34 protein-coding genes and 1 pseudogene are annotated in these 42,703 nt (G+C 63.8%); 13 read left to right on the plus strand and 22 right to left on the minus strand.

The window, feature by feature from the left end:
• Positions 1–132 precede the first annotated feature (132 nt).
• Complete coding sequence (locus tag VGM61_RS15755; RefSeq protein ID WP_331523814.1) at positions 133–828, minus strand: aspartate/glutamate racemase family protein; 696 nt, start codon at positions 826–828, stop codon at positions 133–135.
• A 153-nt stretch (positions 829–981) separates the two neighbouring features.
• On the opposite strand from VGM61_RS15755, the gene VGM61_RS15760 reads away from it, so the two are divergent.
• Positions 982–2,838 (plus strand): glycoside hydrolase family 15 protein, encoded by a 1,857-nt coding sequence (locus VGM61_RS15760; RefSeq protein WP_331523815.1) that lies wholly within the window; start codon positions 982–984, stop codon positions 2,836–2,838.
• A gap of 61 nt (positions 2,839–2,899) precedes the next feature.
• Here the strand turns inward: VGM61_RS15760 and VGM61_RS15765 are convergent, their stop codons facing one another.
• The 6 genes from VGM61_RS15765 to miaA form a co-directional block, all read right to left on the minus strand.
• On the minus strand, positions 2,900–4,210 hold the full coding sequence (locus VGM61_RS15765; protein ID WP_331523816.1) for an adenylosuccinate synthase: 1,311 nt from the start codon (positions 4,208–4,210) through the stop codon (positions 2,900–2,902).
• A gap of 91 nt (positions 4,211–4,301) precedes the next feature.
• A complete protein-coding gene (gene hflC / locus VGM61_RS15770) occupies positions 4,302–5,171 on the minus strand; it encodes a protease modulator HflC (protein WP_331523817.1) in 870 nt (289 codons plus the stop codon).
• Positions 5,168–6,304, minus strand: coding sequence for an FtsH protease activity modulator HflK (gene hflK, locus VGM61_RS15775; protein ID WP_331523818.1), 1,137 nt, complete (start codon positions 6,302–6,304; stop codon positions 5,168–5,170). Before hflK ends, hflC begins: the two co-directional genes overlap by 4 nt.
• 83 nt (positions 6,305–6,387) lie before the next feature.
• The gene (hflX, locus tag VGM61_RS15780; protein ID WP_331523819.1) at positions 6,388–7,695 is read right to left on the minus strand and encodes a ribosome rescue GTPase HflX; all 1,308 of its coding nucleotides are present in this window, start codon (positions 7,693–7,695) and stop codon (positions 6,388–6,390) included.
• Positions 7,696–7,765: 70 nt separating this feature from the next.
• Positions 7,766–8,032: an RNA chaperone Hfq gene (gene hfq / locus VGM61_RS15785; RefSeq protein WP_250623905.1), complete on the minus strand. Its 267-nt coding sequence runs from the start codon at positions 8,030–8,032 to the stop codon at positions 7,766–7,768.
• 117 nt (positions 8,033–8,149) lie between these two features.
• Positions 8,150–9,100, minus strand: a complete 951-nt coding sequence (gene miaA, locus VGM61_RS15790) for a tRNA (adenosine(37)-N6)-dimethylallyltransferase MiaA (protein ID WP_331523820.1) — start codon at positions 9,098–9,100, stop codon at positions 8,150–8,152.
• A 117-nt stretch (positions 9,101–9,217) separates the two neighbouring features.
• On the opposite strand from miaA, the gene VGM61_RS15795 reads away from it, so the two are divergent.
• Complete coding sequence (locus VGM61_RS15795; protein ID WP_331523821.1) at positions 9,218–9,418, plus strand: hypothetical protein; 201 nt, start codon at positions 9,218–9,220, stop codon at positions 9,416–9,418.
• Here VGM61_RS15795 and VGM61_RS15800 read toward each other — a convergent pair.
• Positions 9,415–11,577: a S46 family peptidase gene (locus VGM61_RS15800; protein WP_331523822.1), complete on the minus strand. Its 2,163-nt coding sequence runs from the start codon at positions 11,575–11,577 to the stop codon at positions 9,415–9,417. The genes VGM61_RS15795 and VGM61_RS15800 overlap by 4 nt on opposite strands.
• 141 nt (positions 11,578–11,718) lie before the next feature.
• Between VGM61_RS15800 and tdh the strand changes: the two genes are divergently transcribed.
• The 4 genes from tdh (at position 11,719) to VGM61_RS15820 (ending at position 18,401) form a co-directional block, all read left to right on the plus strand.
• Positions 11,719–12,756, plus strand: coding sequence for an L-threonine 3-dehydrogenase (gene tdh, locus VGM61_RS15805; protein WP_331523823.1), 1,038 nt, complete (start codon positions 11,719–11,721; stop codon positions 12,754–12,756).
• Positions 12,757–12,944: 188 nt separating this feature from the next.
• Positions 12,945–16,583, plus strand: coding sequence for a DUF748 domain-containing protein (locus tag VGM61_RS15810; protein ID WP_331523824.1), 3,639 nt, complete (start codon positions 12,945–12,947; stop codon positions 16,581–16,583).
• 69 nt (positions 16,584–16,652) lie between these two features.
• On the plus strand, positions 16,653–17,849 hold the full coding sequence (gene kbl, locus VGM61_RS15815; RefSeq protein WP_331523825.1) for a glycine C-acetyltransferase: 1,197 nt from the start codon (positions 16,653–16,655) through the stop codon (positions 17,847–17,849).
• Positions 17,850–18,176: 327 nt separating this feature from the next.
• Positions 18,177–18,401: a hypothetical protein gene (locus VGM61_RS15820; protein WP_331523826.1), complete on the plus strand. Its 225-nt coding sequence runs from the start codon at positions 18,177–18,179 to the stop codon at positions 18,399–18,401.
• A 124-nt stretch (positions 18,402–18,525) separates the two neighbouring features.
• On the opposite strand, the gene VGM61_RS15825 is transcribed toward VGM61_RS15820, so the two are convergent.
• From VGM61_RS15825 to glpD, 6 genes are all read right to left on the minus strand, one after another.
• Positions 18,526–19,386 carry a pseudouridine synthase gene (locus VGM61_RS15825; protein ID WP_331523827.1) on the minus strand — a complete coding sequence of 287 codons (861 nt, stop codon included), beginning with the start codon at positions 19,384–19,386 and terminating at the stop codon, positions 18,526–18,528.
• 591 nt (positions 19,387–19,977) lie between these two features.
• Positions 19,978–21,096: an OmpA family protein gene (locus tag VGM61_RS15830; RefSeq protein WP_331523828.1), complete on the minus strand. Its 1,119-nt coding sequence runs from the start codon at positions 21,094–21,096 to the stop codon at positions 19,978–19,980.
• Positions 21,097–21,300: 204 nt separating this feature from the next.
• On the minus strand, positions 21,301–22,752 hold the full coding sequence (locus tag VGM61_RS15835) for a bifunctional 2-methylcitrate dehydratase/aconitate hydratase (RefSeq protein WP_331523829.1): 1,452 nt from the start codon (positions 22,750–22,752) through the stop codon (positions 21,301–21,303).
• A 75-nt stretch (positions 22,753–22,827) separates the two neighbouring features.
• Entirely contained in the window at positions 22,828–24,333 is a 1,506-nt protein-coding gene (gene glpK / locus VGM61_RS15840; protein WP_331523830.1) for a glycerol kinase GlpK, read from the minus strand.
• 16 nt (positions 24,334–24,349) lie between these two features.
• Complete coding sequence (locus VGM61_RS15845) at positions 24,350–25,054, minus strand: MIP/aquaporin family protein (protein WP_331523831.1); 705 nt, start codon at positions 25,052–25,054, stop codon at positions 24,350–24,352.
• Between the two features lie 80 nt (positions 25,055–25,134).
• Entirely contained in the window at positions 25,135–26,631 is a 1,497-nt protein-coding gene (glpD, locus tag VGM61_RS15850) for a glycerol-3-phosphate dehydrogenase (RefSeq protein ID WP_331523857.1), read from the minus strand.
• 318 nt (positions 26,632–26,949) lie between these two features.
• On the opposite strand from glpD, the gene VGM61_RS15855 reads away from it, so the two are divergent.
• On the plus strand, positions 26,950–27,627 hold the full coding sequence (locus tag VGM61_RS15855) for a TerC family protein (RefSeq protein ID WP_331523832.1): 678 nt from the start codon (positions 26,950–26,952) through the stop codon (positions 27,625–27,627).
• Between the two features lie 63 nt (positions 27,628–27,690).
• Here the strand turns inward: VGM61_RS15855 and VGM61_RS15860 are convergent, their stop codons facing one another.
• The gene (locus tag VGM61_RS15860; protein ID WP_331523833.1) at positions 27,691–28,527 is read right to left on the minus strand and encodes a hypothetical protein; all 837 of its coding nucleotides are present in this window, start codon (positions 28,525–28,527) and stop codon (positions 27,691–27,693) included.
• 216 nt (positions 28,528–28,743) lie between these two features.
• Here VGM61_RS15860 and VGM61_RS15865 point away from each other — a divergent pair, with 216 nt between their 5' ends.
• On the plus strand, positions 28,744–30,762 hold the full coding sequence (locus VGM61_RS15865; RefSeq protein WP_331523835.1) for an FAD-dependent oxidoreductase: 2,019 nt from the start codon (positions 28,744–28,746) through the stop codon (positions 30,760–30,762).
• Positions 30,763–30,775: 13 nt separating this feature from the next.
• Here the strand turns inward: VGM61_RS15865 and prpC are convergent, their stop codons facing one another.
• Positions 30,776–31,924, minus strand: a complete 1,149-nt coding sequence (prpC, locus tag VGM61_RS15870) for a bifunctional 2-methylcitrate synthase/citrate synthase (RefSeq protein WP_331523836.1) — start codon at positions 31,922–31,924, stop codon at positions 30,776–30,778.
• A 28-nt stretch (positions 31,925–31,952) separates the two neighbouring features.
• On the minus strand, positions 31,953–32,840 hold the full coding sequence (prpB, locus tag VGM61_RS15875; RefSeq protein ID WP_331523837.1) for a methylisocitrate lyase: 888 nt from the start codon (positions 32,838–32,840) through the stop codon (positions 31,953–31,955).
• Positions 32,841–32,954: 114 nt separating this feature from the next.
• Between prpB and VGM61_RS15880 the strand changes: the two genes are divergently transcribed.
• The gene (locus VGM61_RS15880; protein WP_331523838.1) at positions 32,955–34,271 is read left to right on the plus strand and encodes a dicarboxylate/amino acid:cation symporter; all 1,317 of its coding nucleotides are present in this window, start codon (positions 32,955–32,957) and stop codon (positions 34,269–34,271) included.
• Positions 34,272–34,327: 56 nt separating this feature from the next.
• Here the strand turns inward: VGM61_RS15880 and VGM61_RS15885 are convergent, their stop codons facing one another.
• On the minus strand, positions 34,328–35,311 hold the full coding sequence (locus tag VGM61_RS15885) for a malate dehydrogenase (protein ID WP_331523839.1): 984 nt from the start codon (positions 35,309–35,311) through the stop codon (positions 34,328–34,330).
• A gap of 27 nt (positions 35,312–35,338) precedes the next feature.
• Positions 35,339–36,538 (minus strand): aminotransferase class I/II-fold pyridoxal phosphate-dependent enzyme, encoded by a 1,200-nt coding sequence (locus VGM61_RS15890; RefSeq protein ID WP_331523841.1) that lies wholly within the window; start codon positions 36,536–36,538, stop codon positions 35,339–35,341.
• 118 nt (positions 36,539–36,656) lie between these two features.
• On the opposite strand from VGM61_RS15890, the gene VGM61_RS15895 reads away from it, so the two are divergent.
• A complete protein-coding gene (locus VGM61_RS15895) occupies positions 36,657–36,908 on the plus strand; it encodes a GlsB/YeaQ/YmgE family stress response membrane protein (protein WP_331523843.1) in 252 nt (83 codons plus the stop codon).
• Positions 36,909–36,971: 63 nt separating this feature from the next.
• Here the strand turns inward: VGM61_RS15895 and VGM61_RS15900 are convergent, their stop codons facing one another.
• The 3 genes from VGM61_RS15900 to VGM61_RS15910 all read right to left on the minus strand — a co-directional run bounded on the left by VGM61_RS15900 (position 36,972) and on the right by VGM61_RS15910 (position 39,846).
• Positions 36,972–37,430, minus strand: coding sequence for a YidB family protein (locus VGM61_RS15900; RefSeq protein ID WP_331523845.1), 459 nt, complete (start codon positions 37,428–37,430; stop codon positions 36,972–36,974).
• A gap of 96 nt (positions 37,431–37,526) precedes the next feature.
• Complete coding sequence (locus tag VGM61_RS15905) at positions 37,527–38,033, minus strand: peptidylprolyl isomerase (protein WP_331523847.1); 507 nt, start codon at positions 38,031–38,033, stop codon at positions 37,527–37,529.
• 103 nt (positions 38,034–38,136) lie between these two features.
• Positions 38,137–39,846 carry a 3-hydroxybutyrate oligomer hydrolase family protein gene (locus tag VGM61_RS15910; RefSeq protein WP_331523848.1) on the minus strand — a complete coding sequence of 570 codons (1,710 nt, stop codon included), beginning with the start codon at positions 39,844–39,846 and terminating at the stop codon, positions 38,137–38,139.
• A 165-nt stretch (positions 39,847–40,011) separates the two neighbouring features.
• On the opposite strand from VGM61_RS15910, the gene typA reads away from it, so the two are divergent.
• The 3 genes and pseudogenes from typA to VGM61_RS15925 form a co-directional block, all read left to right on the plus strand.
• The gene (gene typA, locus VGM61_RS15915; RefSeq protein ID WP_331523849.1) at positions 40,012–41,841 is read left to right on the plus strand and encodes a translational GTPase TypA; all 1,830 of its coding nucleotides are present in this window, start codon (positions 40,012–40,014) and stop codon (positions 41,839–41,841) included.
• A 70-nt stretch (positions 41,842–41,911) separates the two neighbouring features.
• On the plus strand, positions 41,912–42,598 hold the full coding sequence (locus VGM61_RS15920; RefSeq protein ID WP_331523851.1) for an ATP-binding protein: 687 nt from the start codon (positions 41,912–41,914) through the stop codon (positions 42,596–42,598).
• Positions 42,591–42,703 (plus strand): annotated as a pseudogene (locus tag VGM61_RS15925) (mismatch-specific DNA-glycosylase); the annotation flags it as partial. The gene VGM61_RS15920 and the pseudogene VGM61_RS15925, both read left to right, overlap by 8 nt.

Genomic DNA, 42,703 nt, shown 5'->3' on the forward strand with positions numbered 1-42,703 from the left:
ACTCTCCTTCTACCCTCACAAGCGGCCTCCCCTCCTGCAAAGCAGGAACCGCCCCGGTCGAACACCGTGAGTGACATTCCTTTTGCCTGCCAATGGGACAGCCGGCGACGCGGGAAGGTTCAATGCATGGGATCAGTCCGCCAAGGCCAGCTCCACGGCCGCCACCGCGTGCAGTCCCGCGGTATCGAACAAGGGTGTGGATGTATGTTGTCTCTGCACCAGCAAGGTTAGCTCGGTGCAGCCGAGGATGATGCCTTGGGCGCCTTGTTCAACCAGTTGATTGATCACTCGCAATACCGCGTCACGGGAATTTTCATTTATGGTGCCGTGGCATAGTTCATCGTAGATCAGCGCATGCACCGCATCGCGTCCGGCAGCATCGGGAACGACCGTCTGGATCCCATGCTTGTCCCGCAGCCGGTCGATGTAGAACGGTCGTTCCATGGTGAAACGGGTGCCGAGCAGGCCCACATGGGTAATGCCTGCCGTCTTCAGGGCCTCGGCGGTCGGATCGACGATATGGATGAAAGGAATGCGCAACGCCTCCTCGATGGCCCCGGCCACCTCGTGCATCGTATTCGTGCACAGCAGCACGAAATCCGCGCCAGCGGCCTGCACCTGCCCTGCCGCCTGCGCCAGCAACTGGCCTGCGTCATCCCAACGCCCTTCCACTTGCATGCGAACGATGTCGTCGAAACAGACGGTGACCATCACGCTGCGCGCGTTGTTGTGCCCGCCCAGGCGCTCCTTCATGCCCTGGTTCACCAGGCGGTAGTACTCCGCGGAGGATTCATGGCTCATGCCGCCGATCAGTCCGATGGTCTTCATGCGTGGGTCCTGCGTTTCGTAGGGACCCCGGCATCATTCCATGATCGGGCGTTTGGGTGGCGTATCCACGCCACGTAACGGATACCAGGCATTTATCCAGCGATCACGCCCTACCCTGTTTGATGGCGGCAATGCCAAAAACAGGCCCAAGCCATGGCGAAGAAGAAAGCAGGGTTTTCCCGCCGCAAGGCGCCCGTCCGGGCCGATGATGCCGTGGCCATCGCGCCGAACCGAGGCATCGCCGACCACGGCATCATCGGCAACCTCGCCACCGTGGCGTTGGTGACGCTCGACGGCGCCATCGACTTCATGTGCTGGCCCCGCTTCGATTCACCCACGATATTCGCTTCCCTGCTGGATACGCAGACAGGCGGCGTGTTCGAGCTCGCACCCGACATTGACGATCCCCGCATCGTGCAGATCTATCTTCCCGATACCAATGTGCTGGTGACGCGCTGGATGGGCGATGGCGCCACGGTGGAAGTGACCGACATGATGCCGCCGTTGGGCCAGGTGGGCGGCGATGCTTGCCGCCTGGTGCGACGCGTCACCGTGCATCGCGGCAAGGTACGCATGCGCTTGCGATGCGCGCCACGCCCTGCCTATGCCAGCAAGACGCCCAAGGTAGAGGTCAAGGGCAAGCAGGCAAGGTTTCACGCCACCGGCACGCCAACATTCCTCCTTCGCACGAACATCCGGCTATCGGCAGGCGATGGCGAAGCCACGGCAACCTTTCCCATCGAGGAAGGTGAAAGCACGGACATCATGTTCGAAGAAGATGGTGCGTGTGTATCCACCACCGATGAAATGATGACGCATACCATTGAGTTCTGGCGCGGCTGGGCGCGCCGTTCCACGTACCGCGGCCGCTGGCGCGGGGCGGTCCAGCGTTCTTCCCTGCTGCTGAAGCTGCTGGTATCGCTCGAATATGGCTCTATGGTGGCTGCCGCCACCTTCGGACTGCCCGAGACCCATGGCGGCATGCGCAACTGGGATTACCGCGCCACGTGGATCCGCGACGCCTCCTTCGCCGTCTACGGTTTGATGCGTCTGGGTTATACCGACGAAGCGATTGCCTACAATCGCTGGGTCGCCGGTCGCGTGGCCGAATCGCCCAACGGCAGGCCGAAGGTGATGTACGCGGTCGATGGCAGCGAGGTACCTGATGAAGTGAACCTGGACCATCTGGCAGGCTATGGTGGCGCGCGCCCGGTGCGCATCGGTAATGCTGCCGCCAATCAGCTTCAGCTGGACATCTACGGCGAACTGATGGATTCGATCTACCTCACCAACAAGTACGGCGAGGCGATCTCGCATGCGAACTGGGAGGCGGTGATTCAACTGGTCGACCATGTGTGCAAGCACTGGAAAGTGGCCGACGCCGGGATCTGGGAAATGCGCAACGACCGCCAGGAACACTTGCACTCGCGCGTGATGTGCTGGGTAACCGTGGACAGGGCCATCCGCCTGGCCAGCAAGCGCTCACTGGCGGCGCCCTTCGACCAGTGGATCCCGGCACGCAATGCATTGAGCAAGAACATCTGGGACGAATTCTTCAATCCCGACGTCGGGCATTTCGTGCATGCCCCCGGAAGCAAAGACGTCGATAGCGCAATGCTGATGATGCCGCTGGTGAGGTTCATCAGCGCCACGGATCCCGCGTGGCTCGCCACCATGGATGCCATCGAGAAGCAGCTGGCCGATCGCCTGGTGGTGCGCCGCTACACAGGCGACGACGGTCTGGTCGGGCCCGAGGGCGCGTTCGCTGCGTGTTCGTTCTGGTACGTCGAATGCCTTGCCCGCGCCGGCCGCCGCGAGGAGGCGGAAATCAATTTCGAAAAACTCCTCGCCTTCGGCAACCACGTAGGCCTGTTCTCCGAAGAATTCGACTCACGCGGTTGCCTGGTGGGGAATTTCCCGCAGGCCTTCACCCACCTGGCGCTAATCAGCGCAGCGTTTTATCTCAACCGGCAGATCGATCATCCGCAAGGGCAGTCCTGGCCTGCGTAGATGGCGCAAAAGGAAAGGGCCCACATGCGGGCCCTTTCTTCTGGTGTGTCCGGCGATGGCCTCAGCAATTACCGGCGCGTTCGGCGAACGGGTCGTCAAGCACGATGGTGTCTTCGCGGTCGGCACCGGTGGCGACCAGCGCCAGGCGGCAACCGGAGAGCTCTTCTATCGAACGCAGGTACGCACGTGCCGCGGCGGGCAGCTTGTTCCAGTCACGGATGCCGGCGGTGGATTCTTCCCAGCCGGGGAAGTCCAGGTACACCGGCTTGCACTCGTCCCAGCCGTCGGCATCGAGCGGTGCCAGCTCGCGGCGCTTGCCGCGGTATTCATAGGCAATGCAGACGCGAATGGATTCAAGCCCATCGAGCACGTCGAGTTTGGTGATGGCCAGGCCATTGATGCCGTTGATCTGTACGGCGCGTTTCAGCGCGACCAGGTCGATCCAGCCGCAGCGGCGCGGGCGGCCGGTGCTGGCGCCGAATTCGTTGCCGACCTTGCGCAGGCGCTCGCCCATTTCATCATTGAGTTCCGTGGGGAACGGACCACTGCCCACGCGCGTTGCGTAGGCTTTGCAGATGCCCAGCACGTAATCGATATCGGCGGCGCCCACGCCGGTGCCGGCAAGCGCACCACCGATGGTGGTGTTGGACGAGGTGACGTACGGATAGGTGCCGTGGTCGATGTCCAGCAGCGCGCCCTGTGCGCCTTCGAACAGGATGTTGCCGCCGTCGCGGCGCACGTCATGCAGGATGGTGGCGACGTCGTCGATCATCGGACGCAGGTACTCGCCCCAGGTCAGCGCTTCATCGAGCACCGTCTGGTAGTCGACCGGCTCGGCCTTCAGCCACTGGGTGAGCACGAAGTTGTAGTACTCCACGGCGGCCTTCAATTTCTCCGGCAGTTCGTGCGGGTACATGAGGTCGGCCACCCGGATTGAACGGCGGGCGACCTTGTCTTCGTAGGCTGGGCCGATACCACGGCCGGTGGTGCCGATGGCCTTGGCACCGGAGGCGATCTCGCGGGCCTTATCCAGGGCGATGTGGTACGGCATGATCAGCGGCGTGGCCGGCGATATCTTCAGGCGCGGGCGAACGTCCACGCCCTGGGCTTCCAGTTCGGCGATCTCGCTCATCAGTGCAGCCGGCGACAGCACCACGCCGTTGCCGATAAGGCAGAGCGCGTCGTCGCGCAGGATGCCCGACGGGATCAGGTGCAGCACCGTCTTCTTGCCCTTGATCACCAGGGTATGGCCGGCGTTGTGGCCGCCCTGGAAACGGGCGACGGCGGCGACACGCTCGGTAAGCAGGTCGACGATCTTGCCCTTGCCTTCGTCGCCCCACTGGGCGCCGAGGATCACTACTGATTTGCCCATCTTTTTTGCTCGCAAAAATAAATAAGTAAAGGGTTTGATCTGCCTCTGGAGTTCTCATCAGCGCCAAAGCGCAAACATGAAGCTCCCCGGCCTACCGAGCTTTCGCTCCACCATCATTGAAATACCGCAGGAAGTCCGATTCCGGCTTCAGGATCAGAACACCCTTTCCATCCAGGAAGGAGGTGCGGTACGCCTGCAGGCTACGATAGAAATCGAAGAAGTCTGGGTCTTGTCCATACGATTGCGCATAGATTGCCGCCGCCTGGGCGTCGCCATCGCCACGCACCGTGGCAGCTTCGCGCTCGGCGTCGGCCAGCAGTACCGCCTTCTGGCGGTCGGCGTCGGCGCGGATGCGCTCGCCCGCTTCCTTGCCGCGCGAGCGCAGGTCGTTGGCCAGCTGCATGCGCTCGGCGCGCATGCGCTTGTACACCGAGTCGCTCACCTCGTCGGGCAATTCAATGCGCTTGATGCGCACGTCCACCACTTCGATACCCAGGCTGCGGCGAGCCGCGGCGTCGGTCTGGCTTCGCACGCGGTTGGTGATGTCATCGCGGCCATTGGCCACCACCGCCTGCAGCGGACGGGAATTGAACTCAAAGCGCAGCGCATCCTTGACGATCGGGGTCAACCGCTGCGCAGCCTGCAGCTGTTCGCCGGCCGTGGCGCGATAGTAGGCCGCGTTATCGGCGATCCGCCACTTCACGTAGAAGTCGACGTTGACGCTTTTCTTCTCGGAGGTGAAGTAGCGCTCCGGCTGGGCATCGAGGTTCAGGATGCGGTTGTCCAGCAGCACTACCTGCTGCACCACCGGCAGCTTGAAGTGGAGGCCCGGGTTGTAGTCGGCACGGACGATGCGGCCGAACTGGAGCAGGAGGGCGCTCTGGCCTTCCTTGACGACGAAGGCACTGTTCAGCCCCAGCAGTACCACCAGCAGGCCGACGAAGGCATAGACGATTTTCATGGCTTGGCCTCCTGCGCGGGGTTGGAATCCACGGCGCTGGCCGCCGACTGCACCACGCCCGTCAACGACCGTCCCGTGCCCGCGGCACGCTCGGAGGGCAGGTTGATGATGTTCTTGCCGTTGCTGCCATCCACCACCTTGGCATTGTTGGCCATCACCTGCTCCATGGTTTCCAGGTACAGGCGGCGACGCGTGACGCCAGGGGCCGCCCGGTATTCCTTCAGCAACTGGTTGAACTGGGTGGTGTCGCCCGTGGCGCGGGCGACGCGTTCGGCGCGATAGCCTTCGGCCAGCGCTGCTACGCGCGCGCCCTGGGCGCGGGCGTCGGGCAGCACGCCGTTGGCGTAGGCACGGGCCTCGTTCTCGCTGCGCTGTTTGTCTTCACGCGCCGCGTTGACGTCGTCGAAGGCATCCTTCACCTCCGCCGGCGGGGCCACGTTCTGGAAGCTGATGTCATTGACCACCAGGCCGGAGTTGTAGCTGTCGAGCGTTTTCTGCAGCGCAGAACGAATCTGCTGTTGCAGGGTTTCGCGGGTTTTCGGCTCGATCGCGGCGGTAGCCGTGGCCGGCGCGGCAGCGGTGCCGGCGGCAGCGGGCATGTCGCCGGGGCTGGTCAGGATGTTGTCCATGTCGTTGGCACCGACCACCGAGCGCACGGCCGCTTCGGCCGCGAGGCGAAGCGTATCGGCCGGTGGCTCGCCCAGCGAGAACAGGAACTTGCGCGCGTCGGACACCTGGAACTGGACGTTGAAGTCCACCGTGATGATGTTTTCGTCGCTGGTGAGCATGCGGGCGTTGACCGACACCGACTGCACCTGGGTCGTCTGCACCCGGGTGACCGTTTCGAACGGCCGGGGCAGCTTCAGGTGAAAGCCCGGGGACAACATCCGCGAGAACTGGCCGAAGCGCAGCACCACGCCTACTTCGCGCGTGCCGACGATGGCGTAACTGGACAGCAGTAGCCAGGCCAGCAGGATGGCCAGCACCACGGTGATGATTCCGCCGCTGTTACCCAGCCGGCCGAAGCGTGATTTGAGGCTCTTGAGCAAGCCTTCGATGTCGGTCTTGCGACCGCTGGCCCTCTGGCGGTTCCAGGGATCCTTCTGGCCGTTGCCGGGTTCGTTCCATGCCATGGGAGGCATTCTCCATTTTAAGAACGCAAACGGGGTCAATCTTATCAGATAAGACCGGCGCTTGACCCGCGCCGGAAGGGATTTCAGGCCTCGATGCCCTCGACTTCGAGCAACTGACGCAGTGGCGCGGCATGCTCGTCGCCACCGGCCAGGGGTGCCAGGACGCTGCGCGGGGCGTCGAGATCCAGATGCCAGCCCGAGTCGTCGATACGTTCGGCGACAATTGCCCCGGCGGCCTTCAGCCGGGCGTGCAGACGGCCGGCGCCCAGCGACAACGACACCGTGGCGTGGACTCTTTCACCGCCCAGGAGTTCGCCCAGCACGACCCGCAGGCCATCCAGGCCCTCGCCCGTGGCGGCTGACAACCACACCTGGGAGGGCTTGCCGTCGGCATCGCGGTCGATGCGGGCCGGCAGGCCAGCCAGGTCGATCTTGTTCATGATGGACAGTTGCGGCACGTCGCCGGCACCGATTTCCTCCAGCACGCCGTTGACCACCCGGCGCAGCAAATCGCGTTCTTCGTCCGCCGCATCGCTGACATGCAGCAGGAGGTCTGCGTCGCGGGCCTCGGCCAGCGTCGCACGGAAGGCTGCGACCAGATCGTGTGGCAGCTCCCGGATGAAGCCGACCGTATCGGCGAGCACCGCCGGACCGCAAGAGAGGTCGTCCACCTTGCGCACGGTGGGATCGAGCGTGGCGAACAGGAGATCGGCGGTGTATACGCCACCGGTGGTAAGGGCGTTGAACAAGGTGGACTTGCCCGCGTTGGTGTAACCCACCAGGGCCACGCGTGGCACCGTGTTGCGCAGGCGTGAGCGGCGCTGCTGGGTGCGCTGGGTTTGCACTTTTTCCAGGCGTTTGGTCAGCATCTTCACCCGCTCGCCAAGCAGGCGGCGATCGGTTTCCAGCTGGGTTTCGCCGGGGCCGCGCAGCCCGATGGCACCACCGCGCTGGCTGTCCAGATGCGTCCAGCCCCGGACCAGGCGCGTGGCCAGGTGCTTCAACTGGGCCAGTTCCACCTCCAGCTTGCCTTCATGCGAGCGGGCGCGCTGCGCGAAGATGTCCAGGATCAGCCCGGCACGGTCGACCACGCGCACGGAGAGGAGTTTTTCCAGGTTGCGTTCCTGGACCGGGGTAAGGATGTGGTCTACCAGCACCACGTCCGCTTCCAGGGCGCGGACGGCTTCGGCGACCTCGTCGGCCTTGCCGGTACCGATGTAATACCGGGGATTGGGATCTTCCACCCGCGCGGCCACGTGGCCCAGCACCTCGGCGCCGGCCGAGCGGACCAGTTCAGCGAATTCTTCCCCGCGGCGAACGCCATCACCCATGCTTCGCGAATGCGGTAGCACCAGCAGGGCCCGTTCACCCTTCTTTTTTCTATCGAACACTAAGTATGTTCCGCCTGGAGGCTACGGATTGTCCCGTAGCCTCCCTTGGTATAGGCGGACCGGGCCGGTATCAAGCGTCCGCTTCGATCCCGGCCACGCCGCCCTCGGCATGGTTCTCGTGGCCGCCCACCCGCACATTGCGGCTGGGCACGACGGTGGAGATGGCATGCTTGTAGACCATCTGGCAAACCTGGTTGCGCAACATCACCGCAAACTGGTCGAACGACTCGATGGTGCCCTGCAACTTGATGCCATTGACCAGGTAGATGGCTACCGGGACGCGCTCACGGCGCATGGTGTTCAGGAACGGGTCTTGCAACGACTGCCCTTTGGACATTTTTTCTTCTCCCCTCGCCAACCGACAGGACCGGGTAAAAAAGACGCCTTCCGGCGCCCCGGTCCCAAGTGCTTGGAATCTTAACTGCTTTTAAATCGCGTTAGAAAGCGGTCTGCGTCACGCCCCTGAAAGTGGGGTGAAAAGCCGGGTGGCGGCAGAGACGAAAGCCGTAAGTTCCGGGCGATCGGGGTCGAAAACCCGGGCATCGAGCTGGGCCCTGAGCCAGGTCCGCTGCCTTTTGGCCAGCTGACGGGTCGCAAATACGCCCCGCTCGCGGAATTCGGCCGCGGACGTGGCGCCGTCCAGGTGTTCCCATGCCTGGCGGTAGCCGACGGCCCGGATGGCGGGCAGGTCGGCGTGCAGGTCACCCCGGGCCCGGAGGTTGCGGACCTCCTCGATGAAGCCGTCGGTAAGCATCTGGTCGAAGCGCATGGCAATGCGTTCAGCCAGGAGAGCGCGGTCGGTGGGCACCAGGGCGAGCTTCAGGATCCGCCAGCCGAAAGGCCGACGTGTTGATTGCTGCAGTTCGCTCAAGGGGCGGCCGGTGAGCTCGATCACTTCCAGCGCCCTCTGGATGCGCTGGACGTCACCGGGCTTGATCCGCTCGCCGGCGACTGGGTCAAGACGGGACAGCCGATCGTGCATTCCGGCCCAGCCCACCTCTTCAGCTTCGGTCGCCAGGCGCGCCCTCACGTCGGCGTTGGCCTCGGGCAGGTTGGAAAGCCCCTCGTGCAAGGCGCGGAAATACAGCCCGGTGCCGCCGACCAACAAGGGGATGTTGCCCCGGGCGGTGATGGCCTTCATCACCGGCACCGCGTCGGCGGCGAAATCGGCTGCGGAATAAGGCCGCGCCGGATCGCGGATATCGATCAACGCATGCGGATAACGGGCCTGCGTTGCCTTGTCGGGTTTGGCTGTGCCGATATCCATGCCACGGTAGACCAGCGCCGAGTCGACGCTGACTATCTCTACGGGAAAGGCATCGGCAAGACGACACGCCAACGCCGTCTTGCCCGATGCGGTCGGGCCCATCAGGAATATCGCAGGCGGGCGTAGGTCGTGAGGCATGCACGGCATGGTAACGGTTCGCAACGGATAGAAGCTTGTAGCGAAAGACGACATTCAAATCGCCGCGGAGTGCGTACCATCGATCTCATGCCCCCGGACAACACGGAAGCGACAAGGATGCGAAACACCACTCCCGACCGGGACACCATCGTGCGAGATGCCCCGTCCGCGGATGAACTCAACGCACACATCCGCGCCCGAACGTCAAAGCTCTTGGCAGAGTCGGAAAAGATCGCCGCCGAGGCGCGCTGGTATCCCTTCGTAGCGGTCGCTGGGATATTCGCCGCTGCCGTCGGTTTCGTGAAGCTGCTCGATTAGTGCCCCTTTACTGGCGGCACGCCCAGTTCACCTAGCAACCCTGGTGACGGATAAACCTTATCCATCAACCAGCGCATGTAGCGCATGTCCACGTGGATCGCCCGCTTGTACCGTGGGTCGTACATCCAGCTGGCGCTAACCGCTTCCCAATTGCTGTCGAAGTTCAGCCCCACCAGCTCACCGCGGGCATTGAGTACCGGTGAGCCGGAGTTGCCTCCCGTAGTATCGAGGTTGGAGAGGAAATCGACCGGCAGGCTGCCAAGCTTTGTATCCGCGTAATCGCCGAAGTCACGCTTGCCGATCGCTGCCAGCAACGGCGCGGGTGCATCGAAGGGAATTTTTCCGGTGTTCTTTTCCACGATGCCCTCGACGGTAGTCAGGGGTGCATAGGTCACCGCGTCGCGAGCCTTGAGCGGCGTGACCTTGCCGTAGCTCACACGAAGCGTGCCATTGGCATCGGGGTACACCGCCTTGCCCTGCGATTGCCGATATGCGATCAAGGCATGCATGTAGGTCGGCCGCAGGCGCATCAGGTCGCCTTCGCGCGCTTTGCGTTCGTCATCCATGCGCAGCACGGCGGGACGCAGGGCACGCGCCAGTACCAGCAGCGCGTCGTCGGCGCCGGCCACTTCGCCCGGCGCCTGGTCAAACCACTTCAGGCGAGTGGTTTCGTCCCCCAGTTTCGTGGCGCCATATACCTTGTCCATGGCTATTTTCAGCGCCTCAGGCGTACGTCCGAAGGCCTTGTCGAACTCAGGCAAGCGCTCGTCGTCGGGCAGTTTCTGATATCGCTCCAGCACCACGGCGAGCAGCGCTTTCTCCACCGCCGGCTGGTAGCGGCGCGAGACCTGCTTCAACTGGCTGCGGATCAACTCCTCGTCGCGCTTCTGGTAACCGGTTTCCCTTTCGGCATCGGGCTTGGCACGTTCCACCGCCAGTCGATCGATTGACAGCGCCGCACGCAGCAGCTGGGTCTGAGAGGTAAGCACGCCCAGCAATAAATCGCGCGCGCGCACGCCCTTGCCGGCATCAAGCACACCCGATAGAGCGTCGATGCCACTGCGGGTAGATGCTCCATCGGGCCGCGCCGCAAGCCACGCCAGCATCGCTTTCTCGTCATTGGCTCGCACAATGACCGCATCGCTGCGGTGCAAGCCTTCCAGCTCGCCTGAGTAACGCTTGCTCACGTTCTTGAGCGATTGCAGTTGCGAGGCGTAACGGATCTCCGCGTCCTTGTCATGTTTGCCGGCGGTTTCGATCACGTCCTGAAGTTGAGCGAGTAGGTCCACCGTGGTCGGAAGGCGCCACTGGACCTGGTCGGCGAACTCACCAGCGGTGCGATGGCGATAGGTGGTGCCCGGGTAACCGGCCAGCATGACGAAGTCGCCCTCGGCCACCCCACCATGGGCCACCTGCAGATGCGCCGGCGGATGGTAGGGCTGGTTGTCCGGCGAATAGTCCGCTGGCTTGCCGTCCTTGCCCACGTAGGCGCGCAATACGGTGAAATCGCCGGCATGGCGCGGCCAGACGAAGTTATCCACTTCATCGCCGTAATTGCCGATCGCCCGCGGCGGCGCGTACACCAGGCGCAGGTCGCGCAGCTCCAGTTGCTTCACCAGGTAAAAATCGGTGCCGTAGAACATGTTGGCCACCGAACACTTCAGGCCCTCGCCTTGCTCGCACTCGGCTACCAGCTTCTTGCTGGCCGCGTCCACGGCGTCGTAATAGGCCCGGCCCGTGGTGCCGCGTGCGCCGGCAAGCACCCGGTCGGTGACCTTGTCGAAGCCCACCGTCACGCGCAGCCGGTAGTCGGGATTGGCGGGAAGCTCAGCAGCCCGGTCGGCCGCCACGTAGCCCTGGGTGATCAGGTCGCGGTCGGGCTTGGAGTTGTACTGGATCACCCCGAAGGCCACGTGGTGGTTGGTAACCACCAGGCCGTCGGCCGAAACGAAAGCCCCCGTGCCGCCACCGATCTTGACCACGGCGGAGAGCGGCGGCCGGGTGAGGTCGGCCAACTCCGCTGGATTTCCCTTGAAACCGGCCTGGGCCATGGGTTTGGCGATGGAGGGCAGCTGCGAAGGCAGCCACATGCCTTCATCGGCGCGGATATCGGCGGCCAGCGCCATCGCGGCGCCCAGCACGGCAGTTCGGACTTTCATGGTCTTCCTTGGGTTGTCCTGCTCCGATCGCAGGATTTCACGAAACATAGACCGAACGTGGCCTTGCGGGCAAACCCACCCCCTCCCCTCGTATAATCCGGGGTTTGGCCCGTACCCCGCGGGCGCCAGCCGGAACTCCCCATGCAGCAGCAGACGATGAAAGCCCTGGTCAAGCGCAAGCCCGAGCAGGGCATCTGGATGGAAGAAGTACCGGTACCGGAGGCCGGCGCGAACGAAGTGCTGATCAAGATGGAAAAAACCGCCATCTGCGGCACCGACCTGCACATCTACAAATGGGACGAATGGTCCCAGCGCACCATCACGCCGGGCCTTACCATCGGCCACGAATTCGTCGGCCGCATTGCCGCGATCGGCCCTGGCGTTACCGGCTACAAGGTGGGCGACCGCGTCTCGGCCGAAGGCCATATCGTCTGTGGCCATTGCCGAAACTGTCGTGCCGGCCGCCAGCACCTGTGCCCGAACACCGTGGGCATCGGTGTGAACCGCAACGGCGCCTTCGCCGAATACATGACGATGCCGGCCTCCAACCTGTGGCCGATCCCCGACCAGATTCCTTCGGAACTTGCCGCATTCTTCGACCCGTACGGCAATGCCGCACATTGCGCGCTTGAGTTCGACCTGATCGGCGAGGACGTGCTTATCACCGGCGCCGGCCCCATCGGCATCATCGCCGCGGGCATCGCCAAGCACGTGGGTGCGCGCAACGTGGTGGTGACGGACGTCAACGATTATCGCCTAAAGCTTGCTGCTGACATGGGCGCCACCCGCGTGGTGAACGTATCGAAGCAGTCGTTGAAGGAAACGGTGAAGGACCTGCACATCGAGGGCTTCGACGTCGGCCTGGAAATGAGCGGCAACCCCCGCGCCTTCGCCGACATGCTCGACTGCATGTACCACGGCGGCAAGGTGGCCATGCTTGGCATCATGCCGCGCGGCGCCGGCATCGACTGGGACAAGGTGATCTTCAAGGGCCTTACCCTGCAGGGCATCTACGGCCGCCGCATGTACGAGACCTGGTACAAGATGACCCAGATGGTGCTGACCGGCTTCCCGCTGCAGAAGGTGTTGACGCACCAGATCGCCATCGACGACTTCCAGAAGGGCTTCGACCTGATGGATGCCGGTAACTGTGGCAAGGTGGTCTGTTCCTGGAATTGAGGTAGCGCAAGCGCCCCGGGGAAGAGTGGGCAAGGGCACAACGGCAAATTTGCCGGATCCGTCCTTGCCCCTACCCCCTCGAACCTGAGTACACTCCAGCCTGGGCAGGCCGGCAGTTCTCGGGACGTGTATGGCAGGCAGTACAGCCATACACCGTCGGTCCGCGGTGCAGCGGAGCATCGACCGTCATGAATGACCCTATCGGCAACTCCCGCCTCGCGGCCGGCCGCGAACATGCCGTAAGGCTCTATCGCTCCCACCGCCTGCGCAAAACACTCCTGATTCTGCTTGGCCTGATCGTGCTATTCGGCGTGCTGGGGTTCCTTGCCGCGCCGTCGCTGATCAAAAGCCAGCTGCAAACCCGGGCAACGGCGATGCTTGGGCGACCGGTCACTCTCGACGCCGTGCACCTTAATCCATACACGCTGCGCCTGCAGCTGGACAAGCTGCATATCGGGGAAAAGGACGGTACCTCGCCGTTCGTCGACATCGACCAGGTGGTCGTGAACGCATCCTGGGGATCGGTCTTCCGCCTGGCGCCGGTGCTCGATGACTTGACAGTGCAGCACCCGCAGATCCACATCACCCGCACCGCGCCGCAGGCATTCAATTTCAGCGACATGCTCGACCGCTTCGCGGCCAGGCCCGGCGAACCACCCTCGCCGCCCACGCGTTTCGCGCTGGCCAATATCAGCGTGCATGATGGCGACATCCAGTTCGACGACAAGGTGCTCAACGCCAGGCATCGCATCGACCAGCTCGAACTGGGCATTCCCTTCATCGCCAACCTTCCAAGTCGCATCGACGTCTACGTGCAGCCGCTGCTGGCCATGCGCGTGGATAACAGCCCGCTGCGCTTAGATGGACAGACCAAGCCCTTCGCCAACAGCCGCGAATCGACGATCAACTTCAAGCTCGATCAGCTCGACCTGCCGCGCTATCTCAGCTACGCGCCGTCGAAACTCCCTGTCGCCATACCGAGCGGCGTGCTGTCGGGCCAGCTGCAACTGCATTTCGTGACAACGGGCGATGCATCGCAACTGCGGCTGGACGGCTCGCTGGCGATGGACGACTTCAAACTGACCAATCACGACAACACGCCGCTGCTGGAGCTTGGCCGGGCCACCGCTACGCTCAACGATGTCGAGCCATTGCTCTCGCGCTATCACCTGAGCGCTCTCAACCTCGAACGCGCAAACCTGCATTACACCAAGCTGCCAGGTGGCCACAGCAATTTCGACGCCTTGACCGCGCCCGCGCCACCGACCAATCCACCAGCCAAACCGACGCAGGTCCGCATCGATACCCTGAGCCTGCAGGGATCGAAGCTCGACTACGCCGATCTCAGCGGCAAGGCCCCAGCGAGGCTCTCACTGGAAAACCTCCACGGCACCCTGCGTGGCGTATCTACCGTGGCGGGCTCTGCCGGCAGCGTGGACATGACAGGTCGAATGGCCGGCGGCGACATCACCGCGAACGGCAAGATCGACCTTGCCGGCAATCACTACACCGGCAAGGTCAGCCTGAAACAGGTCGCATTGGCTCCTCTGGTGCCGCTGGCGCCACCGATGTTCAACGGCGAGATTACCGACGGGTCGATCGACGCCGATGCCCAGCTGCAGGCCAGTTGGGGCAGCACGCTCAACGTGCACATGGAGCCGGCGCAGGCAAGCCTGAATCATTTTTCGCTGAGCGCCAAAGGCAGCCGGGCAACGCCGGTCGCCTGGCAAACCATGCATGCCGATATCGCGAAGTTCGACATGGCCGCCGGCGAAGCGCGCTTGAACAGCCTGACCCTTGGCGGCTTGAAAGTGGATGTCCGGCGCCTGCGCAACGGCCAATTCGACCTGGCCAGTCTCGTGCTCTCAGGCAAGCCGGCTCCGCGCGGTGCAGCGGCATCGCCTGCCTTCCATTGGAGCGTGGCGCATTTCGGGCTCACCGATGGCACGGTCAACTTCAAAGACGACAACGCGACCGGCAAAAAAGCGACGTTGGCGATCAAGGCCGGCAAATTCGGTGTGGACGGCCTGTCGGACAACATGCGCCAGCCGATCAAGCTCGATCTGAATGGCGGCATCGGCAAAGGCACCTACAACGTCAAAGGCTCCGTCAAGCCCGAACCGCTGGTCGCCGATCTACGCGTCAAGACGACACGCCTGGATATCGCACCGTTCGAATCGTTGATCAGCGTACCGTTGAACGTGCGCATCGTGAGCGCGCAGCTGGGACTGAACGGGCGTGTCCGGTATTCCGATCACGGCAAGCAGCCGGCGCATATCGCCTATCAGGGCCAGGCCATGCTGGGCCGCGTACGCGTGCTGGACAAGGTGAGCGACGATGAACTCCTGCGCTGGAACAATCTGACCGCCGAAGGGGTGAATGTACGCATGGGCGAAGCTGCGCCCCATGTGGATATCGCCGCCCTGTCGCTCAGCGACTTTTACGCCCGCGTCATCATCAATGCGACCGGGCGCGTGAACCTGTCCGATGTCGTTGCCAATCCCGCCGAAACCGCGCCCGTTTCCATCACCCGTGCACAGGATGGGTCGACACCGCCGCCCGCGCCGGCTGCCAGCACCGCTCAGGTTGCGCAGGCTGCGCCCGCAAGCGCTTCGTCAGCGCCGGCGGGGCCGCCGCCGGAGATCCAGATCGGCCAGCTCACCGTGTCGCGTGGCCAGCTCAACTACACCGACAACTTCATCAAGCCCAACTACACGGCCAATATCACCCAGCTCAAAGGCAAGGTCGGCGCCTTCGGCACCGCCGCCGGCAACCCCCCGGCGGAATTGAACCTGGACGGCCAGCTCGACGCCAACGCGCCGGTGGACATCGCAGGTTCCATCAATCCACTGGCACCGGTGGCTTTCCTCGACATCAAGGCCAAGGCCGATGGCGTGGAACTCACCCACCTGTCGCCCTACTCCGGCAAATACGCCGGCTACCCGATCACCAAGGGACGGCTCAATGTCGATGTGCACTATCTGCTCGACCAGGGCAAGTTGACCGCCGACAACCATATCTTCATCGACCAGCTCACCTTCGGCGACCGCATCGAAGGCCCCGGCATCAGCCATCTACCCGTGAAGCTCGCCGTGGCCTTGCTTAAGGATTCGCAAGGCCGGATCGACGTGCACGTGCCAGTGTCCGGGTCGTTGAACGATCCGCACTTCAGCGTCGGCGGCCTGATCTGGCGCGCCATCGGGAACCTGATCGCCAAGGCGGCGACGGCACCGTTCAAGCTGCTGGCCTCGGCATTTGGCGGTGGCGGCAGCGGCGGCGGACAGGACCTTGGTTACGTGGAATTCGCCCCTGGATCGAGCACGCTGACGCCGGACAGCACATCGCGGCTTGAAAAGATCGTCAAGGTGTTGACCGACAAGCCTTCGCTCAACCTGGACATCGTCGGTCGCGAAGATCCGGCCTTCGACGAGAAGGGCCTGCGCCATGAGATGGTGGAGGATCTTGTCCGCCATGAAGCAGGCAACGACGAGGACAACACCGACCCGGCCAAGGCAAAGATGACACAAGAGCAGCACGACCATTACCTGGAAAAAGCCTACAAGCACGCGAAGTTCAAGAAGGAACGCAACATGGTCGGACTGACCAAGTCGCAGCCGCCAGAAGAAATGCAGAAGTTGCTGGAAGAAAACATGCCGGTCGACCAGGACGCCCTGCGGCACCTGGCCGAGCGACGCGCCGACGCGGTGCGTCAGTGGTTGCGTGGCAAGGTGCCGGACAACCGGGTCTTTGTTTCAGCGCCCAAGGTCGATGCCAAGGGCATCGACGACGGTGGCAAGACCACGCGCGTGGATTTCGGCCTGCATTGAAAGACCGGAAATTGTCCCTGTCGTTGCCAGGGGCCATAATCGGGCTTTCCCCTCGATGGAATATTCCCCATGGGCTACCCGGGCCAGGCGCGCTTCGCTGCCGAACTTGAATCTATCCGCGAGCAGGGCCTGTTCAAGGCCGAGCGCGTGATCACCTCGCCGCAATCGGCGGAAATCACCCTGGCCGACGGGCGCAAGGTGCTTAACTTCTGCGCGAACAATTACCTTGGCCTGGCCGATCATCCCGATGTGATCGCCGCGGCCAAGGACGCGCTGGACACCCATGGCTTCGGCATGGCCTCGGTACGCTTCATCTGCGGCACTCAGGACCTGCACAAGGAACTGGAACGCAAGATTGCCGACTTCTTCGGCACCGAAGACACCATCCTGTACGCGGCCTGCTTCGACGCCAACGGCGGCCTGTTCGAGCCACTTTTGGGCGAGGAAGACGCGATCATTTCCGACGCGCTCAACCACGCATCGATCATCGACGGCATTCGCCTGTGCAAGGCAAAGCGGTTCCGCTATGGCAACTGCGACATGGCCGATCTCGAGCGGCAGCTCAAAGATGCCGATGCTGCCGGCGCACGCACCAAGATCATCACCAGCGACGGTTCGTTCTCGATGGACGGCTTTATCGCCCCTCTGGATGAAATCACCGCGCTGGCGAAAAAATACGATGCCCTGGTGCACATCGACGAATGCCATTGCACCGGGTTCCTCGGCGACACCGGCCGGGGCGCTGCCGAAGTGCACGGCGTGATGGACAGGATCGACATCTTCACCGGCACCCTGGGCAAGGCCCTGGGCGGTGCGTTGGGAGGTTTCACCACTGGCCGGGCGGAAGTCATCGAGATGCTGCGCCAGCGCTCGCGGCCTTATCTGTTCTCCAATTCCCTGCCACCGCACGTGGTGGCCGCGGGCATCAAGGTATTCGACATGCTGTCCTCCGCCGGCGACCTGCGCCAGAAGGTCAAGGACAACACCGCCTATTTCCGCCAGAAAATGACTGACGCCGGCTTCGACATCCGCCCGGGCACCCATCCCATCGTGCCGGTGATGGTGTACGACGCGAAGAAAGCACAGTCCATGGCCAGCGCCCTGCTGGACGAAGGTATCTACGTCACTGGGTTCTTCTTCCCGGTCGTACCCAAGGACCAGGCACGCATCCGCACGCAAATGAGCGCCGCCCACAGCCGCGACCACCTGGACAAGGCGATCGCGGCATTTATCCGCGTAGGGCGCAGCCTGGGCGTGATCGCCTAGAGGTTAGCGCACGGGCTCCTGCGGCCTGGCAGGAGCTTCACGCCGGAATGGCGAGGGTGCACGTTGCACCGCGCCAGGCGGCAGGTAGGGCGGATTGCCTCCTTCCACCGGGCGCGGGTCCGGCAACGGTTTCATGGGGATGTCGCGTCTGTTCAAAGGCTGCATATGGCGTCCTGCCGTTGTTCGGAAATGCACTAGCGCGAGAAGCCACGACCGGTGTGCCGTGGCGGTGAGTCCGGTGGACTGAACCGGCCGTTCGAACTTCCCGCGGGGCTCGGCGCGCGATCGCGGGAGAATTCGGCAGCGAGGGATTCATTCGTCCGCGGCGTGCCCAAGCGCATCGACGAATCCTCTCGCGATCCGTCGGACGAAATCGAAGGCGTGGATACGTTGGACGCTGCATATCCCGGGCGCTGGCGCAGCCAGGGCGGCATGGCCATGGCATTTTCCCGTGGTGATGAGGAGCCGCTCGACGACGTCCACGACGAAGCGAGGCTCGACGATGAAGACGTTGCGGAGGCGACCGACGAAGATGGCGACTGGTACCGGTAGAATACGTTTGCCTGGGGGGTGCGATCACTTGCGGGCGACGAAGGCCCACTGCTTTCCGACTGACTGTGATAGCTCTGCTGGCTAGCTGGCGACGAATTTCCCTGCGACCACGATGGGCTGCTGCTCAAGATCCTGGCTCCTTGCCGTTGATTGGGTCAATCCGTCGAACTGTCTGGACAGTAGGCCAATCTGCGCGATGCGCCGCAGAAGCGCAATACGTCACCAGAGGAATTCGAAACTTTCCATCAGGGCGCAGCGCCGCTATTTCATCGGGTGACAACGGCCGCCATGCACCCTTTGCCAATGTACCCAGCGCAAGGTCGCCGATGGCCACGCGGACCAGGCGCACAACGTCGTGGCCCAGCGCGCCGAACATGCGCCTGATATGCCGGTTACGGCCCTCGTCGAGCACTACCTCGAGCCAGGCATGGCGTGGTCCCTGGCGCAGCAGCGATACGCGTCTTGCAGCAAGCATCTCGCCGCCGTCCTCGATGCCACGCAGGACGGCCTGGCAAACCTCGTCGGTTGGCGTGCCGCGTACCTGTACGTGGTAGGTTTTTTCCTTCCCCGATACAGGGTTCGTAATGCCGGCTGCCCATGCCGTGTCGTTGGTCAGCAGCAACAATCCCTCGCTGGCCTTGTCCAGGCGGCCGACGGGGCCGAGCCAGGGCAAGTCGGCATCCTGCAAAAGCGAGTAGACCGTGGCGCGCCCCTGCTCGTCGCTGGCACTCACCACCAGGCCGCGCGGTTTGTTCAGTGCGATGTACACCCGTGCTTCCTGGCTGGCTGCCTGTTCATCCACACTGATTCGATCACGCCCCTGCACCACCGGGAATTCAGGATCCAGCACGACCTTGCCGTTGACGCGCACGCGACCGGCGCGCACCCACGACTGTCCCTGGCTGCGGGAACAAAGGCCAAGTTTCGAAAGGACGCGTGCCAGGCCATGGCGCGGCGGCCTCGTGCCGGCGGAAGCATTGCTCATTGGCAAAGCGTAACGTATCGCCGTCCGTACGAACGAACCGGAAAGATCAGTCGTGGTCATTGTGCATTGGCGAACTGGAGTCGATAGTGGCGTTTCCGCCAAGCAAGGAAGCATCATGGAACCACATCAATCCAATCCCCCGCATGCCGTCCGCGGAAAACGACGATGAGCAGCCCACCGAGGCAACCGGGCGACACCCGCCCCTCGTCAAACGAATCCACGCCGCCACGCCGCGTCGACCGGCCACGGAACCTGGACGAACTCGTCCGTCGTTTTGGTCAGATGGCTACCAACGAACAGGGACAGGCCCGCGAGAACCCCACCATTCGCCTGATGCCAGCGCCACAAGCCCACCGCGTCCAAATCGGTCACGTCAATGATTCGCGATTCGCGGCGCAACCTGCGATCTCGCGCGACGCCGCGAGCACTCCCGGCACTACCCCTGGCATCACCCCTGCCAGTACGGCGGCATCCTCGCCGCCTGCCTCTCCCAGATGGCAGCCGCGTGGAGGCGGACCGTCACGCGATCGCGAACGATAGGCAAAAAAAAGCCCGGCTTTCGCCGGGCTTTTCGTGTTACTTGCCGGTCGTTTACTGCTTGACCTGCAGTTCCGTACGACGGTTGCGAGCGCGGCCGTCGGCCGTGTCGTTGCTGTCGATCGGGTCGGCTTCGCCGTGACCGATCGGGCCGTCGAGGCGATCGGCGGTGATGCCGTGGGCCGTCAGGTAGTCGTAGACGATCTTCGCACGACGCTCGGACAGGCTCTGGTTGTAGGCATCCTTACCGACGCTATCGGTGTAGCCGGCGACCGTGACATGGACCTGCGGGTAACGCTGCAGGGTGTCGACAGCCTGGTTCAGCACGCCCATCGAGTCGCTGGTCGGCTCCTGCAGGGTCTTCGCGATGTCGCCACCCATTTCAGCCTTCTTCGGATGGTCGAACTTGAAGTTGACACCACGCAGGTCGATGACGACCTTCTGCGGGCAGCCGTCCGGACCAACGATGGTACCGGCAGGCGTGCTCGGGCACTTGTCTTCGCAATCGTTCACACCGTCGCCATCGCTGTCGAGGGTGGAGCAATCCGGAGCGGCCGGAGGCGGAGCGACAGCCGGAGCGGGAGCGGCGGGCGGAGCGCCGAAGCGCGAAACCACGCTGAAGCCCAGGAACCAGTCGCCGTAGCCATTCTCGCCACGGTTGGTCTTGTCGTCCCAGTCGTAACGGTAGCCACCCTCGACACGGATGTCGGAGCTGTCGGTGATGGTCTTGGACACGCCGACGCCCAGTTCAGCAGCCGGAGCCCAGCCCTTGTCGTCGGCGTTGGTGTGGTAGCTGCCCATCACGCCGGCCAGCAGGTACGGACGCCATGCGTCCCACGCACCAGCGTAGAAGCGTGCGGCCACGCCGTAGTTGTTGTTCGACCAGTTGCCAGCGCCGTCACGATCGCGCTTGGTGCGGTCGATGAACAGGTCGATGGAGGCGTTCGACGAAATGAACTTACCCACGCCCAGGCCGTAGTAAACCTGGCGGCTGTTGGTGTTGCGGTCGGTGTCGTTGTAGTAACCGCCAACGGTCGGCGCAATGTACCAACGGCCATCATAGGTGGTCGTCGACGTGCTGCTTGCCGTGTCGGCAGTGGTGTCCTGCGCGTGAACGGCACCCACGCCGCCCAGGGCCAAGCCGATCAGCAAAAACAAGCCCTTACGATTCATCGGTGTCTCCTCGTTATTGGTATTCGCGTCCGCGCTCCACCCCAGACGGAAATCGCGCGTAGAACGTCTATTCCTGAGTTTTTTTACGGAGGCTGTTTCCGCCCCTCGCAAACATCCCGTTAAGCGGGCTGCGGCAGTTTAGCAAAAATCAAACAATTGAACAGCCGCAGCGCACCTTCGTTCATATTCGAGTCACGGCAATGTTCAAACCGTGAAGAGACCCAGAAACTCGCTTATCGGCATGGCATCGAGGCTGGCCGGATCTGCCGTGGCTGCAAGGATCCTGCCGGCCTGGTGCTGGGGCAGGTAACCCTTGAGCGCGCCTTCGAATTTCTTAAGCAGGACAGGAATGCCCTCGGCCCGGCGGCGGCGATGACCAATGGGGTAGTCAATGGAAACTTTCCCCGTGCTGGACCCGTCCTTGAAAAATACCTGGACGGCATTGCCGATATAGCGTTTTTCGGCATCGAAATAATCTGTAGTAAACCGGGGATTTTCCGAAACCTGCATTTTATTGCGCAGGGCATCGATTCTCGGATCGGCGGCTACGTCATCGTTATAGTCATCGGCGGTGAGACGCCCGAAGATCAACGGCACGGCAACCATGTACTGGATGCAATGGTCGCGATCGGCATAGTTGGCCAGGGGGCCGGTCTTGTCGATGATGCGCACACCCGCTTCCTGGGTCTCGATGACGATCTTCTCGATTTCATCAAGTCGCCCTGCGACCTCGCCGTGCAGCTGCATGGCGCATTCCACGGCCGTCTGGGCGTGGAATTCAGCCGGGTAGCTGATCTTGAACAGCACGTTCTCCATCACGTAGCTGCCGAAGGGCCGTTCAAACGTGAACGCGTTGCCCTTGAAGGCGACGTCGTAATAGCCCCAGGTCTTCGCCGACAGCGCCGACGGATACCCCACCACCCCGCGATACACCGCGTTGATGGCGTGTGTCACGGCGCGGCGGCAGGCGTCGCCGGCGGCCCAGCTCTTGCGAGGACCGGTGTTCGGGGCATGGCGATAGGTACGCAGGGCGCCGTTATCGATCCAGCTATGCGACACGGCCGTGGTGATCTGTTCCTTATTGCCGCCCAGCATCGCCGTGGCCACCGCCGTGGAGGCCAGTCGGACCAGGATCACGTGGTCCTGGCCAACGCGGTTGAAGCTGTTCTTCAGGGCATAGCAGCCCTGGATCTCATGCGCCTTGATCGCCCAGGCAAGGACGTCGCGCACGGTCGGGCCCTTGCCCCCTTCCCTCTCGGCCTTGCGACCGAGGTAATCGGCCACGGCCAGGATGGCGCCGAGGTTGTCCGACGGATGACCCCATTCGGCGGCAAGCCAGGTGTCGTTGAAGTCGAGCCAGCGCACCTGGGTGCCGATGGCAAAGGCCGCCTGGACGGGATCGAGCTCATGCGAGGTACCGGGCACACGGGCGCCGCCGGGCAGGTTGGCGCCCGGGACAACAGGGCCCAGGTGCTTGACGCACTCAGGAAATTTCATTGCCAGCATGGAGCAGGCAAGCGAATCGAGCAGCATGTAGCGGGCGGTGTCGTAAGCCTCGGTGGAGTCCACGCGGTAATCGGCCACGTAATTGGCAATGTCCACCATCGGCTGGTCGGGATCGGGCCGGACGGCGGAGCGGATGTCGTGTGCACTCATGGGGGATCTCGGCTACGGGAAACGCCCAGTTTAACCGATGGCCCGGGCTGGAAGCCCGAGGCCGCGGCGACCGGGCTAGGTCACGCGAAAGCCCAGGGTGGCCTGTACCGCCTGCTTCCATCCCGCATACAGCGCCTGGCGCCGGTCGTCGGGCATCGCTGGCTCGAACCTGCGATCCACCGCCCATTGGCTGGCGATGTCCGCCCGGCTCTCCCAGAACCCAGTGGCCAGCCCCCCCAGATAGGCCGCGCCCAGGGCGGTGGTTTCCTGCACCTTCGGGCGAAGGACATCCAGTGCCAGGATGTCGCTCTGGAACTGCGCCATGAAATCGTTGGCAATCGCGCCGCCATCGGCCCTGAGTTCCTTCACCTTCATGCCCGCGTCCGCTTCCATCGCTTCAAGCACGTCGCGGGTCTGGAAGGCCATGGATTCCAGTGCCGCGCGGATGAACTGCTCCTTGGTGGTGCCGCGGGACAGGCCGAAGATCGCACCACGGACATCGCTTCTCCAATAGGGCGCACCCAGGCCAACGAAGGCGGGGACGAAATACACCCCGTCGGTGTCGTGGGCGCGTTCGGCATAGGCCTGCGAGTCGCTGGCCTTGCCGAACATGCGCAGGCCGTCGCGCAACCACTGGATCACTGATCCGGCGACGAAGATGCTGCCTTCCAGCGCGTATTCCACCTTGCCATCGATGCCCCAGGCGATGGTGGTCAACAGGCCATGCCTTGACGCTACCGCCTTCGTACCCGTATTCATCAGCATGAAACAGCCGGTGCCATAGGTGTTCTTGGCAAGGCCCGGTTCGAAGCAGGCCTGGCCGAACAGGGCCGCCTGCTGGTCGCCGGCAATGCCGGCAATGGGTACCTCGCGGCCGAGCAGGAATTGCGGCAACGTACTGCCGTAGACCTCGCTGGAGGAACGGACCTCCGGCAACATCGCGCGCGGCACGTCCAGCATGGCGAGCAGTTCATCGTCCCACTGGCAGGCATGGATGTCGTACATCAGGGTGCGCGAGGCATTGGTGTAATCGGTGACATGCGCCTTGCCGCCGGTAAGGTTCCAGATCAGCCAGGTGTCGATGGTGCCGAACAGCAACTCCCCCTTCGCGGCTTTTTCCCGCGCGCCTTCGACGTGGTCGAGGATCCACTTGACCTTGGTGCCGGAAAAATAGGCGTCGGTCAACAGGCCCGTCTTCGCGCGGACCATGTCGTCGAAACCGTCGGCCTTCAGCTGGTCACAGATGCCGCTGGTTTGCCGTGATTGCCAGACGATCGCGTTGTACACCGGCTGGCCACTGGCCTTGTCCCAGACCACCGCCGTTTCGCGCTGGTTGGTGATACCGATGCTGTCGATGTCCGTCGGCTTGATGCCCGCGTTGTTGATCACTTCGGTGAGCGTCACCAGCACGCTGGTGAGGATCTCGCGCGGGTTGTGCTCGACCCAGCCTGGCTGGGGGAATATCTGCGTGAATTCGCGCTGCGCGGTGCCGGCGATGCGACCGGCATGATCGAAGAGGATCGCGCGTGAGCTGGTGGTGCCCTGGTCGATGGCCAGGATGTAACCTTTTTTCTCGCTCATGGGGGCTCCTGGAGAATCAGCCGGCGACGGCGTGGTAGAAGAAGGCAGCGCCCAGGGCGCCGATCACCGGCCCGACGATGGGCACGAAGGCATAGCCCCAGTCGGAGCCGCCCTTGCCGGGAATCGGCAGTAATGCATGGGCAAGGCGCGGTGCGAAATCCCGCGCGGGATTGATCGCATACCCGGTGGGCCCGCCCAGGCCCATGCCGATCGCCACAACAAGCAAGGCGACCGCCAGCGGGCCCAGGCCCTCCGTCATGCGGTTGGCTCCGATCGCCAGCACGCCGTACACCAGCACGAAGGTGCCGATGATTTCCGTCAGCAGGTTGGAGGGAAGATGCCTCACCGCCGGGATCGTGCAGAACACGCCAAGCTTCTTCGCAGGGTCGTCCGTGCCGGGCCATAGCGCGAAGTAGTGCAGGTATACCAATACCGCCCCGGCGAAGGCACCGGCCAACTGCGCGGCGATATAGCCGGGTACCAACCCCCAGGCCAGCTTGCCCAGCGCGGCCAGGGCCAGGGTGATCGCCGGGTTCATGTGCGCGCCGCTGGCTGCGGCGACGTAGATGCCGATCAGCACCGCCAGCCCCCAGGCAAGCGTAATGGTGATCCAGCCCGCACCCTCGGCCTTGGATCCTTTCAGCAGCACGCCTGCGACGACTCCGTCGCCAAGCAGGATCATCATCATCGTGCCAAGGAACTCACTCAGGTACACCGACATCCGGGTTACTCCTTTCCTGGTCCATTGCACCGGCGAGCCAGCGATGCTTCGACGGCCGGGGTCGGCCGAACGTGCCCTTGTCAAGGGCCCGCGTCACGCCGCGCACCAACGTACGCCTCTAGCCGGGCGGCACCGGCAGCATCCACGTGCAGGCCGGTCTTGGTCCGGCGCCAGAGGATGTCCTCAGCATGCCGCGCCCATTCGTGGCGCACCAGGTAATCGACCTCGGCGGCGTAAAGATCGCCGCCAAAATGCTCGCCCAACGCGGCCAATGAGGAGGAGGCACCGAGGAAATCGCGGCAGCGCGTGCCATAGGTGCGCACCAGCCTGTCGGCCATGGCGTCACCCAGCCACGGGCGGTCGGCGCGGACGTCCACCAGCAATTCCTCGATGTCGGCTTCACCGCCGCCGGGCAGGTGGCGCCCGGTGGCCGTCCATGGTCCCACCGCCGATCCGAGCAACGGGGCGAGCCGGTCGACTGCTTCCTCGGCCAGCTTGCGGAACGTGGTGATCTTGCCGCCGAAGACATTGAGCAAGGGCGGGCCGTCGTCATCGACTTCGAGCAGGTAGTCGCGGGTGACTTCCGACGCGCTGCTGTTTTCATCGTCAAGCAACGGACGCACGCCGCTATAGCTCCAGACCACGTCGGACGGCGCCAGCGCCTTGCGGAAATACCGGTTCGCCGCTTCGCACAGGTAAGTGGTTTCGTCCGCATCGATGCGTGGCTGGGACGGATCGCCGTGGTATTCCACGTCGGTTGTGCCGATCAGGGTGAACTCTCGCTCATAGGGAATGGCAAACACAATGCGCCGGTCCGGCTGCTGGAAAATATACGCATAGCGATGATCGAAGAGCTTCGGCACCACGATGTGGCTGCCCTTGACCAGGCGCAGTGCGTGGTCGTGTCGGACATCGGCCACCTCGCCCAGGAACGTCGCCGCCCAGGGGCCCGTGGCATTGACCAGGCTACGCCCGTGTACGGTTCGATGGCCCTGCGCGGACTCCAGTTCCACGCGCCATAGTTCTCCCTCACGCACCGCCGCGACGCAGCGTGTGTGGGTGAGTATCTCCGCTCCGCGGTAGGCCGCGTCCATGGCATTGAGCACCACCATGCGCGCGTCCTGCACCCAGGCGTCGGAATAGACGAAACCAGTGTGGAACTCATCGCGAAGCGGCAGGCCGGCCACGTGCTTGGCGAAGCGGATGCGCCGTGAACCGGGCAAGGTGCGGCGGCCGTGGCCCAGGTGGTCGTAAAGGAACAGGCCCAGCCGGATCATCCATGCCGGACGCAGGTGGGGCTGGTGCGGCAGCACGAACCGCAGCGGCCAGATGATGTGCGGCGCGGCGCGCAATAGCACTTCACGCTCGGCCAGCGCCTTGCCCACCAAGGCAAACTCGAACTGCTCCAGGTAACGCAGGCCGCCGTGGATCAGCTTGGTACTGGCGCTGGACGTGTGCGCGGCAAGGTCATCGCGCTCGCACAGCAGCACGGAAAGCCCGCGGCCGATCGCATCCCTGGCAATGCCCGCCCCATTGATGCCGCCACCGACGACGACGATATCGAAGGGGTCCATCAGCAACGGTTTGTCGTGTGCATGCAACGCGCTCCAGACCCAAGAACCTGCCCCGCCATGATGCGTCCACCGGTGCACCCCTGTCATGCGGGAATTACACGTACATTGACTACCCGCGATGCTTGGCCAAGAATGCGCCTGTTACTCAACCCAAAGGGGAGTAGCCCAGGGAGTCAGTCGAAGCTCCCGCGTGGCGATACGTCATCACGAGCGGCCCATCCGCTCCGGGCGTCACGACGGCCTTGGCCGGGGGCGAGACTTTTGCGTTGTGCGCGGCCGCACGGGGCCGCGTGCCACGCAATGTCCCGTGCAAGGAGCCCCATGGACATCCCCATCACCGATTTTCTCTCCGGCCTCTTCGCCATCGTCCTGCTGGACCTGGTACTGGCCGGCGATAATGCCATCGTGATCGCGCTGGCGGCGCGCAACCTGCCCGCCCACCTGCAAAAAAAAGCCATCTTCTGGGGCACCTTCGGCGCCGTGGCCGTACGCGTGGCGCTCACCGGCATCGTGGTCTACCTGCTCAAGCTGCCCGGGCTGATGCTTGCCGGCGGCCTTTTGTTGTTGCCGATCGCCTGGAAGCTCCTCAAGCATGACGAGCACGACCCGAACATCACACCCGCGTCGGGATTCTGGGCGGCATTGCGTACCATCGTGGTGGCCGACGCGCTGATGGGCCTGGACAACGTGCTGGCCATTGCCGGCGCGGCCAAGGGTCACATGGTGCTGGTGATCCTGGGCCTGTTGATCAGCGTGCCATTGGTGGTCTGGGGTTCCACCCTGATCCTGAAGCTGATCAACCGGTTCCCCATGGTGATCTACCTCGGTGCCGCCGCCATCGCCTGGACAGCGGCGCGGATGATCGGGCACGACCAACTGGTATCGCCCTGGTTCGATGCCAGACCGTGGGTGCAATGGGCGCTGGACGCGTTGCTTGTGCTCGCCATCTGCGGTGGCGGTTGGCTGTGGCAACGGCGCCGTGTCATGCGTACGGCCTGATTCAAACCTGGAACGGGCCGGATAACCGGCCCGTTTTCATGCGATACGTCCGCTTTTACGCGATCAGAAGCGGAAACGCACGTACGCCGAAGGACCGTTGAGCTTCATGTCCAGGTCCAGGTCGTAGGCCCGCTTTTCCTGGTTCAGGCGAATCTTCGTATACGCATATTCCGCACCGAAGCCCACGTTCTTCCAGGGGAACCACTCCACGCCCAAGGCCGCGTCGTAGATGTGGCCGTTGAGGTTGCCGCCGTTCTTCTTCACGCCCGAGGCATTGATATACATGCGCCACTGGTCGTTGAAAGCATGGCGCCAGCCCAACTGCAGGTTGGGCGCCCAGGCATCGGCATCGGCGCCACTATGTTCGGTGGCAGTCAAGCCGTTGAGGGTCGCCTGGCCGGTGACACCACCACGTATCTTGTAATAAGCCGCGCCAAGGCCCACACCGAAAACATCATCGCCACTACCGAACCACCAGCGGTATGCCGCGCTGCCGAAGTTGAAACGCACATTACCCTTCAGGCGCGCCGAGGCGTCGTACTGGTTACCCAGGTAGTTCACGCTGTCGCTGATCGTGCGTGAATGACTGCGATCGATGTTGTAGTAGTCGAAGGTGAAGCCCTGGTGCTCACCGAACACGAAGTCAAGTCGGGCACGGGGGGCAACCTTCCGCTTCTGGAAGTCCAGGTCGTCTTCCAGGTTGAGGTTGCCGCGGACCTGGCCGTCCTTGCTGTGCGCACCGAGATTGGTATCTGAATTGGCGTAGTAGCCACCCAGCCAGATGCTCACGTTATCCAGTGCTCGGGACTGCTGTGCATGAGCGCCGGCGGCATACCCGCCCAGCGACACCACGAGGATCCCGGAAATTGCCCGGCCCAGTTTGTTTTTTGTCATACGCATATCGTCTCCGTGTAAGGCTTCATAGGCGACCCCCTGCCGGGCGGTGGCCCTACATTCAGGCTTCCCCAACGCAATTCTTAAGATGTGGATGTGTGCAGTTCGTGCACTGGGAAGTTTCGCCGTTTGAAACGAAATGCCCTTTCACGCCCTCACTCCGCTTGCTCCACAAAGCGTTCACGCGCATCATTAAACGATCGTTTGAATTGGCGCTGACCCGTGGACTACCCGCACCTGCTTGCACCACTCGACCTTGGCTTCACCACACTGCGCAATCGCGTGCTGATGGGCTCGATGCATACCGGGCTTGAAGACAAGGCGAAGGATTTCGACAAGCTCGCGGCATTTTTCGCCGAGCGTGCACGAGGCGGTGTGGGCCTGATCGTCACCGGCGGCATCTCGCCGAGTATGGAAGGATGGTTGAAACCGTTCTCCGGCACCTTGTCGATGCCCTGGCACGTGGCCCGGCATCGCAAGGTTACCCAGGCAGTGCATGCCGAAGGTGGCAAGATCTGCATGCAGATCCTCCATGCCGGCCGCTACGCCTACCAACCGCTGGCCGTGGCGCCGTCGAAAATAAAATCCCCGATCAGCCCGTTCACACCCAGGGCACTCACTGGGCGCGGTGTCGAGCGCAGCATCGCGGCGTTTGTGCGCAGCGCGAAACTTGCGCAGCGTGCCGGCTACGACGGCGTCGAGGTGATGGGCTCGGAAGGCTACCTGATCAACCAGTTCATTGCCGCTCGCACCAACAAGCGAAACGATGCCTGGGGCGGCGACGCCGATCGACGCATGCGCTTGCCGGTGGAGATCGTCCGGCGCATCCGCCAGGCGGTGGGCCGCGACTTCATCATCATCTACCGCCTGTCGATGCTCGACCTGGTCGACGACGCGCAATCATGGGATGAGATCGTCACCCTCGCGAAGAAAGTGGAGGCTGCCGGCGCCACCATCATCAACACGGGCATCGGCTGGCATGAGGCGCGTGTCCCCACCATCGTCACCAGCGTGCCGCGCGCGGCGTTCACCTGGGTCACGCGCAAGCTCAAGGGCGAGGTATCGATCCCGCTGGTGACCACCAACCGCATCAACATGCCCGATGTTGCCGAACGTGTGCTGGCCGCAGGCGATGCCGACATGGTGTCGATGGCACGGCCCCTGCTGGCCGATCCGGACTGGGTGAACAAGGCCGCCGCCGGACGCACGCAGGCAATCAATACCTGCATCGCCTGCAACCAGGCATGCCTGGACCACGTGTTCGTCAATCGCCGGGCGTCATGCCTGGTCAATCCGCGGGCCTGTCACGAGACCGAACTTCTGATCCGCCCGGCCAGCGCGCGCAAGCGTTACGCCGTGGTCGGCGCTGGCCCCGCGGGCCTGGCCTGCGCCACCACGCTTGCCGAACGCGGCCATGCGGTCACCCTCTTCGATGGCGCGCCGGCGATCGGCGGCCAGTTCAACATGGCCAGGCTTATTCCCGGCAAGGAAGAATTTGACGAGACGATCCGCTATTTCGGGCATCGCCTGGGAGAAACCGGTGTAACGCTTGCGCTGGGCCAGCTTGCAACGGTGCAAATGCTACAGGCGGGCGGCTTCGACGGCGTGGTGCTTGCCACTGGCGTGATGCCACGCGCAGCGGGTATCGAAGGCAGTGATCATCCCAAGGTTTTGAGCTACGTCGACGTCCTTGCCGGCGGTGCGCACGTCGGCAAGAAGGTGGCCGTGATCGGCGCGGGCGGCATTGGCTTCGACGTCGCCGAATTCCTGGTGCAGTCGCGTCCGTCGCCCAGTACCGATATCGCGCGCTGGACCGGCGAATGGGGCGTAGACACCACGCTTGCCCATCGTGGCGGACTGGCGCCGCCAAAGGCCGAAGGACCTGATCGCGAGGTATGGCTGTTGCAGCGCAGCCCCGGAACTCCAGGCAAGCGGTTGAACAAGACCTCCGGCTGGGTGCATCGGGCGACCCTGAAGCACAAGAAGGTACGCATGCTTGGCGGCGTGGCCTACCAGAAGATCGACGATGAGGGACTGCACGTGTTGATCGACGGCACCCCGCAGGTGCTGCCGGTGGACAACGTGGTGATCTGCGCAGGCCAGGAGCCCAACCGTGCACTGCACGATCCGCTGGCGGCAGCAGGCATGAGCGTGTATCTGATCGGTGGAGCGGATGTGGCCGCCGAACTCGATGCCAAACGGGCGATCGCCCAGGCGACGCGGCTGGCCGCGTCGCTCTAAGCCGCCCGTAGCGTCAGGACCGCTTTTCGATCGGCGTGTAGCTTAAGTCTTCCGGTCCGACGTAGTTCGCGCTGGGACGGATGATCTTGCCATCCTCGCGTTGCTCGATGATGTGCGCACTCCAGCCCGAGGTGCGCGAGATCACGAACAGGGGCGTGAACATCGCTGTGGGCACGCCCATCATGTGGTAAGCAGACGCGGAGTACCAGTCGAGGTTGGGGAACATCTTCTTCTGTTCCCACATCACCTTCTCGATGCGTTCGGACACTTCAAAGAGCTTCGGATTGCCACCCTCGGTGCACAACTTGCGCGCGATCTCCTTGATGATCTCGTTGCGCGGATCGGACACCGTATACACCGGGTGGCCGAAGCCGATGATGATTTCCTTGCGCTCAACGCGGGCGCGGATATCGGCTTCCGCCTCATCACCATTGCGGTAGCGCGCGATGATCTCCATCGCCACTTCGTTGGCGCCGCCGTGCTTGGGGCCGCGCAAGGCACCGATGCCGCCGGTGATGGCCGAATACATGTCCGAGCCGGTACCGGCGACCACGCGCGCAGCGAAGGTGCTGGCATTGAACTCGTGTTCGGCATACAGGATGAGCGACTTGTCCAGCGCATGGGCATGCAGCTCGCTGGGCTTCTTGCCGTGCAGCACGTGCAGGAAATGGCCGGCGATGGAGTCGTCGTCCGTCTCCACTTCCACGCGCTTGCCGTTATGGCTGAAGTGGAACCAGTACAGCAACATGGAACCGAAGCTTGCCATCAGGCGGTCGGCGATCGCCGTGGCGCCGGTGCGGTTGTGGTCGTCCTTTTCCGGGAGCACGGTGCCCAGCACCGAGCAACCGGTACGCAGCACATCCATCGGATGGGTCGCCGCGGGCAACAGCTCCAGGGCGCCCTTGACCGGCGCAGGCAGGCCACGCAGGCGGCGCAGGCGCGCCTTGTAGGCATTCAATTCCTGCCATGTGGGCAACACGCCATGCACCAGCAGGTGCGCCACTTCCTCGAAGCAGCCTTTGGCGGCCAGATCGTGGATGTCGTAGCCGCGGTAGTGCAGGTCGTTACCGCTGCGGCCGACCGTGCACAACGCGGTATTGCCGGCGGCGACGCCGGAAAGGGCTACCGATTTCTTCGGCTTGGGAAGCGTTTGTTCGCTCATGCGCTTGGGTTCCTTCGGGGGCGTGCGATCAGGATTTGCGTGAGAACAGTTCGTCGAGGCGGCGTTCGTAGTCGTGGTAGCCAATGCGGTCGTAGAGCTCTTCGCGCGTCTGCATGGTGTCCACCACGTTGCGCTGGTGTCCGTCGCGGCGGATCGCCTGGTAGACGTTTTCGGCGGCCTTGTTCATGGCACGGAAGGCGGAAAGCGGATACAGCACGATGCCCACGCCCACGCTACCCAGTTCCTCGACGCTGAAGAGCGGCGTGCTGCCGAACTCGGTGATATTGGCCAGCACCGGCACCTTGAGCGCGTCGGTAAATCGCTTGTAGGTAGCCAGGTCATACGCGGCTTCGGCGAAGATGCCATCGGCACCAGCCTCGACGCAGGCGATGGCGCGCTCGATGGCGGCGTCCACGCCATCGACGGCGATCGCATCGGTGCGGGCGATCAGGAAGAAGTCTGCGTCGGTCTTCGCATCAGCGGCGGCCTTGACGCGGTCGGCCATCTCGCTGGCGCTGACGATCTCCTTGCCCGGGCGATGGCCGCAGCGCTTGGCGCCTACCTGGTCTTCGATGTGGCAGGCCGCGGCACCGGCCTTGATCAGGCTGCGCACGGTGCGGGCGATGTTGAACGCGCTGGGGCCGAAGCCGGTGTCGATATCCACCATGAGTGGCAGGTCGCACACGTCGGTGATCCGCCGGACATCGGTCAGGACGTCGTCGAGAGTGTTGATGCCAAGGTCCGGCAGGCCGAGTGAACCCGCGGCCACGCCGCCGCCGGAAAGATAGATGGCACGGTAACCGGCGCGGCGCGCCAGCAGCGCATGGTTGGCATTGATGGCGCCAATCACCTGCAAGGGCGATTCAGTGGCGAGCGCTTCGCGGAAGAGCGCGCCGGGAGAAGGAAGCTGTGCCATGTCTGCTCCGGGAAAACGTCGATTTTAGCGCATTCGGAGTGCCCTCCCCGTGCTGCAGTACAACAAGGTTATTTCTCGAAAGACGGATTTTCCCCGCACCGCTAGGGTTGTGCCATGAGCCAAAAAGCCAGTCCCCTCGCCCGCCGCATCCTCGTTGGCCTGCTCGCCGGCATCGTTGCAGGCCTCGCCACCCTTGTCCTGGGCCACTTCCACCCCCCGGCGCTGGCCTTCATGCAACGGGTAGCCACGGAAGTACTCGACCCCTTTGGCCAGGTGTTCCTGCGGTTATTGTTCTTCGTCATCGTGCCCCTGGTGTTCGCGTCACTGGCCTCGGGAGTTGCCCAGCTGGGCCGGCTCGACCGCTTAGGTCCCCTGGCCGGGCGCACCTTCGGCCTGTTCGTCGCCAACATGTGTGTCGCGGTATTGCTGGGCCTGTTGATGATGAACCTGCTCGAACCCGGGCATTTCCTCAACGCCGATACGCGCGCCAGCCTGGTGCGCCAATACAGCGGTACCTCGGCCGGCCTGATGCAGACCCGTGCGGCGCAGCCAGCCCTCAACGCCGCCACCCTGGTGGACATGTTCATGCCGCGCAACCTGCTTGGCGCGGTGGTGGGCAACGACCGCAATCGCCTGGGCGACGTGCTGCCATTGATCGTCTTCGCCATCCTGGTGGGCGCGGCTGCCACGCAGCTGGTGGCCCAGGCGCGCACCCAGGTGCTGGGCGCGCTTGAAACGGTAGCCGCGCTCATGACCCGCGTGGTCGACTTCGCGCTGAAACTTGCGCCCTATGCGGTGCCGGCGATGATCTACAGCGTGGTGGTGAAGGTGGGCGTGGATATCCTTGTCACGCTGTCGCTGTTCGTCGCCGGGTGCGCGGCGGCCCTGCTGGTGCATCTGTTCGGCACCATGTCGCTGTGGTTGAAGTTTTTTGCCGGGCGCTCGCCACTGGGCTTCTTCCGGCAGATCCGGCCCGTATTGATCACGGCGTTTTCCACCAGTTCCAGCAGTGCATGCCTTCCCGCATCGCTGGCCGTGGCCCGTGAGGAATTGAAGCTCCCCCCGAGCGTGGCGGGCTTCGTGCTGCCATTGGGCGCCACCATGAACATGAGCGGCACGGCCTTGTTCGAAGGCTGCGTGGTGCTGTTCGTGGCGCAGGCCTTCGGGGTGGAACTGTCGCTGGCCCAACAAGCCGTGCTGATGGTCCTGGCGGTCATTTCCGCCGTGGCCGTAGCCGGCATTCCCGGAGGTTCACTGCCACTCATTGCCGGCTTGCTGGTGAGCTTCGGCATTCCCGCCGAGGGCATCGGCATCGTACTTGGTGTCGACCGCCTGCTCGACATGCTGCGAACCACGGTGAATGTGGGTAGCGATCTTGTTACTGCCAGCGTCGTGGCCGGGCGCCCGGCTGATACCGCGGTACCGACATGAAAAAGGCCGCGCGTCGCTTTACAGACGCGCGGCCTTCGTTGACGCCATAAAGCGTTTTACTTCTTGAACAGGTGCTCGACACCGGCGCGCTCTTCGCGCAGTTCCTTGTTGGTGGCATCGATGCGGCCCTGCGAGAACGCATTGACTGGCAGGCCCTGCACGATCGAATACTTGCCACCCTTCACCGTCACCGGGTACCCGAAGATCACACCCGGCTCAATGCCGTAGGAGCCATCCGACGGGATACCCATCGACACCCAGTCGCCTTCGGCCGTGCCCAGTGCCCAGTCATGCATGTGGTCGATCGCCGCGGACGCCGCGGACGCCGCGGACGATGCGCCACGTGCCTTGATGATCGCCGCGCCACGCTGCTGCACGGTGGGGATGAAGTCGTTTTCGTACCACGCCTGGTCGACCTGCTCGAGCGCTGGCTTGCCGCCGATGGTGGCCTGGTGGAGGTCGGGGTACTGGGTGGAGCTGTGATTGCCCCAGATGGTGACCTTCTTGATATCGGTGGTGTGCTTGCCGGTCTTCTCCGCCAGCTGCGACAGCGCGCGGTTGTGGTCCAGGCGCACCATTGCGGTGAAGCACTTCGGATCCAGGTCCGGTGCGTTCTGCTGGGCGATCAGTGCATTGGTGTTGGCGGGGTTGCCCACTACCAGCACACGCACATCGCGCTTGGCGTGATCGTTCAGGGCCTTGCCCTGTGGGCCGAAGATGGCACCGTTGGCTTCGAGAAGATCCTTGCGCTCCATGCCGGGGCCGCGCGGACGCGCACCCACCAGAAGGGCGTAGTCGACATCCTTGAAGGCCACGTTGAGGTCATCGGTGGCCACGACGCCTGCGAGCGTCGGGAAGGCGCAGTCGTTCAGCTCCATCACCACGCCCTGCAGCGAAGGCAGCGCCGGGGTGATTTCCAACAGGTGCAGGATCACCGGCTGGTCCGGACCGAGCATGTCGCCGGCGGCAATGCGGAAAAGGAGGGCATAACCGATCTGGCCGGCAGCGCCGGTCACGGCAACACGTACGGGAGCTTTCATGGGGGATGACTCCTAACAGTCGATGGTTCAGTGAAGTTCGGCAAAGAACTCGGCGATCCGGGCCATACCCTGGTCGAGCCGGTCGTCGGGACAGGAATAGGAAATACGCAATGCGCGCGGCTCGCCGAAAGCAGAACCCGGCACGCAGGCCACGCCCTTGGCCTCCAGCAGCGCCGCGCAGAACTCAATATCGTTGTCGATGCGCGTGCTTCCATGGCTTTTGCCAAAGGCGACGGAGATATCGGGGAAGGCGTAGAACGCACCTTGCGGACGCGGGCAATGCACCCCGGGGATGGCCACCAGCGCCGCATGCACGCGATCGCGTTTGGCGGCGAACTCGCCGGCCTTCTGCCGGGGGACGTCCTGCGGACCGGAAAGGGCCGCGACCGCCGCGGCCGACACCACTTCGGGCAGGTTGGTGATGTGATTGGAGTTCATCGTGGTGACAGCGCGCGCCACTGACTCAGGCGCGGCGATGAAGCCCACGCGCCAGCCAGGCATGCCGTAGGTCTTGGACAGCGAATCGACGAAGATCACGCGGTCTTTGAGTTCCGGACGGGCATGGACGAAGTTGTGGTAGCCGACGTCGTCGTACACCATCGTGTTGTAGATGTCGTCGGTGATCACCCAGGTGTCGGGGTAGTTGGCAATGACATCGGCAAGCGCCGTGATTTCTTCCTTCGTGTACACCATGCCCGTCGGGTTGGACGGATTGTTGAACAGGAATACACGCGGCTTGCGGGCCAGGGCTTCATCCAGCTGGGCCGGGGTGAGCTTGTAGTTCCGCTCTGGCGGACAGGGCAGCAGGTTGATCTTCGCGCCGACGATCTCAGCGATGTCGACGTAGCTGGTCCAGTAGGGCGTAGGGAAGGTGATCTCGTCGCCCTCGTCCAGCAGGGCCTCGGCCAGGTTGTACAGGATGTGCTTGGCGCCGACGCCGGTGCATATGTTGGTGCGGGTATAGCCGGTAAGCCCCAGCGCCTGTATGTGTCCCAGGAAGGCGTCGAGCACGGCATCAGCGCCGCGGTTGCTGCCGTACTGGCCTGAATCGGTGTCCAGCGCCTTACGGGCGGCGTCGTACACATGCGCGCCGGGCAGGAAATTGGGCACGCCGATCGAGAAATTGACGATATCGCGGCCTTCGGCCCTGAGCTTCTTCGCCTTTTCGGCGATGACCATGATGGCGCTGGGTTTGGCGCGTCCGATTCGCTGGGCAAGCTGCGGCATGCGGGTACTCGTTCGTGGGCAACGGAAGGGGCAAAGCCCAAGAATTTTATCACGGGTGGCAGACTTCCCGCCCCGGCCGGGTGCATGATGCGGCTACACCAACCAACGGGGAGCGGCTATGCACTGGCTTTGGGCATTCCTGATCGGCCTTGTCGTGGGCATCATTGCCAAGTTTCTGGTGCCGGGGAAAGATCCGGGTGGCTTCATCATCACCGGCTTGCTGGGTATCGCAGGCTCGCTGCTGGCCGGCTGGGCCGGACAGCAGATGGGCTGGTATGGGCCGGATGATTCGGCCGGCTTCATCGCCTCGGTGGTCGGGGCCATCGTGTTGCTGCTGATCTGGCGGATGTTCCGGCGCCGCACGGCCTGACCGGCCGTCGGATTGGCAAGGAAAAGAGGGCCGCGCCATGCGCGGCCCTCCTGGTTTTCCTCTCTAGCCGAACACCTTCCCGGCCAGCCCACTCAGGGCCGACGTATCGAAACCGCCGGACGGTTGTTCAGGCACCTGGCCTTGCGGTGTGAGGTGATCCACCGCCTGCGGCAGAACGCCGGAAAGCTTCGCCATCAGTTCATCCGGGCTGGTGCCCATTTTGGCGGCCGCTTCCTGCACCAGGTTGCCCAGCCCCCCGCCCTGCAGGGCCTGGGAAAGTTGGTCCGGCGCGACCGGCTGGTTTTCGCCGGTGCCCACCCAGGATTGGGCGGCTCCGCCCAGGCCGTGCTGCTGGAGCATGCTCACCAGCCCGCCCACGCCCCCGGCCTTGCTAAGCAGGGCGGCGGCCACGGCCATCAGGCCACCGCCACCCAACGCCGATCCCAATCCGCCGCCGTTGCTGCCGTTGCCGGCATTGCCCGCGGCGCCCTGGCCACCAAGCAATTCATCGAGCAGACCCATGTCGTATCTCCCGTGAAAGCCCCCCAGCCTGGGGAGCGTATACCCGGCAGATGACGGTTAGCCACCGCTTTCGATGGGCCCATCCGGCACTACTTTTCAGCCGGCGTCGAGCACCTTGTTCCACTCGCCCACCTGGAAGGCCTGGGCGGCCAGCAAGGCGTCGACGTCACCTTCCACCACAACCTTTTCGATGATGTCGTCCTGGCGGATCTGGTTCACCACGGCCATGTCTTCGGGCGAGATCACTTCGCCGAACACGCTGTGCTTGCCGTCCAGCCACGGAGTGGCGCCGTGGGTGATGAAGAACTGGCTGCCGTTGGTGCCCGGGCCGGCATTGGCCATGGAGAGCACACCCGGCTTGTCGTGCCGCAGGCTGGGATCGAACTCATCACCGAAACGGTAACCCGGACCGCCGCGGCCGCTGCCCTCGGGGCAACCGGCCTGGACCATGAAGTCGTTGATCACGCGATGGAAGGTCAGGCCGTCGTAGTAGCCACGCCTGGCCAGGTTGATGAAATTGGCCACGGTCAGCGGCGTCTTGTCGTCGTGCATGCGGATGTGGATCGGACCTTTGTTCGTGCGCAGGGTGACAGTGATCGGCATGGGGTGTCCTTCGGTGTCCTTGGAATGACCGCCACGGGGCATGGCGGGCTGCAATGGGGGCCAGAGCATACCCGACCGGACGTGGGGGGACCGTCCACGGGATTCAACCGGACACGAGCGCCAGGTGGGCGGCGGTGAGTTTCCCAGGTCCGCGTGGCTGGGCAGCGGCCGGCACGGCATCCTCCGGCAGAGCCCTGCCCGTGGCCAGATGCGCCCAGAGCCGGTCCAGCGCAGCGTAGCCATAGGGAAGAAGCGGTATGTAGCGATCGCCGAACTCCGGAAATGCCAGGAAGGCATCGAAATGCTGGGCATGGGGCACGCGCCAGTACACGGGCGAACGGCCGGAGGCGCGCAACCAGGCTACGTAGGGATCGGCACTGAAGGTGGCCGGGACCAGACCGTCGGCAGCGCCTTGGACCACGATCACCGGCAAGCCTTCGGCGGGAAGGCCCGCCCGCGTGGCATCGACCGAGCGGCGCAGTTTCGCAGCATCCGGCGATGTCCCATCCCACAAGGCACGAAGCCCCTGCTCGCCCGGCAGGTTGATGTCCGCGCCGGGCATGATGCCGCCGAGCATGGCCACACCAGGGCCAGGCGGGACGCCACTGGCGTCGGACCACCAGGTAGGTCGCAATGCCGGCATCGTGTTGCGGAAAACAAAGCCGCAGGGCATGCGATCGGGCGGGCACCGCAGATATGACGATGCGTATGTCGCGCCCAATGCACGCCAAAGATCCAGCGATGTGGACGATGCCGCCGTGGCCACCGCTTCATCGCGCCAGCCGCTCGACCGCAATCGCGCCAGTGCATCGGCCGCTTGCGCCGCCGGCGTACCCCCATCGACCAGGCCAAGGGCGCGCAGGCTGGCGCCACGGGCGATCCATGGCAAGGGCGCAGCGCCCATGGCCCGGGCGAATGGCACGCTGGCGAACTGCGGCGAGGCAAGCGCGCAAGGCAACAACAGGGCGGCTTCGGTGGCGTAGTCGTACAAAGGCCGGCCACGCCCGGACATGTGGATATTGGGCTCTAGCGCAACCACGCCGGACAGGACACCGTCGGCATCGTCGCCGGCGGCGCGCAACACCGCGCCGCCTCCGTTGGAAAGGCCGGTGGCGATGATTTTTGTGTTGGCCGGGGTGAACGGGGCGAGATGCGGATAGGCGCGATCGAGCATCGCCAGGCCAAAACGTGCCGCGGCCAGTACATGGCGTCCCCAGTCGGCCTCGGGATTGTCCTGCGAGTGGGCATGCTTGATGCCAAGGCCGTCCAGCGGGCTCAAACCTTCCACCGCGAATTCCAGCGGCGCCTCGCCCATGCGTGCACGACGCCCGTCCAGGGCCACGCCGCTCATGTCCGCCGGATCGAAATACCCCGCCCCGGCGCCCTTGTCCGTGTAGGCCACGGCGAAACCGCGGGGCAACGCCCAACCACCAGCCAGGGCGATCGCGCCATAAACGCCGCGCGACCCAGACGAAGGCGCCACCACCAGGCAGCGTGCCTTTTCGTCGAATGCATCGGGTGCCTGCAATAGCACGCGATGCGGAAAATGTGCTCCATCGAGGGTATCGAAGGCGGTGAATTCACGCCCGGGCACGTCCGGCACGGCGCCATAGACCTCGCCGAACCCGCCCAGCACGCCGAAGTCGGCAATGCCCTTCCAGCTCGACTGGATGGCCCGGCGGCGCAATTCCAACGATGTGGGATTGTTGGGATGGGCGCACGAGGGCACCAGGCCCACCAGACCCGCCAGACCCATCCCGGCACTGAGCAGGTCATCGCCGTGCCGGTGATCGGTGACGCGGATCTCCGGCATGCCGGCTTCCTTTCGATGGGGGAAGATCACGATAACCGGTGGGGCCGGCGGCGGCGATAGGACAGCTATCGTTAACAATTCATGCGGATGCCACCGATTGGCCGTATACTAGGCGGCTTCCTTAACCACGAAAGGTGCTCCGGCCACGAGCCGGGGGGTCCGGGTATGTCCATCGAAAAACTGCGCAATATCGCCATCGTCGCCCACGTCGACCATGGCAAGACGACCCTCGTCGACCAGCTGCTCAAGCAGTCCGGCACGCTCGCTGAGCGCACCGTGCTTGCCGAGCGCGTGATGGACTCCAACGACCAGGAAAAGGAACGTGGCATCACGATCCTTGCCAAGAACACCGCCATCAGGTGGCGCGACAACCGCATCAACATCGTCGATACCCCGGGCCATGCCGACTTCGGCGGTGAGGTCGAGCGCGTGCTGTCGATGGTCGACTCGGTGCTGATCCTGGTCGACGCCCTGGACGGCCCGATGCCGCAGACCCGCTTCGTCACCAGCAAGGCCTTCGCCATGGGCTTCAGGCCCATCGTGGTGGTGAACAAGGTCGACCGTCCCGGCGCCCGCCCGGACTGGGTCGTCGACCAGGTGTTCGACCTGTTCGACAAGCTCGGCGCCACCAACGAACAGCTGGATTTCCCCATCGTCTACGCTTCGGCGCTCAATGGTTACGCCAGCCTGGATTCGGAAGTCCGCGAAGGCGACATGACCCCGCTGTACGAAGCGATCATGCAGCACGTGTCCAAGCCCGACGTTAACCCCGACGGCCCGTTCCAGATGCGCATCAGCCAGCTGGACTACAACAGCTTCGTCGGCCTGATCGGCATCGGCCGCATCCAGCGCGGCAAGATCAAGAAGAACATGCCCGTCAGCGTCGTCGGCCCGGACGGCAAGAAGCGCCAGGGCAAGGTGTTGCAGGTGCTTGGCTTCATGGGTCTTGAGCGCCTCGAGGTCGAAGAGGCCGAGGCCGGCGACATCGTGGCCATTTCCGGCATCCAGGAATTGGGCATTTCCGACACCGTCTGCGCCCTGGACTCCCCCGAGGCCCTTCCGGCACTCACCGTCGACCAGCCGACCATCAGCATGACCTTCCAGGTGAACAATTCCCCGTTCGCCGGCAACAAGGATCTCTCCGGCGGCAAGTTCATCACCAGCCGCCAGCTGCGTGAGCGCCTGGAGCGCGAAAGGCTGCACAACGTGGCCCTGAAGGTGGAAGAAGGTTCCGATCCGGATAAATTCCTGGTCTCCGGCCGTGGCGAACTGCATCTTTCGGTGCTGATCGAGAACATGCGCCGCGAAGGCTATGAACTGGCCGTGTCCCGCCCGGAAGTCATCATCAAGGAAATCGACGGCGAGCTGAAGGAGCCGGTCGAGCAGCTGGTGATCGACATCGAGGAGCAGCACCAGGGCGGCGTGATGGAAAAGCTCGGCATTCGCAAGGGCCAGCTGAAGAACATGGAGCCCGACGGCAAGGGCCGCGTGCGCCTGGATTACATGATCCCGGCGCGTGGCCTGATCGGCTTCCAGAACGAGTTCAAGACGCTCACCCAGGGCTCGGGCCTGCTCTCGCACGTGTTCGACCACTACGGCCCGAAGGAAACCGGCGCCATCGCCAAGCGCCAGAACGGCGTGATGATCGCCAATGCACCGGGCGCTACTCCTGCCTACTCGCTGGGGCCGCTGGAAGATCGCGGCAAGCTGTTCGCTGCCGAAGGCGACAACGTGTACGAAGGCCAGCTGATCGGCATCCACGCCAAGGACAACGACCTCACCGTCAATGCCATCAAGACCAAGCCGCTGACCAACATGCGCGCCTCAGGCAAGGACGACGCCATCAAGCTCACCCCGGCGATCAAGTTCTCGCTGGAGCAGGCCCTCGACTTCATCGAGGACGATGAGCTGGTGGAAGTGACCCCGAAGGAAATTCGCCTGCGCAAGAGGCACCTGACGGAAAACGACCGCAAGCAGGCCTCGCGCAAGGGTTGATCCCGACCCTGGCGTGACAGGAAAAAACCCGGCATTGCCGGGTTTTTTTTATTCCCGCTACCATGGGCCGATGCCAACATCCCCCACCGAAGTATTGCTCTCTTGGAGTGGCGGCAAGGATTGCCTGATGACCTTGCAGCGCCTGAGGGGTGACCCATCGTGGCGCGTGGTGGGTTTACTCACCACGGTCAACCGTAACTTCCAGCGCATTGCCATGCACGGCGTGCGTCGGGATGTCCTGGAAGCACAAGCCCGGGCGCTGGGCCTTCCGCTGGTGGTAGCCGAACTCGACTGGCCTTCGAGCAACGATGCCTATGAGGCGGCCTTCGCCGCAGCGCTGATTGAAGCCCGGACGCGCTGGCCGGGTCTTCGGCACATCGCCTTCGGCGACTTGTTCCTTGAGGATGTCCGGGCGTATCGGCAGAAGCAGCTCGCGCCGCTCGGCTGGGAAGGTGTCTTCCCGCTCTGGGGCGAAGACACTGCCGCACTGGCCCATCGTTTCGTTGCCGAGGGCCACCGTGCCAGCCTTTGTTGCGTGGACACGCAACAACTGCATGGCCGTTTCGCCGGCCATTCCTTCGATGCCCGCCTGCTGGCATCCTTGCCCGAGAGCGCAGATCCCTGCGGTGAACGTGGCGAGTTCCATACATTGAGCTTCGGCGGCCCTCTTTTCGAGCACGATCTTCCGTTGCGCCAGGGCGAATCGGTGATGCGCGACGAACGCTTCCGCTATTGCGACTTCATTCTCGATGACTGACGACACTGTCGAACACGTCCTGCCGGACGTCATGGTGCCAGGACTGCGCCTGGTGTTCTGCGGCACCGCCGCCGGCACGCGCTCGGCGCAGGAGCGGGCGTACTA

This window comes from Pinirhizobacter sp., from assembly GCF_036499745.1.
In the GTDB taxonomy this organism is placed as follows: Bacteria; Pseudomonadota; Gammaproteobacteria; order Xanthomonadales; family Rhodanobacteraceae; genus Pinirhizobacter.

Bases quoted from the DNA above. Each gene is read 5' to 3' on its own strand.
- prpB (WP_331523837.1), bottom strand. From the start codon at position 32,840: ATGGCACAGCTTCCTTCTCCCGGCGCGCTCTTCCGCGAAGCGCTCGCC.
- VGM61_RS15905 (WP_331523847.1), bottom strand. From the start codon at position 38,033: ATGCCGATCACTGTCACCCTGCGCACGAACAAAGGTCCGATCCACATC.
- VGM61_RS15755 (WP_331523814.1), bottom strand. From the start codon at position 828: ATGAAGACCATCGGACTGATCGGCGGCATGAGCCATGAATCCTCCGCG.
- VGM61_RS15910 (WP_331523848.1), bottom strand. From the start codon at position 39,846: ATGCCGGAGATCCGCGTCACCGATCACCGGCACGGCGATGACCTGCTC.
- glpK (WP_331523830.1), bottom strand. From the start codon at position 24,333: ATGAGCGAGAAAAAAGGTTACATCCTGGCCATCGACCAGGGCACCACC.
- VGM61_RS15890 (WP_331523841.1), bottom strand. From the start codon at position 36,538: ATGCCGCAGCTTGCCCAGCGAATCGGACGCGCCAAACCCAGCGCCATC.
- VGM61_RS15895 (WP_331523843.1), top strand. From the start codon at position 36,657: ATGCACTGGCTTTGGGCATTCCTGATCGGCCTTGTCGTGGGCATCATT.
- VGM61_RS15760 (WP_331523815.1), top strand. From the start codon at position 982: ATGGCGAAGAAGAAAGCAGGGTTTTCCCGCCGCAAGGCGCCCGTCCGG.
- VGM61_RS15835 (WP_331523829.1), bottom strand. From the start codon at position 22,752: ATGAGTGCACACGACATCCGCTCCGCCGTCCGGCCCGATCCCGACCAG.
- hflC (WP_331523817.1), bottom strand. From the start codon at position 5,171: ATGAAAATCGTCTATGCCTTCGTCGGCCTGCTGGTGGTACTGCTGGGG.
- prpC (WP_331523836.1), bottom strand. From the start codon at position 31,924: ATGAGCGAACAAACGCTTCCCAAGCCGAAGAAATCGGTAGCCCTTTCC.
- VGM61_RS15795 (WP_331523821.1), top strand. From the start codon at position 9,218: ATGCGAAACACCACTCCCGACCGGGACACCATCGTGCGAGATGCCCCG.
- VGM61_RS15825 (WP_331523827.1), bottom strand. From the start codon at position 19,386: ATGAGCAATGCTTCCGCCGGCACGAGGCCGCCGCGCCATGGCCTGGCA.
- miaA (WP_331523820.1), bottom strand. From the start codon at position 9,100: ATGCCTCACGACCTACGCCCGCCTGCGATATTCCTGATGGGCCCGACC.
- VGM61_RS15810 (WP_331523824.1), top strand. From the start codon at position 12,945: ATGAATGACCCTATCGGCAACTCCCGCCTCGCGGCCGGCCGCGAACAT.
- kbl (WP_331523825.1), top strand. From the start codon at position 16,653: ATGGGCTACCCGGGCCAGGCGCGCTTCGCTGCCGAACTTGAATCTATC.
- VGM61_RS15845 (WP_331523831.1), bottom strand. From the start codon at position 25,054: ATGTCGGTGTACCTGAGTGAGTTCCTTGGCACGATGATGATGATCCTG.
- VGM61_RS15920 (WP_331523851.1), top strand. From the start codon at position 41,912: ATGCCAACATCCCCCACCGAAGTATTGCTCTCTTGGAGTGGCGGCAAG.
- VGM61_RS15885 (WP_331523839.1), bottom strand. From the start codon at position 35,311: ATGAAAGCTCCCGTACGTGTTGCCGTGACCGGCGCTGCCGGCCAGATC.
- tdh (WP_331523823.1), top strand. From the start codon at position 11,719: ATGCAGCAGCAGACGATGAAAGCCCTGGTCAAGCGCAAGCCCGAGCAG.
- VGM61_RS15880 (WP_331523838.1), top strand. From the start codon at position 32,955: ATGAGCCAAAAAGCCAGTCCCCTCGCCCGCCGCATCCTCGTTGGCCTG.
- VGM61_RS15855 (WP_331523832.1), top strand. From the start codon at position 26,950: ATGGACATCCCCATCACCGATTTTCTCTCCGGCCTCTTCGCCATCGTC.
- hfq (WP_250623905.1), bottom strand. From the start codon at position 8,032: ATGTCCAAAGGGCAGTCGTTGCAAGACCCGTTCCTGAACACCATGCGC.
- hflK (WP_331523818.1), bottom strand. From the start codon at position 6,304: ATGGCATGGAACGAACCCGGCAACGGCCAGAAGGATCCCTGGAACCGC.
- VGM61_RS15765 (WP_331523816.1), bottom strand. From the start codon at position 4,210: ATGGGCAAATCAGTAGTGATCCTCGGCGCCCAGTGGGGCGACGAAGGC.
- typA (WP_331523849.1), top strand. From the start codon at position 40,012: ATGTCCATCGAAAAACTGCGCAATATCGCCATCGTCGCCCACGTCGAC.
- VGM61_RS15860 (WP_331523833.1), bottom strand. From the start codon at position 28,527: ATGCGTATGACAAAAAACAAACTGGGCCGGGCAATTTCCGGGATCCTC.
- VGM61_RS15900 (WP_331523845.1), bottom strand. From the start codon at position 37,430: ATGGGTCTGCTCGATGAATTGCTTGGTGGCCAGGGCGCCGCGGGCAAT.
- VGM61_RS15830 (WP_331523828.1), bottom strand. From the start codon at position 21,096: ATGAATCGTAAGGGCTTGTTTTTGCTGATCGGCTTGGCCCTGGGCGGC.
- VGM61_RS15800 (WP_331523822.1), bottom strand. From the start codon at position 11,577: ATGAAAGTCCGAACTGCCGTGCTGGGCGCCGCGATGGCGCTGGCCGCC.